Genomic DNA, 57,671 nt, shown 5'->3' with positions numbered 1-57,671 from the left:
TCAGCAAGGGGGCGGCCACATCACCGCCAAGACGGGCAATGGCCTGGCGGAACTTGTCCGTATAGATCAGGGCGTGACCGAAATCGCGATAGTGGGCAAGGGCCGCCGTTTCCACGGCGCTCAGCATGTCATCGAGCGGGCGGCCATTGTCCAGGCCGCCGGCGAGAAGGGCGATGGCGCCGTCTTCGTCTTCCGACTCCACCGCATCCAGGAAAGACTGGCGAAGCCAGTCGCGGCGGGCGGTAGTGAAGGCGTGAGCCGGCTGGCGCAGCACGTCATCGGCCATGTGGCCGATGGACTCGAGGATGGCGACGAGCTGACGGTCATCATTGCCGCTGGACTCGTCGTACAGCGTCACCCAGTCCACCGTTCCGGCAAAGGCATGGGTGGCGCCGAACTCCATCCGCTCGTGCGCCCAGCCAATGGCGCGACGTACCAGGTCAAGCGGATCGCGGCCAAGCCGCCGCCAGCGTGCCACTTCGCGCGCCATGCGATCATAGCTGTTGTCGTCAAACGCTTCGCGAAGGTGCTCGATGACGGTTGCTGCCTGCACGTCGGCCGGCGGATCGGTCAGGTCCACCCACACCGCGTCGCCGCGCACCTCCACCGGATAGATTCGCAGACCATCGCCGCCATAGAGGTTGCGGCCATCGCGCAGGTCGAACTTCCAGTTGTGCCAGTTGCAGGTGAGAAGGCAGGACGGGTCAACATCGCCTTCGACCAGTGGATAGCCCTCGTGCGGACAGCGGTTGTTGCAGGCATGGATCTGCTCGCCTACCCGGAACAACGCGATCTGGCGCCCATTTACCCGCACGACGGTGCGTCCCTTGCGGTCGAGGTCAGCCAGATCGGCTGTTTTGGTCCAGCTCATGATCAAATCTCCCTGCGTGACACCGGTCGGGCCGGGCGGCAGGCAGTCGGCAAAGACGCCTGCCAGAGATGACAATAGGCCGAAATGACGCCAGGGCGAGTCCGCCCGGGTCCGTCTGCAGGGAGCGGTTGCCCGCCAACGGGCAGGCTAGCCGGCCCGCCGGGTCAGGAATGCGGGCGTATGCTCGCCAAATGGCGAACCGGCCGCTGCCGGCGCGCGTTCGCGCCGTGGCGCGGGCGGGTCTTCCGTCCCGTTGTCGTCGGCGATAGCGGTCTCGCCAGACGCTTGCTCGGTGGACGGTTGCGGTTCGCGGTCACTATCGCTGCCGGCCTCAGCGGCTCCGCCGCGACTGCCGGAACGACCGCGCCGGGGCCGGCGGCGCCGCGCCGGCTTTTCGCCATCGCCAGCCTGCGTTTTTGCCACGGCGACGTCGGCCGGATCCGAAGCGGGTTCCGGAATCGCGTCCGCAGCCGGGCTCTTGTCGGCGGCGGCGGTCGCTGGATCGCCGTCCAGATCAACCAGCGGTATGGCCTGGCCGATGGTCTTTTCGATGGCAGCCACGGCCTTGGCATCGTGTGATGTGGCCAGGGTGAAGGCGGCCCCCTCACGGCCGGCGCGCCCGGTACGGCCTATGCGATGGACATAGTCCTCCGGATTGATCGGCACGTCATAGTTGAAGACATGGCTGAGGCCGGTGATATCCAGACCGCGCTGAGCCACATCACTGCATACCAGCAGAACGATTTCCTCATTCTTGAACTTCTTCAGGGTCTCGGTGCGAACCGGTTGGGCCATATCGCCGTGCAATTCACTGGCATTGAAGCCATGCCGCTGCAGCGACCGGAAGACCACCGAAACATCGCGTTTGCGGTTGCAGAAAATCAGCGCGTTGCGCACGTCTTCGCGTGCCAGGAGGCGGCGCAGGGCCGCTCGCTTGACCTTGGCTTCGCTTCCGGCGACCCGCACCAGCCCCTGACGGACGGTGGCCGACGTTGTCGCCGGTGGTGCGACCGATATTTCCTTCGGATTCATCAGGAACGCTTCAGCCAGCCGCCGGATTTCCTTTGGCATGGTGGCGGAGAACAGCAAGGTCTGATGGATCGGCGGCAACATAGTGACGATGCGCTCCACATCCGGGATGAACCCCATGTCGAGCATACGGTCGGCTTCATCAATCACCATGATCTTGACGTCGGTCATGATGATCTGACCTCGGTCGAACAGATCGAGCAGCCGACCCGGCGTGGCGATCAGGACGTCAACGCCGCGATCCAGTGCCTTCTGCTGATCCTTGAGGGACGTACCGCCGGTCAGCAGGGCAAAGGTGAGGCCGCTGTTCAGGCCGTAGCGGGTAAAACTTTCGCCGACCTGGGCGGCCAGTTCGCGGGTGGGCTCAAGGATCAGGCAACGGGGCATCCGCGCCCGCGCGCGGCGCCCGCCGAGGATGTCAATCATCGGCAGAGTAAAGCCGGCCGTCTTGCCGGTGCCGGTCTGGGCACAGCCCAGAACATCGCGGCCCATGAGGACGTAGGGGATGGCTTGCTCTTGAATCGGCGTCGGCGTTGTGTAGCCAGCGTCCCGGATTGCCTGCAGGACAGAGTCACTCAGGCCAAGATCAGAAAAATCCATGCGGTAGCGTGGCTCGCGTCGTTAGTTGGGAAAGTGAAGGAATACGCATCAATAGATGTGGCGCGATAATAGAAAATCCAGTGCTTGTGTCAAATGAAAGCCGGTATACGGGGCAATGACAGGTTACGAAGTGACGGAATTGCAGGGTTCGTTGTGACTTTCCTCTTTGACGGACCGGCCCTGGCGGATGTTCGCATCGTCCTGGCCCACGGCGCCGGCGCCGGGCAGGACAGCGTCATTCTGACGGCGCTGGCGGCCCGATGGGCGGCATCCGGTATTGCGGTCATGCGCTTCAATTTCGCCTACATGGACCACATTCAGCGGACCGGTCGCCGCCGCCCGCCACCGCCGGTGGCAAGCCTGGCGGATGAATATATGGCGGCGGTGCACCATGCCGACGTCCTGCACGGCCCGGCGCAGATCATGTTGTTCGCCGGCAAGTCCATGGGCGCCCGCGTCGCCGCCGCGGCGGCGGTGACCGCTTGTCCGGCAGGATTTGCCGCCCTGGGCTACCCGTTTCATCCGGCCGGGCGACCGGCTGTCCGGCGGGACGGGGCGCTGCGGGCGTTGCCTTGCCCTGGCCTGGTGGTGCAGGGCAGCCGCGACCGGCTGGGCCTGCCGGGCGAGGTTGAGTCCTATGGCCTGCCCGGATCGGTGTCGCTGCACTGGGTCGCCGGTGCGGACCATGACATGAAGCCGCGTCGCCGCGATGGTCGTACGCACGACGAGTGTCTGGACGAGGCGGCGCAGGCGGTTGTGCGTTTCGCCGGCGGTCTGCGACACAGATACGCCTGACGGACGGGGAGGGAGTATGCCACCGGCATTGTGGGGAGGGTTGTGCGCGCTCGGTTGGGGCACGGCGGACTTTGCCGCCCGCTTCACCGGTCGGGCGGTCGGGCCGGACAGCGCTCTGTTCGGCATGCTGCTGACCGGAACGCTGGTCCTGTCGGTGTGGGTCTGGCTGTCCGGCACCGTCCTGGTCTGGCCGCTGGGCACGCTCTGGCTGCTGGGGCTCAGCGGCGTCGGCATAATGCTTGCCACATTGCTGCTTTATGGCGCCCTGGCGCGCGGACCGGTGACGCTGGTGGCGCCGATCGTCGCCAGCTATCCCGTGGTGGTTCTGCTCATTGCCGTGGTTCTGGGACAGCGTCCGTCGCCGCTGCAATGGGCAGCCATGGCGCTGGTGATGGCCGGTGTGGTCGCCGTATCACGGGCCGGCGGCCGGTTGGCGGCAATCGCCGTCGAGCGACCGGGCGAAGTGCGTCGCACGGTGCTGATGGCACTGGCGTCGTCATGCGGTTTCGGCATCGCTATTTCGGCCGCCCAGGCGGCGGTGCCGGTCTATGGCGATCTGCAGACCGTGTGGGCTGGCCGGGCCATCAGCCTTCTGGCGATCCTCATGCTGTTTGCCGGACGTTGGCGGCGACCGGTGGTCAGCGCTGCGTGGTGGCCGCTGGTCATGCTCCAGGGGTTGCTGGATTCCGGCGCCTATCTGGCCCTGTTTGCGGGCAGCAGCGGCGCCGGTGCAGCAATTGCCGCCGTCGTCGCATCGGCCTTTGGCGTGGTCACAGTCCTGCTGGCGCGTGTTTTCCTGCGGGAGGCCATGTCGCCACTGCAGTGGGCCGGCACGGCCGTGGTCTTTGCCGGGGTCGCCGTCCTGACACTCGCAGGTGCGGCAGCTTGACGCACGCAGAACGCCGACCCTAGGCTCGTAGCGTGAAGGCCCGGCTTTTAGGGGAAGGCCGATGGGGGAACGTCTGAAGTTCGGCGTTGTCGGCTGGGAATGGCGCCTGGTGGGCGCCATCGTCCCGCCTGACCGTGCTCCGGGTCGATCACCGACTCACAACACACCACAAGCTGACGCATCTGGAACGCCGGCCGGCTCTACGCCCGGCCGCCTTTGTCATGAACGTCAGACAGCCTGTCGAGTCGCCGCAAACCCGCGGCCGTCGGCCAGCGCGCCGGATCCGGTCGCCAACATGGAGGGAGGCCTGTGGAGTCACAACTCGACGCCCTGACGGTCATCTTTACCGAGTTCTACTACTGGCTGACGATCCCGCTGATGTTCCTCATCCACATCGGCTTCTGCATGTATGAAGTGGGAGCCTCCCGCTACAAGAATCACATGCACACGCTGATGAAGAACACCATGCTGATTCCGCTTGTCACGGTGACATTCTTCTTTTTCGGCTGGTGGATTTACTTTGTCCTGCCCGGCGGCCCGGGGATCACCGGCGGCCTCGGCACCGCGCCGTGGGCCGTGCCGTGGAGTGAGCTCATGGGCCCGCATAATGGCGGACCTCCGGCCTCCGATATTGTCACCGCCGATGATACGGCCTTCTGGTCGCGCATCAATGGCGTGTTCTGGGCGGCCTTCCTGTTGTTCAGCTGGACCGCAGCGTCAATCGTCTCGGGTGCTGTTATCGAGCGTATCCGTTCTTTTGCGTTCTGGATTGCGGCGGTGCTGATCGGCAGCGTCACCTGGATCATTGATGCGGCCTGGGGTTGGCACCCGGAAGGCTGGATGGTGACGGAGCTTGGCTATCATGACGCCTACGCCTCGGGCGTAATTCACGCCATCGCCGGTGGCGCGGCCCTGGGGCTTCTGGTGCATCTCGGCCCGCGCATCGGCAAATTCAGGGCGGACGGCTCGCCGCGCAATCTGCTGCCGCACAATCCGTGGCTAGTAGCGGTCGGGCTGTTCCTGATCTATGCCGGCTTCTGGGGCTTCTATGTGGCCTGCAATGTGCCGATCATCAGCTCAGAAGATCTGGGCATTCCCGGCACCGCGTTCTTTACGGCGACCAATATCTATCTGACACCGACCACCCTCTCCGCCATCACTTTCAACTTTCTGCTGTCTCTGTCGGGCGGTCTGATCGCCGGGTACATGGTATCGCGCGGCGATGCGTTCTGGACCTACTCCGGCGGCCTGGCGGGGATTATCACCGCGTCGGCCGGCAACGACCTTTATCACCCGCTGCAGGCGTTTCTGATTGGCGCCGCCGGCACATGGGTGGCGTACAAGCTGCACTACTGGGTGGAGCGCACCTTCCGTATTGACGATGCGGTTGGCGCGGTGGCAGTCCACGGCTATGCCGGCGTTGTCGGCCTGGTCATTTCGGGCTTCGTCCTGTGGGGCCACCCGGCCCTGGCGATCGAGGGTGCCACGCCGATTACCCCGTGGGGCCAGGCGATCGGCGCCGTCATCATGTTCGGTGTCCTGGGCTTCCTGCCCATGTGGATTCTGGGCGCGGTCCTCAAGGGTGCGGGCGTTCTCCGCATCCCGCGGGAGGTGGAGATCGCGGGGCTCGACTATCTGGCCAACCAGGCCATGGCGGACGAGCGTCGTGAAGTAAAAGAAGCGGAGCGGGAAGCCGCCGGTCTCGGCCGGTCCTGACAAACCCTGACAGAAGGAGGACGTGACAGTGTCCACAACCAATATCGACACCTGGCAGGTGCCGCTGGCCGAGATCGGCCCGCTCTATCCCTTTGTCGGATGGGAATGGCTGTTTGTCGTTCTTGCGGTTGCCTTATGGGTGAGCTTCCATATCTGGCAGGCAGTCAACGAAAATCGCGAGTTCCGCGAGGACGCCGAGCGACTGTCGCGGGCCGGTGGACTCGCCGACGCCATAGAAAAGGAGTAGCCGGCTTAGTCATCGCCGGCAGCTCGGCAATAAAAGGAAACCCCCGGCGGAGTATTCCGCCGGGGGTTTTTCGTGACTCTGGCCTGAAGGTTGCTAGGCGCTGCCCGCCTGCCGCGCCTTCAGGGTCTTGTCCACTGTCGGGCGCTCCAGCATGCGCTTGTCCATGGCCGACGCACTGTCGTTAAAGACCATGGGCTCGCCGTCGATTTCGACGGAGTCGAAGCGGGTCAGATAAAAGGAGTGATAGCCCTTGATCTTGGCCACGTCGGCCGAGAAATCGGTCCACACTTCCGGGTAGCACCAGGCGATGTTTTCCGCCAGCTCGTCGCCGATCTTGAGGCTGTGATAGATGGCGTCGCCTTTGTAGGTGCAGACCGACTGCCGGGTGCTCGGCGTCATGAACTCCATGGCGATGTCGGACTCGGGCACATAGAAGCGGTCCTGCAGACCGGTTTCGTGCAGCACCATGACGTTGGTGCTGTCGACAATGGTCTTGCCGGCCATGGTCGCGGTCAGGCGCTTGCCCAGCGGATCGACCGAAATGACTTTGTGCGGATCACGCACATGGCCACGTACCAGTTTGCCGTCAACGAAGGTGCCGTCCACCCCATTGAAATCAAACGCGGCATAGCCCTTGATTTCCGGACGCTCCGGCAAAGGCTCCGCATAGGTCCACACCGCATTTTCGGCGGTGCGACCGCCGGCCCTGATGGTCCAGTAGCTGGCATCGCCCTTGTAGGGACAGACCGTCTGATGGTCGGTTTTCTCTAGGAATTTCTGATTGATGTCGTCAAGCGGGAAGTAAATGGTCGGAAAGACGCCCTTTTCCAGAAGCAGCAGGCCGCGGCTGGTCTCGGCGATGGTCTCGCCACCGAACTCGATACGGGCCTTGTGCCCATAGGGCTCGACGATCATCGCCTTGAGATGATTCTTGTCCATGGGTTCACCGCGGCTGTTGACCGCATTGTGCTCATATCCGCTGTAGGGAGGCATGTCAGGTCTCCTTTATGTTGTGACAGGGGGCGGTCGCTTCAGGCGCCGCCGCTCATCTTGCTTTGCAATTCCTTGTCCACGGTTGGCCGGGCCAGCGCGCCGCGGTCTGACTGGCGTGTGGAGTCATCGACCTCCTGCTCTTCGTCGTCCAGCAGGAAGCGGTCGAAGACGGATGTGAAGATGCCGAAGTGGCCCTTGATGCGGGCTACGTCCGGCGAAAAGTCCAGCCACGGCTCATTGTAGGCCCAGATCGCGTTTTCCGACAGTTCATCGCCGACGCGGACGTGGTGATAGACCGCTTCGCCCTTGTAGGTGCAGACCGACTGACGGCTGCTGGGTGTCAGATAGTCCACGGCGACATCGGCCGGCGGCACATAATAGCGTGCCGGCAGGCCGGTCTCGTAAAGCACCTGAACATTGTTGGAGTCGACAATCATCTTGCCGGCCATCTCAAGCCGCAGGCGGCGGCCAAGCGGTTCAACCGTAATGATTTTGTGCGGATCACGCACATGGCCGCGTACCAGCTTGCCGTCAACGAAGATGCTGACCTTGGCAAAGGTGAAGGCATAGAGGCCTTTGATTTCCGGCCGGTCGGCCGGCTCGTCATAGCGCCAGCCCACATCGGCCACGGTCTTTCCGCCGATCCTTGCATTCACATGGCTGGCGTGGCCGGCCTTGTAGGGACAGTAGGTGCGCGTCTCGCTTGGTGAGAACAGCGCGGTCTGCACATCCTCCGCCGGAACATAGATATCCGGTGCCCAGGTCTCGATCAGAAGCCACGCCCGCCTGGTGTCAGCGATGGTCTGGCCATTGCATTCGATGCGGACGTGATGCGGATAGGGCTCCACCTTGATGCGGGCCGCTTTGGCGCCATCAATGGCCTCACCCTTGCTGTTGGAGGCGGCAGGACTCTCTGTCGTACTCATACGGGCAATCTCCGGGTCTGGGGCCTATTCAGCCGCCGCTTCCAGTTCATCGATGAGATAGGCATCCATCTTGTCGCCATAGAAGCCGATATAACCCTCAATTTCCGGGCTGTAGTCGTCATAGATGTCGGGATAGGACCAGGCGCCGTCAGCCACCACGCGATCGCCGACCCGGACGTTCCACCACACCGCGTCGCCCTTATAGGGACAGTAGCTCTTGCGGTCGGAACGCTGCAGGCATTCGGTGCGAACGTCCTCGCGCGGAACATAGTAAAGCGGATCATGACCGCTTTCCTGATAAAGCAGCGCGCGGGTGGTGCGGGCGATGGTCTCGCCACCAAGCATCACGGTGATGCGCTTGCCGGCCGGCTTGCTGGAAATGGTCTTTTCAGGCTTGCGTACGGACGTGCGTGAATCGCTGGCGGCTTTCAAAAGAGCCATGCGGATATCCCTCCCTGTCATCGGGTCGCCATTTCTGACGGCTGACCCGGATTGTCATGTGAAAATTACGCCGGATTCGGGTTCTGTCGCCCATGCACCGGTCCGGTCCCTGCGGACCATCCTTGTGCCTAATATAGGCCGGTCGGCGGCGAGGACAAAGCGGGCGGGGAAATCATGGAAAACCGCCCCGTGCCGGTGCGCCAGCCGTTCGCTCGCCCGGCTACAGGTCAAGATTGCGGGCGAAGCGGGCTTTTTCCTGGATAAAAGCCAGACGCAGCTCCGGCCGGCGGCCCATCAGGGTCTCAACCATCCCCTCGGTGCCGGCGGCGATCTCCTGGCCGGTCTTGCGGCGCGGCCGGCGTCCGCCGGCCGGTGCATCGGCCCTGGCGTCGGGCACGGTCACCCGCAGCAGTGTCCGGCTTTGCGCCGCCATGGTGGTCTCGCGCAGTTGCGCCGGCGGCATTTCGCCCAGACCTTTGAAGCGACTGACCTCAACCTTGCCGTTGCCGGCAAACTCCGCCTGCATCAGTCTTTCACGGTCGGCGTCATCGCGGGCGTAGAGGATCTTCCCGCCGCGGGACAGGCGATAGAGCGGCGGCACGGCCAGATAGAGATGTCCGCCGTGAATTAGCTGCGGCATACGACGGTAGAAATAGGTCATCAGCAGACAGGCGATATGCGCTCCGTCCACATCGGCGTCGGTCATGATGATGATGCGTTCATAGCGCAGGGCCGCTTCGTCATAGTCACCGCCGCCGCCGCAGCCCAAAGCCTGTTCCAGGTCGGCCAACTCCTGATTTTCCCGCTGCTTGTCGGCCGAAGCACTTTCGATGTTGAGGATTTTGCCGCGTAGCGGCAGCACCGCCTGGGTGCGGCGGTCGCGCGCCTGTTTGGCGCTGCCTCCGGCGGAGTCGCCTTCCACCAGGAACAGCTCTGTGCCGTCGGCCCCGCCCACGGTGCAATCCGCCAGCTTACCGGGCAGGCGTCGCTTGCGTCCGGCGGCGCGGCGCGCGGCCTCACGGTCCTGCCGCCGGTTGAGACGCAACTCGGCCTGGGCAATGGCCCGCTCCAGCAGCAGGTCCGCAACCTTCGGGTCGGCGCTCAGCCAGTGGTCCAGGTGATCGCGCAGCACGGTTTCCACAAGCCGCGCCGCGGCCGGCATGCCAAGGCGCTCTTTGGTCTGACCCTGGAACTGGGGATCGTTAATGAACAGCGACAGGATGACGCCACAGCCGTCCAGTGCATCTTCCGCCGTGACGCGATCCGCCCGCTTGTTGCCGGTCAGTTCACCATAGGCTTTCAACGCCTTGGCCACCGCCGCCCGCAATCCCTGCTCGTGGCTGCCGCCCTCGCGGGTCGGCACGGTGTTGCAGAAACTGTGCAGAAAGCCGTCTCCCGACTCCGTCCAGGCGATAGCCCATTCCAGCCGGCCATCGTCATTCGGCAGGTCTGCCTCACCGGCAAACGGGGCCGACAGGGTGGTGCGTCCGGCCAGCTCATCCTGCAGATAGTCCCGTGGACCATTGGGAAAGCGAATTGTGTCTTCGGCCGGCGTCTGGCTCTTTGCCGCTAGTGTGGCGGGATCACACGACCAGCGGATTTCGACGCCGCGATAGAGATAGGCCTTGGCCCGCGTCATGGCATAGAGCGCGTCCGGCCGCAGGCGGGCGTCACCGCCGAAAATATCCGGATCCGGGTGAAAGGTGATCGTCGTGCCGCGCCGGTTGGCGGGACCGTTGGTTGATTTCAGCCGTGTCTTTGCCACGCCGCGCGAATAATCCTGGGTCCAGGTCTTGCCATCGCGGATCACCTCCACCCGCAGGCGGTCCGACAGGGCGTTGACGACGGACAGGCCGACACCGTGCAGGCCGCCGGAGGTCTTGTAGGCCTGGCCGGAGAACTTTCCGCCGGAGTGCAGGGTGGTGAGGATGACTTCCAGGGCGGAGCGGTTCTTGAAACGCGGGTGCGGGTCAACCGGTATGCCGCGACCATTGTCGCGCACGGTGACCGAGCCGTCGGCGGCGAGCGAGAACTCGATCCGGCTGGCATGGCCGGCGACCGCCTCGTCCATGGCGTTGTCGAGGATTTCAGCAGCCAGATGATGCAGCGCCCGTTCATCGGTGCCACCCACATACATGCCCGGCCGCCGGCGCACCGGCTCCAGGCCTTCCAGCACCTCGATGTCACGGGCCGAATAGCCGGCCGCACTCTTGCCGGGCGCACCTGCGCCGGCTTTCCTGGCGGTGCCTGCCGTGGCGCGGGGCCGGCGGCCGGATGCGGACTGATCAAACAGGTCGTTCATGGCGCGCCGTCAGTGTGGCTGGTGCGGGTCCGATTCCCGGAGCGCTACATATAGTGGCCACACCGCCAGAATACCACGGCATACGGTCGCGCATCAGGATGGCCCGGTGTGGCGCAGGCCTCGTCCCGGGCCATCCGGAAAGCCGCAGACGGGGCCCGCCGCAGACGGGGCCCGTATGGGCCGCCGTCGCCGTTACAGGCTGTTCTGCTCTTCCCAGTCGGCGATCAGGTTGTTCAGGAACTCCGCAACGAAGGTCTGAAACCGCTCACCATGATCGTTCACCGCCGAGGTGAAGATACGGCCGGAGTTCCACAACTCCACCCTGACAAAGGAATCGGCTGGCGGGTGGAAGTTCTCGCTTTGCGGCAGAGTGACCGTGTTTGAAATGCGTAGTGTGACTTCCATCCACGTGACGCAGACCGTGTTGTCATCAACCGGCAGAGTGATGAAGTAAACGACCAGTTCAGGGTCCCACAGGGCGTTCGCATAGTCGGTCGCCGCCAGACCGCCGGTCGCCAGCGTCAATAGGGCGGTCTGCCGTGTCCGCTCTTTATCGATGCCGCAGAAAGTGTCGTCGTCATCGGCGTCAACTACACTGACTCCGATCTGGCGCAGGCCGACCAGGGTAGGATCACTTTCCTGAGCAGCGACCGGAGTCGTCAGCAGCCCGAAAGTAGCCAGCATCACGCTGGCCAGAAGGCATCTCATTAGTGTGTCAGGCATGGATTACGTTCCTTGTGTAAAGCATCCGTCTGGTAGCTCGTACCAGGTGGTACCGGCCGACTCCGGACGTCGACGCATGGTGGCGCCGACACAAATCTAGTTCATTGCCGTGCGGGCTGTCTGCCCGCGCTCCACCCTGGCCCGGCCCTGTGGCGCAGTTGCGTTCGCCAGAGGGCCGCCGCTTGCCCGTCATGCGGCCATTATGAGGCCATATGGCGCAGGCGGCGGGTCGCGTCTGATGGTGCGCCTGGCTGGGCGCCGCCCGGCCTCAACTTGAGTAGTACATCTTGAACTCGATGGGGTGCGGCGCCGTTTCGTATGCATGAACTTCTTCCCACTTGAGCGCGCTATAGGCCTCAATCATGTCTTCGGTCATGACGTCGCCCTTGCACAGGAACTCGTGGTCATCGGCCAATGCCTCCAGGGCCTGGCGCAGAGAACCACAGACCGTCGGAACGTCCTTCAGCTCCTCCGGCGGCAGGTCGTATAGGTTCTTGTCCATGGCATCGCCGGGGTGGATCCGATTCTGGATGCCATCGAGGCCGGCCATCAACATGGCGGCGAAGGCCAGATAAGGATTGGCCGTGGGATCGGGAAAGCGCACTTCGACGCGCTTGCCGGCCGGGTTGGTCGCATAGGGTATTCGGCATGAGGCGGAGCGATTGCGCGACGAATAGGCCAGGAGCACCGGCGCCTCATAGCCCGGCACCAGGCGCTTGTAGCTGTTGGTGCTGGGGTTGGTGAAGGCGTTCAGCGCCCGGGCATGGCGGATGATGCCGCCAATATAGAACAGGGCTGTCTCTGACAGGTCCGCATAGCCGGTGCCGGCGAACAGTGGCTTGCCGTCACGCCAGATGGACTGGTGGGTGTGCATGCCGGAGCCATTGTCGCCGAAAACCGGCTTCGGCATGAAGGTGGCGGTCTTGCCATAGGCATGGGCCACCATCTGCACGGCATACTTGTAGATCTGCATGCCGTCGGCGGACTTCACCAGGGTGTCGAACTTGACCCCCAACTCGTGCTGGCTCGGCGCCACCTCGTGATGGTGCTTTTCCACGGTGACGCCCATGTCGGCGATGACGTCGAGCATCTCGGCCCGGATGTCGCTTCCAGAATCCACCGGCGGCACGGGGAAATAGCCGCCCTTGACCGGTGGCCGGTGGGCCATGTTGCCTTCCGCCATGACGCGGCCGGTGGCATAGGGGCCTTCCTCCGAATACAGCTCGTAGAAGGTGTTGTTCATGGCCACGTCAAAACGCACGTCGTCAAAGATGAAGAACTCCGCCTCGGGGCCGAAAAAGGCGGTGTCGCCCATACCGCTGGATGCCAGATAGGCCTCGGCGCGCTTGGCGGTGGAGCGCGGGTCACGGTCATAGGGCTGGCCGGTCGACGGGTCGATCACGTCGCAGAACAGAATCAGCGAGGTCTGCGCCGAGAAGGGGTCCAGTGTCGCCGCGCCGGCGTCCGGCAGGAGAATCATGTCTGATTCGTTGATCGCCTTCCAGCCGGCAATGGACGATCCGTCGAACATCAGGCCATCGGTAAAGGCGCTCTCGTCGAAGTTCGAAATCGGGTGGGCCATGTGCTGCCACTTGCCGCGCGGATCCGTGAACCGCAGATCGATATATTTGACGTCGTGGTCCTTGATCATCTGGAAGATGCTGTCGGGGCTGGACATTGAAGTGATTTCTCCTGATGCGAAGGGTCGGATGGGGCGGGGCCGCGGCCACCTGCCGGACCGGCGTCGGCCCGGCGAAAGCAGCGCGTGGCGCGATCAGATGGCGGTCTCGCCGCGCTCGCCGGTGCGGATGCGGATGGCATCTTCGATGGCGGTGACGAAGATCTTGCCGTCGCCGATGCGGCCTGTATGAGCGGCTTGCTGGATGGCCTCGATGGCACGGTCGGCAAGGGCATCGCTGACCACCACCTCGATCTTCACCTTGGGCAGAAAGTCGACCACATACTCGGCGCCGCGATAGAGTTCGGTATGGCCTTTCTGGCGACCAAAGCCACGCGCCTCCGTCACGGTCAGGCCAGACAGGCCGATTTCGCTGAGCGCCTCCTTCACTTCGTCGAGCTTGAAGGGCTTGATGATGGCTTCAATTTTCTTCATGGCCGACCTCGCACCGCGGATTATGCTGATGCGGGTCATAGCACTTCGCGGCGTCATGCAAGCGGGAATCGGCCTGGAGCGGGTGCCATGCCGTAAGGTATTGTGAACACGGTATTATTTCCAAACGGACCCGAGCATAGCGCATTGATTAAGCCTAAATATTAGGCATTTGCCACTAAATCGATCAACTGATGTCTTGTGGCGGACAGCAGGGTATCTCGTCTCGCCCGGAGGCCTGTGCTAGGGGGAGGGCGGCCGCGATGTGTCCGGCCTCCGGCGGCGGGCGAGCATCCATGAAACCGGCCAATACAGTCCTTTCCGGCTACGGAACCAGCGTCTTCGAGGTCATGAGCCGCCTGGCCATGGCCCATGGCGCGATCAATCTGGGCCAGGGATTCCCGGAGGATGACGGACCTGAGGATATCCGCCAGGTGGCCGCCGACAGCCTGTTTGCCCACTCCAACCAGTATCCGCCGATGCAGGGCCTGGCGGAGCTGCGTCAGGCGGTGGCCGATCATGGGGCGCGCCTCTATGGACTGACCGCCGATCCTGCCAGCGAGGTGCTGGTGACGTCCGGCGCGACCCAGGCGCTGGCCGCCAGCCTGATGGGACTGATCGAGCCTGGCGACGAAGTGGTCATGCTGGAGCCCCTGTTCGATACCTACATGCCGGTGGTGAGGCGGGCCGGGGGCGTGCCGCGGCTGGTGCGCCTGACGCCGCCGGACTGGCGCCTGCCGGAGGCGGCGCTGCGGGCAGCATTCTCCGAGCGCACCAAGCTGATTCTGCTCAACACGCCCATGAACCCCGCGTGCAAGGTGTTCAGCCGGTCCGAACTGACGCTGATTGCGGATCTGGTACAGCAGCACGATGCCCTGGCTGTATGCGACGAGGTCTATGAGCATCTGGTCTATGACGGCGCGCGGCACGTGCCGCTGATGACCCTGCCGGGTATGCGATCGCGGTGCGTGCGAATCGGCTCGGCCGGCAAGGCCTTTTCCATGACCGGCTGGAAGGTCGGCTACGCCACCGCCGCACCGCAGGTGCTGGCGCCGATTATCAAGGCGCATCAGTTCCTGGCCTTCGCCACGCCGCCACACCTGCAACGCGCCGTGGCCTTCGGCCTGGCCAAACCGGATGCCTATTTCCACGAGTTGCGCGATGGCATGGCGCTGCGCCGGGATATTCTGGCGCAGGGGCTGACCGCCATCGGTTTCGATGTCCTGCCTTGTCCCGGCACCTACTTTCTCAACGCCGGCTACCGGCCACTGGGCTTCAACGGCGATGACGAGGCGTTCTGCCGGCACATCACCGAAGAAGCGGGGGTGACCGCCGTTCCGGTTGCCGCCTTCTATGAAGCGACAGGCCCGGACGCGACGGGCCGGGACGTGACGGGCCGGTCGGCGGTCAATGGCTATGCCCGGTTCTGCTTCGCCAAGCGGCAGGATACCCTGACAGAGGCGTTGGATCGTCTGGCGCGCCATTTCGGTCACTGACGCGGGGTTTCCACAATGACAGAGCCGGCCACCCCCGCCCTCGACGGCCAGGTGACGTTTCTCTATGCCGACGATCCGGACGCCACCTGGCCGTTTTACGAAGAGGTGCTGCGCCTGCCCCTGGCCCTGGATCAGGGCCTGTGCCGCATCTATCGCACCGGCCCGTCGAGCTATCTTGGCGTCTGCGGCGTACGGCCCGGCCGCCAGAGCAACCCGGCCGGGGTCGTCGTGTCTCTGCTGACGGCGGATGTGGACGGTTGGCACAAGCGGTTGCAGGCGGCGGCCATAGTGATAGAAGGTCCGCCCGTCCTGCACAGAACCTTCAATGTCTACGGATTTTTCTTTCGCGATCCCAACGGCTATCTGCTGGAGTTTCAGGAGTTTCGCGATACCGCCTGGCCGGGGAACACGGCAGGCGATCAGAGGTCATGACACAGGGAGACCAAGCGATGGCAGTCGAGGCAACGGACGCGGCAAACGACGAAGCGGAAAACACCCTCCACATGGAACTGAAGGATGGCATGGTCGTCATTCGCATGCGGCCCGATCTGGCGCCCGGTCATTGCGCCCGGATCCGCGACTTGGTGCGGCAGAAATTCTATGACGGTCTGGCCTTTCACCGGGTGATCGATGGCTTCATGGCCCAGACCGGCGATCCGCGGGGCGATGGCACCGGTGGCTCCGGCCAGCGGCTGCCGGCGGAGTTCTCCCAGGAAGCGCATCGTCGCGGCACGGTTTCCATGGCCCGCTCGTCCAATCCCAACAGCGCCGACAGCCAGTTCTTCATCTGTTTTGCCGACCACAGCCACCTGGACGGTCAGTACACAGTGTGGGGGCAGGTGGTTTCCGGCATGGAGCACGTTGATTCCATCAAGCAGGGCAGCGGGGCCAACGGCATGGTGAGCGACCCCGACTGCATGATTTCGGTGCGGGTCGCGGCGGACGCTGCCTGAAGCCTGGCGGCCGCACAGCCGGGCACGGCTGCCGGGAGCCCCTGGTCCGGCGCATTGTGTCCTGCACATTGCGTCCGGCGCTTTGCGTATTGAGCCGGCGGTCGAGTCTCCCTATGTTTCCGGCATTCCGGTGTCCCGGGCGCCATGGCGGGTGTAGCTCAGTTGGTTAGAGCGCCAGATTGTGGATCTGGATGTCGTCGGTTCAAGTCCGATCACTCGCCCCAGCGCGCCTGTTTCCTGCCGTCCGGCGGCGGCAGTGGTCCGGCCGTTCAATCGGCAGAGCCGCCGGGCCGCAGATAAATCAGCCAGTAAATCAGCGCCACAAAGACGCTGCCGCCGACGATATTGCCGAGCGTGACGGGCAGCAGATTGGCCCACACGCCGGCCAGGCTGACCGACTGCGGCTGGTCGAACCAGGCGACCGCCAGGAAATACATGTTGGCGATGGAATGCTCGAACCCCAGGGCGACGAAGGCGCTGATGGGGAAGATGATGGCCATGATCTTGCCGGATGTGCGGCTGGTGGAGGTGCACAGCCATACCGCCAGGCAGACCAGCGCATTGGCCAGAACGCCGCGAGTAAAGGCCTCAACGAAGCCCAGCGACTGTTTGCTCTGGGCGATGGCCAGGGCGGTCCGGCCGACACCGCCGCCATCGAGCGACAGGATGCCCGACAGGTGAACCATCAGCGCGGTGGCCACGGCGCCGGCGAAGTTGGCGCAATAGACCAGCACCCAGTTGCGCAGCAGGGAAGCGGTGCCGACCTTGCCGTCAGCCCAGGCCATGGCCACCAGATTGTTGCCGGTAAAGAGCTCGGCCCCACCGACGATGACCAGCACCAGACCTAACGAGAAGGCCAGCCCGCCCAACAGCCGGCCCGGTCCGAAGCCCAGTTCATTGCCGGTCATGGTCAGGGTGAAGAGCATGGCGCCAAAGGATATGAAGGCGCCGGCCAGCAGCCCCAGGCACAGCAGCGGGACCAGGGGCATGCGGCCCTTGGCCACCCCCACATCGCGGACCTTTGCCGCCATCTCCGGCGGTGAGTAGGCTTCGACAAATCCGAAGTGCCGGGCCGGTTCCTTTTTGTTAGCGTCCGTGTTCGGGCGGGAGTCGGGGTCGGAGTCTGGGTCCATGGGGGAGGTCCGGTGTGTCGTGTGGCAGCGTGGCTGGCGATCAGCCACGCGAGTGAGGGAGGCTACAACGTCGTGACAATAGCATCACGCCGGCCGGTTGGCGGGGCCCTGAGCGCCATGCACCGGCGGATTGCCGATTTCGTCACCCGGCCCGGCGCATGGCGTCGGGCGCTGGTGGTGGTCGCGGCGGCAGTGCTGTTCGGCGGCGCCGCTTATGCGGTGGTGCAGGTCGCCGTTCGCCTGGGTGCCCCCTTCATGCCGGCGGGATAGGCACCATGACCGACAGCCACCCGGCCGCAGGGTTCGCCGGCCCCCACGGCTTGCTCAGCGCGGCGGACATGTATGCGGCGGACCGGTCAGCCGTGGCAGGCGGTATCTCCGGCTTTGACCTGATGGCGGCGGCCGGTCGCGCCGTCGCCCGTCAGGTCCTCGCCCACTGGGGCTGGCGGTCCACCGTTGTCTTATGTGGGCCTGGCAACAACGGGGGCGATGGCTTTGTAATCGCACGGATTTTATCTGAATCCGGTTGGCCTGTTTCAGTCGCGCTTCTGGGTCGGCCGGAAGCCCTGGGCGGCGACGCCGCGGCCCATGCGGCCTTGTGGCGGGGGCCGATCCGGGCTCTGGACCCGGCCGTGCTCGATGGTGCGGAACTGGTGATTGATGCGCTGTTCGGCGCCGGCCTCGACCGGCCACTGACTGGCATGGCGGCGGCGGTGGTCGGCCGCCTGTCCGCCCGCACGGTGCCGGTGGTGGCGGTGGATATGCCGAGCGGCGTCCATAGCGACAGTGGTGTTGTGCTTGGCTGTGCCGCCGCGGCGACCCTGACCGTCACTTTTGTCCGACGCAAACCGGGCCATCTGATCTATCCGGGCCGCCGGCTGGCCGGTCGTGTAATCGTCGCCGATATCGGCATGGCGCAGTCCGTCATAGAGAGCCTGGGGGCCGGGCACGGACCGGCCCAGGCAGTCAACCACCCGGACCTCTGGCGAACCCGGCTGCCGACGCCGCAGGCCGATGGCCACAAGTTCAGGCGCGGCCATGCCGCCATTGTCGCCGGTGACCGGATGACCGGCGCGGGCCGTCTGGCGGCGCTGGCGGCGCAACGGGCCGGCGCCGGTATGGTTTCGCTGCTGTGCCCGCCTTCGGCTGTGGCGCACTACGCCCAGGGCTTCGCGGCAAAGCTGGTGGCGCCGCTCAACGGACCGGCGGATCTGGTGCGCCTGATGGCGGAGCACGGCCGTAACGCCCTGTTGCTTGGCCCCGGCAACGGTATCGGTCCGGCAACCCGCGGGCATGTTCTGGCGGTGCTGGGCCTTGGCTTGCCCGCCGTGCTCGATGCGGATGCCCTGACGGTGTTCGCCGACGGTAAGCGGCGACTTTTCGCGGCCATCACCGGACCGGCGGTCCTCACCCCCCATCCGGGAGAGTTCCGCAGCCTGTTTGCGTGGACCGGCGACCGCCTGGCCGATGCCCGGGAGGCGGCCCGCCGGAGTGGCGCCGTTGTGGTGCTTAAAGGGGCGGACACGGTGGTGGCGGCGCCGGATGGTCGAGCCACCATCAATGACAATGCACCGCCGGACCTGGCCACGGCCGGCGCTGGCGACGTGCTGGCGGGGCTGGTGGTTGGCTTGCTGGCCCAGGGTATGGGGCCATTTGACGCCGCCTGCGCCGCCGTCTGGCTGCATGGCGCGGCCGCCGCAGCGGCAGGGCCGGGGCTGATCGCCGACGATTTGCCGGCGGCCGTGCCGGCGGTGCTGCGCGCCCTGCGTACGGGGCCTGATTTCGGCTGACCGGGCCGACCTTTGGTCAGCGTTGGGAGATCGTTAGTGTTTACTTAAAATATGTTTTAATTCCAGTGCGTTGCCACGATTCTCTTTACAGGTTATTAAAGGTTGGATTTCTATGCTTGTGGCATCGAAGGAGAGTGCGATGACCACGCTCGCCCGTCAGTTCTCCAGCTTGTTCACCCGTCGTGGCGGTCCGCCCGGCGCGGTAGAGATGGGCGCGCGCTATCGCCGCGTTCTGCCCAATCGCGTGATCGAGACGGCTGAAGTCCTGACCGTCAAGGGCGACGTCTATGGCATCCCCCATGTCACCTTCCGTCTGCGCTTTGAGCACCCGTCCAAAGGGTCCGTCCTCGACGGCCCCCGTGTGCTGGCTCTCTCGTCATTCGCCAGCCAGTATCCCGAACGGGTGAGCGGCGACTGATCCACAGCCGGCCGGAGTCGGCCGGTTTGCAGGCCGGGGTTCGTGCTACCAGGGCCAGGGCGCTGGCCGGGGCCGCGCGGCGCGGGTATTTGCCGTCTTCACGACTATGATATAGACAGCCGTTCGGCCGCCGCCGGACCGCTGGCGTACGGCCGGACCCGGACCCGCCGGGGTCTGCGGGCGTGGTGGAACTGGTAGACACGCCAGATTTAGGTTCTGGTGGCGAGAGCCTTGGGGGTTCAAGTCCCTCCGCCCGCACCAGCCGCGCCGTGACCCGTGCCGGGCCCTGTTTGGGCCTGGGTTTGGGCCTGTGTTCGAGGTGACGCCGCGCCGGGTGCTGGCGACGCGTCGGGTCTGGTGTAGGTATGAAGTGGGCAAGCCGGTCGTCATGGCCGGACGGAGAAACAACCGTCGGACAGCGACGGCCGCAGGAGCGCACGAGCCATGCAGGTGACCGAGACCCTGTCCGAAGGGCTTCGCCGGGAGTTCAAGATTGTGATTCCGGGCGATGACATCCGCCAGAAGGTGGAACAGCGTCTGACGGAACTGGCGACGACCACCCATTTGCGCGGGTTTCGGCCGGGCAAGGCGCCACTGTCCCTGATCCGTCAGCGCTTTGGCCCGTCCATCCGTGGCGAGATCGTCGAATCGACGGTCAGCGAGTGCAGCCAGAAGGCCGTGGCGGATAAGGCACTGAAGCCTGCCTCACAGCCGCGCATCGAAATCACCAGCTTCGCCGACGACGGCGATCTGGAATGTGCCCTGACCATGGAGATCATGCCGGAATTCGAACCGGTCGACCCGACATCCCTTGCGCTGGCCCGGCGCACCGCACCGGTCAGCGCGGAGCGGGTGGATGATGCGGTGCGGCAGTTTGCCGAGCGCAACCTGGAGCCGGCGCCCGTGACCGAAGCCCGCCCGGTGCAGGCAGGCGACTTTGTCATTGTGGACTATAGCGGCGAGGTTGACGGCGAGTCCGTGACCAACGGCGAGATCACCGACGCCCAGCTTGATCTGTCCAGTGAGTTCCTGCTGCCGGGCTTCGCCGACCAGGTGATCGGCCAGAGCGTCGGTGCGACGGTGGCGTTCACACTGCCCCTGCCGGAGTCCTATCCACGGGCGGAGCTGGTGGGCAAGCCGGCCAGCTTTAAGCTGACCGTCAAGGAAATCCGCCAGCGCGATCCGATTGTGCTGAATGAGGACCTGGCGAAGTCGCTGGGGATGGAGTCGCTGGAGGCGCTGCGCTCGATCGCCCGTGACAGCCTGACCCAGGAACATGCCAACGCCACCCGCAGCCAGCTCAAGCAGCAAGTGCTGGATCAACTGGCCGAGGCGCGCGACTTCGATGTTCCGCCGAGTATGTTGGACGAGGAGTTCGCCGGTATCTGGCGGCAGATCGAACAGGCTCGCGACAGCGGTACTCTGGAACCGGATGACGCGGCCAAGAGCGAGGAAGAGCTCAAGCAGGAGTATCGCGCCATAGCGGCCCGCCGTGTGCGCCTGGGCTTGCTGCTGGCCGATTTCGGCCGCCGCCAGGATGTGGAAGTCACCCAGGAAGAGCTCAACAGCGCGATCATGCGCCAGGCCAGCGCTTTTCCAGGCCAGGAGGCGCGGCTCTTTGAATGGATGCGCGAGAACCCGGAAGCGCTGGGTCGCCTGCACGCGCCGCTCTACGAGGACAAGGTGGTCGATGCCCTGATCGAGCAGGCGACCGTGACGGACGAGACTGTATCGCCGGAAGAGTTGTTCGGTATGCCGGGTGACGCCGCTCGCCCGGCCGGCCGCAAGCCTGCAGCCAAAAAGCCCGCAGCCAAATCAACCACGGCGAAGAAGACGACGGCCAAGGCGCCGGCGGCGAAGAAGGCCACTGCGAAGAAGACCGCCACGAAGACGGTTGCTAAAAAGGCGAGTACCAAGAAAGCCGTGGCCAAGGCGCCCGCCGGGAAGTCAGCCGCTAAGAAGAGTACCGCCAAAAAGAAGACTGCCGCAAAGACCGCCAAGCGCTAGCCCTGGTCCCCTGCTTCAACAGGACCAGCCTCCCCCAAGGCAGACCCCCAAGGAAAGACCCATGAGTGATCCTATCGATACCTACATGAACACCCTGGTTCCCATGGTGGTTGAACAGACCAGCCGCGGCGAGCGGGCCTATGACATCTATTCCCGCCTGCTCAAGGAGCGGATCATCTTCCTGGTCGGGCCGATCCATGATGCGGTGTCCAGCCTGATCTGCGCCCAGCTCCTGTTTCTGGAAGCGGAGAACCCGAACAAGGACATCAACATCTATATTAACTCGCCGGGTGGCGTGGTTACCTCCGGCCTGGCGATTTACGACACGATGCAATACGTCAAACCGGAAGTCGCCACGGTGTGCATCGGCATGGCCGCGTCCGCCGGATCACTGCTGCTGACGGCCGGCGCCGCCGGCAAGCGCCATTCCCTGCCTAACGCCAAGGTCATGATCCATCAGCCGTCCGGCGGGTTTCAGGGCCAGGCCACCGACATCGAGATTCATGCCCGTGATATCCTTGCCACGCGCCATCGTCTGAACCAGATCTACGCCGATCATACGGGTCAGTCGGTCGAGGTGATCGAGCGGGAAATGGAGCGTGACCGCTTCTTTACGCCTGATCAGGCCAAGGAATTCGGTCTGATTGACAAGGTTGTGGCGAAGCGGGAGGCCGGTGGCGACAGTGCCTCGGACGCATGAGCGGGCCTGCGGGCATATGAAGCGGGCCGGCCGGCTTAACCGTTTCTTGAGCCTGTCGGTGCCAGGATCGCTATCCCCAGACGGCCGGTCGAAGAGACTTTCGTCATTGTGTGGCCGGATGCGCTGCGTCTAACATGGCCGCTACGTCCATCGAGATGCATTTCGAAACGACGGGGTCGATAGGCTCATGAGCAAGACCGGCGGCGGCGACTCAAAGAACACCCTCTATTGCTCGTTCTGCGGCAAGAGCCAGCACGAAGTGCGCAAGCTTATTGCCGGGCCGACCGTGTTCATCTGTGACGAATGCGTCGAGCTGTGCATGGATATCATCCGCGAGGAGCACAAGTCGGCCCTGGTCAAGTCCAAGGACGGGGTGCCGACACCGCGTGAAATCTGCGACGTGCTGGACGACTATGTGATCGGCCAGAATCACGCCAAGCGAATCCTGTCCGTTGCGGTCCACAATCACTACAAGCGCCTGGACCATGGCGGCAAGGGCAGCGAAGTCGAGCTGGCCAAATCCAATATCATGCTGGTCGGCCCGACCGGTTGCGGCAAGACTCTGCTGGCTCAGACGCTGGCCCGCATCATTGACGTGCCATTCACCATGGCTGATGCCACCACCCTGACCGAAGCCGGCTATGTGGGCGAGGATGTGGAGAACATCATCCTCAAGCTGCTGCAGGCGGCGGACTACAATGTGGAGCGGGCGCAGCGCGGCATCGTCTATATCGATGAAGTGGACAAGATCAGCCGCAAGGCAGACAACCCGTCCATCACCCGCGACGTGTCGGGCGAGGGGGTGCAGCAGGCCCTGCTGAAGATCATGGAAGGGACGGTGGCCAGTGTGCCGCCGCAGGGTGGTCGCAAGCATCCGCAGCAGGAGTTCCTGCAGGTGGACACGACCAACATCCTGTTTATCTGCGGCGGCGCCTTTTCCGGCCTCGACAAGATCATCTCTCAGCGCACCCATGGCTCCGGCATGGGCTTCGGCGCCGACGTGACATCGGCCGACGAGCGGCGCATGGGCGACATCCTGAAGGATGTGGAGCCGGAAGACCTGCTCAAATTCGGCCTGATTCCGGAGTTCATCGGCCGTCTGCCGGTGGTTGCCACCCTGGAAGACCTGGACGAGGAGGCGCTGGTGCGCATCCTGAGCGAGCCCAAGAACGCTCTGGTGCGGCAGTATCAGCGGCTGTTCGAGATGGAAGGGGTGAAGCTGGAACTGTCGGAGGACGCCCTGAAGGCGGTGGCCCGCAAGGCGATCAGCCGCAAGACCGGCGCTCGCGGGTTGCGTTCGATCCTGGAGAATATCCTGCTCGATACCATGTTCGACCTGCCCAGCCTGGATGGGGTTGAGCAGGTTGTGATGAACGCCGAGGTGGTGGAAGGTCGGGCCGAACCGCTGCATATCTACGCAGAGCGCCAGACCAGCGCCTGAAGCCGGTCCTGTAGCCGACCGTGCCCCTGGGGGCGGTGTCTTTTTGCCAGCGCCAGCCCTGGATCGCTGGCAGGGGTTGATACTGGCCCGGCGGACACCAACTATATGCAGTGTCTGATTGCGGCATCCGGCCGTGGATCTATGCCCAGTGGAGGCCTTCTTGGAATCTGAGCGCGGTGTGCTTTACCCGATTCTCCCTCTCAGAGACATCGTCGTCTTTCCGCACATGATCGTGCCGTTGTTTGTCGGCCGCGAGAAATCCGTGCGGGCGCTGGACGATGTCATGAAGGACGACAAGCAGATCCTGCTGTTGTCGCAGAAAGACGCCTCCCAGGATGATCCCGGCGAGGACGAGATTTTCCGGGTCGGCACCATCGGCAGTGTGCTGCAGCTTCTCAAGCTGCCTGACGGCACCGTCAAGGTGCTGGTCGAGGGCAACCGCCGGGCACAGGTGGAGCGTTTTGAGTCGGGTCAGGACTTCTTTCAGGCCTATGCCACGGACATTGCCGAGGCGGATCGGGAGGGTGCTGAGTCCGAGGCGCTGGTGCGCGCGGTGGTCAGCCAGTTTGAGCAATACATCAAGCTCAACCGCAAGATTCCACCGGAAGTCCTAGTATCGATCAACCAGATCGATGAACCCGGCAAGCTGGCCGATACGGTTGCCTCCCACCTGTCGCTGAAGATTCCGGAAAAGCAGGAGCTGCTGGAGATCGGCAGTGTGCGGGAACGGCTGGAGAAGATTTACTCCTTCATGGAGGGCGAAATTGGTGTCCTTCAGGTGGAGAAGCGAATCCGTAACCGCGTCAAGCGGCAGATGGAGAAAACCCAGCGCGAGTACTATCTGAACGAGCAGATGAAGGCGATCCAGAAGGAGCTCGGCGACGGCGAGGACGGCCGCGATGAAGCCGCCGAGCTGGAGCAGCGCATCAAGAAGACCCGCCTTAGCAAGGAAGCGCGGGAAAAGTGCATGGCGGAGTTGAAGAAACTCCGTTCCATGAGCCCGATGAGCGCCGAGTCGACCGTCGTGCGCAACTATCTCGACTGGATGCTCGGCATTCCGTGGAAAAAGCCGTCGCGTACCAAGAAGGACATTGCCCTGGCCGAAACCGTACTCAACCGTGACCATTACGGACTGGAGAAGGTCAAGGAGCGGATTCTTGAGTATCTCGCCGTGCAGGCGCGGGTCGGCAAGATGAAGGGGCCGATCCTCTGTCTGGTGGGTCCGCCGGGTGTTGGTAAGACGTCCCTTGGCAAGTCCATCGCCGAGGCGACGGGCCGCAACTTCGTTCGCATGAGCCTGGGCGGCGTACGCGACGAGGCGGAAGTGCGCGGCCACCGCCGCACCTATATCGGTTCCATGCCCGGTCGTGTGGTGCAGGGCATGAAAAAGGCGAAGACGTCGAACCCTGTGTTCCTGCTGGACGAGGTGGACAAGTTGGGCGCCGACTGGCGCGGCGACCCGTCGTCGGCTTTGCTGGAAGTGCTGGACCCGGAGCAGAACAGCACCTTCAACGACCACTACCTGGAAGTGGACTATGACCTGTCCAGCGTGATGTTTGTCTGCACCGCCAATACGCTGCGCATTCCGCAGGCCCTGATGGACCGCATGGAAGTGATCCGCATCCCCGGCTACACCGAGGACGAGAAGGTAGAGATCGCCAAGCGGCATCTGGTGCCGAAGGTTCTGAAGGACCACGGCCTCAAGCCTGATGAATGGTCCATCGCCGACGCGGCCATGCTGGATCTGATTCGCCTCTACACGCGGGAAGCGGGTGTACGCAATCTGGAGCGGGAGCTGGCCGGTTTGATGCGCAAGGCGGTCAAGGAGCTTGCCCTGCGCAAGACGGCCGGCAAGAGCCATAAGGGGATTCGCCTGACCAAGGGCAATCTGGAGAAATATGCCGGCATTCCGCGCTATCGCCACAGCGAGGCTGAAGAAAAAGACCATGTAGGCGTGACTACCGGTCTGGCGTGGACGGAGGCGGGTGGTGAGCTGCTGTCTATCGAGGCGGTGATGCTGCCCGGCAAGGGAAAGATGATGATCACCGGCAAGCTCGGTGACGTCATGCAGGAATCGGTTCAGGCGGCGGCCAGTTTCGTCCGTTCGCGGGCCGTCAGCTTTGGCATCAAGCCGACCTTGTTCGACAAGCGCGACATTCATGTCCATGTGCCGGAAGGGGCGACGCCGAAAGACGGCCCGTCGGCCGGCGTGGCCATGGCGACTTCCATCGTGTCCGTGCTGACCGGTATTCCGGTGGTGCGTGATGTGGCGATGACCGGTGAGATCACGCTGCGCGGTCGTATATTGCCGATTGGCGGATTGAAGGAAAAGCTCATTGCGGCGTTGCGCGGTAGGATCAAGAAGGTTCTGATCCCCAAGGACAATGAGAAGGACCTGGCGGACATTCCGGACAATGTCAAAAAGGGCATTGAAATCATTCCGGTCACTGTTATTGACGAAGTGATCTCACATGCTCTGGTGCGGCAGCCGACTCCCATCGAATGGGACGAGGAGGAAGAGGAAAAGAACCGTTCGCAATTGCGCCGTCGTGGCGATGATGCGAGTGATGGCCTCCTCACTCACTAGGTGATTGCGAAGTCAAGCCGGAGCATCCTCAAAAAAGACCGTATTTCTGCGGTTTTTCTGGGGATAACGACGCTTTGCCATTTGACTGCGCGCGAATCCGCGATCTAGACTGCGCCGCGTCGGTACGGGCGGGTCTCAAGCGCCGTCTCAATACTTTTAATTCTTGAACACAGGGGGACAGTTCGTGAACAAGAACGATCTCGTTGCCGCCGTTGCGAACCAGTCGGGTATGTCGAAGGGTGATGCGACGAAAGCTGTTGATTGCATCGTCGACACTATCACCGGGTGCCTGAAGCGGGGTGATGAAGTCCGCCTCGTGGGCTTCGGTACGTTCAGTGTCACCAACCGCGCCGCTACCCAGGGGCGTAATCCCCGCACGGGTGAGGCCATTCAGATTCCGGCGTCCAAGCTGCCCAAGTTCCGGGCCGGTAAGGCGCTGAAGGATTCGCTCAACTAGCGCATCCGCATTGGCAATCAGGGCGCCGGCCGCGAGGCCGGCGCTTTTTTTGTAGCGCGGATTTTTTGTAGCACGGGAGGGCTTCCGCCGCTGGCGCCCGTCGGCGCCCGCCGCCCGTCCAGTACCGGACACGGGCCGCGGGCCTCGTCAGGTCGTCGCTCGGTGGCTAGGATAGCTTTGGTCAGGTGCGGCGGCGGGCGGTTAGCTCAGCTGGGAGAGCATCTCGTTTACACCGAGAGGGTCGGCGGTTCGATCCCGTCACCGCCCACCACGCCGGACCAACGCCCGTCTGCTCCTTTTCGTCTGGCCAGGTGACCAGCCGCCGAACGTCCTGGCCCCCGCCCGGTGCTTCCGCATTGCCAGATTCTGGCCGAGTCACTAATGTTCCCGTGTCCGCCTCGAACGCGACCGCGATAGCGAGAGTTTCCGCCAGCGTCGCGGCGGACGGGTATGGGGGTACCCAGACAGATGGGAGGCCGAAGGCTTGGCTCGGCGATTTGATATCGCATCGCTTGGTGTGACCAGGACAGTGTCCGGGTCCGTGGAAAGTGGTGGAGCAGATAACGCGGATGGTGCGGACGCTTTGGGGCGTGCCGGGCTTGATGTGCTGCTGGCTGCCGTTTTTCAGGCCGGTCCTGCTTTCTATGTAGCGCAGTGCAACGGTGACATCGTGGTTGCCAGCAACGCCTATCGTGAGCTCAGTCGCCACTTCGCCAAGGGTCAGGTGCTGGTTGATGAAACCTGGCGCGCCTTCGGCAACACGGTGGCCAAGCGGGCCATTCTGTGCCGCCAGGTGGCGCAGTCCGGCCAGCAGGTGAGCGTGCTGGAGCAGCTCACCATCGGCAATGCGACCTATGCTTATGACTCGGTCCACACGGCGGTACGCGACGAGTCCGGCCAGGTGGTCGGTGTCATGGGCACCTATCGCGACAGCACCGGGGAAGCACGGCAACGGACACGCGCCGCGGCCTTGGAAAGCCGGCTGGATGACATCACCCGGTCGATGACCGACTGGATTTGGGAAACGGACGCCGATTGGCGGCTTTGTCACGTGTCATCCAACATCACCCATGCGGTGGGCCTGCCCCCCGCCATGTTGCACGGCGTTGCACTGGCGGATATTGGCTCATTCGTCGATGGTGAAGGGGCGCAGCGCATCATTGCCAGCCACCGGCCATTCCGGGGTCTGGCTTTCGCCATCAAGGCGCCCGGCGGCGAGACGCGCACATTTCGTCTGAGTGGTGTGCCCGCTTTTGAACCGGCCAGCGGCCGCTTTGCCGGGTATCGTGGCACCGGTACCGACACCACACTGCAGGAGCGCGCGGCGGAAGCCATGCGCGTCGCCCGCGAAGAGGCGGAAATGGCCAGCCGTGGCAAATCGGAGTTTATTGCCAATATGAGCCATGAGTTGCGCACACCGCTCAACTCCATCCTTGGCTTCTCCGAGATCATCGGCAATGCGATGTTCGGTCCCATCGGCAATGCCAAATATAAGGAGTATGGCCAGCTCATCCATGAGAGCGCCAGCCACCTGCTGGACCTGATCACCGACGTGCTGGATTTCTCCCGTCTGGACGCTCACAAGCGCGAGCTGTTCGAGGAAGATGTGGACGTGGCCGATGTGGTGCGGCGGGTGGTGCGGTTGCTGTCGGAGCGGGCCCATCGTGCCGGTCTCGACCTCGATGTGCAGGCCCCCGAAAATCTGCCCAGCGTCTATGCGGATGAACGGGCCATCAAGCAGGTTCTCCTTAACCTGCTGTCCAATGCGGTCAAGTTCACGCCGCAGGGAGGTCGCATCGAAGTCGCGGTGATGGCTGACCCGTCCGGCGACCTGCTTATCGCGGTGAGCGATACGGGCATCGGTATTTCCCGCGACAAGCTGACCCACATCTTTGAGCCCTTCACCCAGGCGGACGCATCCTTGAGCCGCCGCTACGACGGCGTCGGCCTTGGCCTCCATCTGGCCCGTGGACTGATGCATCTGCACGGCGGTGACCTGTCGATTGACAGCGAAGAGGGCAAGGGCACCCGGGTCACCGCCCGGCTGCCCGCCGTCAGGGTCGGCCATCGGCGCAGCGCCTGACTTTCAGCCGCCTCGTTCAGGCCTGTTGTTGACAGGGTAGGGGGGCTGTTCTAATGAAACCGCCGACGCCGGGGGTGTAGCTCAGTTGGTTAGAGCGCCGGCCTGTCACGCCGGAGGTCGCGGGTTCGAGTCCCGTCACTCCCGCCATCCGTCGCCTGCAGGCGGCTGAAACCCCCGGTGGCGGGGAGTCCAGTTCTGGCTGGCCGCGCGTCGTGGCCCTTCGGTCGGATCGTCCGCCGGGCCAGGCATAGTCCACAGGCGATCTGTTGGCGCGTCGGGCGTCCTGTCGCCGGAAGAGGTTGAGACGCCAGATGGACAGCCTCCTCAGGGAATATCTGCCGATCCTGATCTTCTTTGCGCTGGCTCTTGGCATCGGCATGGTCATGGTGGCGGCCGCCTTTGTCGCCGGGCGGCAGAACCCCGATGCGGCGAAGATTTCGCCCTATGAGTGCGGCTTCGATGCTTTTGACGATGCGCGCGGCCGCTTCGATGTCCGCTTCTATCTGGTGGCCATTTTGTTCATCATCTTCGATCTTGAGGTGGCCTTCCTGTTCCCGTGGGCGATAAGCCTTGGCAATATCGGTCTGTTCGGCTTCTGGTCGATGATCGTGTTCCTCGGCGTCCTGACCGTCGGCTTTGTCTATGAGTGGCGTAAGGGGGCCCTGGAATGGGAATAGCCGGCACCCCAGCGACTGGCGAGGCGAAGACCGGGTCGTCTGCGGGCGATCTGCTTGATCCGCTGCAGGAGGTGGAAGAGCGCGGCTTTCTGGTGGCCAGCCTGGACAAGCTGGTGGGTTGGGCCCGTACCGGCTCGCTGTGGCCGATGACTTTCGGTCTGGCCTGCTGTGGCGTGGAAATGATGCATGCCTATATGAGCCGGTATGATCTGGACCGGTTCGGCGTCATGCCGCGGGGCAGCCCGCGGCAGTCCGATGTGATGATCGTCGCCGGCACCCTGACCAACAAGATGGCGCCGGCCCTGCGTCGGGTCTATGACCAGATGCCGGAGCCGCGCTGGGTCATTTCAATGGGATCCTGCGCCAATGGCGGCGGTCCTTACCACTATTCCTATGCGGTAGTGCGCGGCTGCGATCGGATCGTGCCGGTGGATATCTATGTGCCGGGATGCCCGCCCACAGCCGAAGCGCTGGTCTATGGCATCATGCTGCTGCAAAAGAAAATCCGCCGCGAAACACGCTTTCTGCGGTAGATCATCCCCTGTCCCTGTCCCTTCTGCCGGGCCCGTGTGGTCGGGCCGGCGGGCAGGGGTCTGAACTCAGAGCATCCAGGAGTTTCCGCTTGCCTCAAGACCCGGCCCTTCAGGAACTGTGCGATCAGGCCAGCGTGGTGCTGGGTCCGGCCGTGCTGTCGGCCGGTCTGGTCGGGCTGCCGGGGCGGGCCGAGGCGGTTCTTGTGGTGCGTCGTGAAGCCATCGCCGACGTGCTGCGCATACTGCGCGATGATTCGAACCTGAAAATGCAGCAGTTGATGGATGTTTGCGCGGTGGATTGGCCCGAGCGGCCGGAGCGCTTCGAAGTGGTCTATAATCTGCTGTCACTGCGCAATAACCAGCGCCTGCGGGTCAAGCTGACCACCGACGAGACGGTGCCGGTACCGTCTGTCACCGCGGTTCACCCGTCGGCCGGTTGGTGGGAGCGGGAAGTCTGGGATCTCTATGGGGTTTTCTTCAGCGACCATCCGGACCTCAGGCGCATCCTGACCGACTACGGCTTCGAAGGTCACCCCATGCGTAAGGACTTCCCTCTGTCGGGATTTGTCCAGGTGCGCTACGACGATTCGCAGAAGCGGGTCGTCACGGAGCCTGTCAAGCTGGTCCAGGCCTATCGCAACTTTGATTTCCTCAGCCCCTGGGAGGGCATGACGCGCGAAGTGGCGCGTGGCGACGACGGCGATGACGCCGGGACAGGCACAGCATGAATGATGCCGCTATCCGGCCGCTGACGCTCAACTTTGGCCCGCAGCACCCGGCCGCCCACGGTGTGCTGCGCATGGTGTTGGAGATGGATGGCGAGGTTGTGGAGCGGGCCGATCCGCATATTGGCCTGCTGCACCGCGGCACCGAGAAGATCATCGAGCACAAGACCTATACCCAGGCTGTGCCTTACTTCGACCGGCTGGACTATGTGTCGCCGCTTTGTCAGGAACATGCCTATGCCCTGGCGGTGGAGAGGCTGGCCGGTATCGAGGTGCCGGAACGGGCGCAGTACCAGCGGGTGATGTTCGCCGAGCTGACCCGCATCCTCAATCACCTGCTGGTGGTCTCCGCCTTCGCCATGGATGTGGGCGCGATTACGCCGCTGCTGTGGTGCTTCGAGGAGCGGGAGAAGATCATGGAGTTTCAGGAGGCGGCCAGTGGCGCGCGCTTCCATGCGGCGTGGTTCCGTCCGGGCGGTGTGCGGCAGGATCTGCCGGCCGGCCTGACCGACCGGATCGCCGCCTATATCGAAACCTTTCCGCGATTCATTGACGAGCTTGGCGACCTGCTCAACGCCAACCGGATATTCCGGCAACGCACGGTGGATATCGGCGTCGTGTCAGCGGAGGATGCGCTGGCCTGGGGCTTCTCCGGGCCGGTGCTGCGCGCCTCCAATGTGGCCTGGGACCTGCGTAAGGCGCAGCCCTATGACGTTTATGACCGCATGGATTTCGACATACCGGTGGGCCGCAACGGCGACTGCTTCGACCGCTATATGGTGCGCATCGAGGAGATGCGTCAGAGCGTCCGCATCGTCCGCCAGTGTCTGGAGCAGATGGCCGACGGTCCGGTCATGACCGATGACCCGAAGGTCTCGCCGCCAACGCGCCAGGACATGAAGCGGTCCATGGAAGCGCTGATCAATCACTTCAAGCTGTATACCGAGGGCTATCACGTGCCGGCGGGCGAGACCTACACCGCGGTCGAGGCACCCAAGGGAGAGTTTGCTGTCTATCTGGTGGCCGACGGCAGCAATCGGCCATACCGCTGCAAGATTCGGCCGACTGGCTTCGCCCATCTGCAGGCCATGGATTTTCTGTGCCGCGGCCACATGCTCTCCGATGTGGTGGCCATCCTGGGCAGTCTGGATATCGTTTTCGGCGAGGTGGACCGATGAGTGGCCCCGGCGTTCATCTGGTCTCCAACGGCGCCTTTGCCTTCGACGATGAACGTCAGGCGGAAGCACAGCGCATTCTTGCACGCTATCCGGCTGAGCGGCGGCAGAGCGCGGTGATCCCGCTGCTAGACCTGGCGCAGCGGCAGAACGGTGGCTGGCTGTCCCGTGAGGCAGTGGAGCATGTGGCCGTGCGTCTGGATATGCCGGCCATGCGCGTGACGGAGGTGGCGAGCTTTTATTCCATGCTCAACCTGGCGCCGGTCGGCCGCCACCTGGTGCAGGTCTGCCGCACGACGCCTTGCTGGTTGCGGGGCAGTGAGGCCCTGTCTGAAACGTGCCGTCGTACGCTTGGCATTGACCCGGGCGGGACCAGCGATGACGGCTGCTTTACCTTGATCGAGGTGGAATGCCTTGGCGCCTGCGTCAACGCGCCGATGGTGCAGATCAATGACGACTATTATGAAGACCTGACGCCGGACTCGCTTGCGCGGATTCTTGAGGCGTTGAAGCGTGGTGAGACCCCGCCGAGTGGTTCGCAATCCGCTCGCCAGGGGTCGGCGCCGGCAGGTGGGCCGACGGTTCTGGCCGGCGATCCGGTGGCCGCGGCCGGCGCCCGGGCGCAAGCCCGCCGCAAAAAGGGCCAGGAGGGCGATCAGTGATGTTGAAGGACCAGGATCGCATCTTCACCAATCTCTATGGCCAGCATGACTGGCATCTGGCCGGCGCCCGCGCTCGGGGCTGGTGGGATGCGACGGCAACCTTCCTCGCTAACGGGCCGGACTGGATTATTGACCAGGTCAAGGCGTCGGGTCTGCGCGGCCGCGGTGGCGCTGGATTCCCGGCCGGTGTGAAGTGGGGCTTCATGCCCAAAGAACCCGATCCGGCGCGGCCAAACTATCTAGTGGTCAATGCCGACGAGAGCGAGCCCGGCACCTGCAAGGACCGCGACATCATGCGGTGGGATCCGCAAAGCCTGATCGAAGGCACGCTTCTGGCCGGCTTCGCCATGCGGGCGCACACCGCATTCATCTATATCCGTGGTGAGTTCTTTCATGAGGCCCGTCACCTGCAGGCGGCCATCGACGAAGCCTATGACGCGGGCCTGCTGGGCAAGGATTCCTGCGGCTCCGGCTGGGCCTTCGACATTGTCCTGCACCGTGGCGCCGGCGCCTATATCTGTGGCGAGGAAACCGCCTTGCTGGAGAGTCTGGAGGGCAAAAAGGGCATGCCGCGTCTCAAGCCGCCATTCCCGGCCGGGGCCGGTGTGTGGGGCTGTCCGACCACGGTGAACAATGTGGAGACCATCGCCGTCGTTCCGGAAATCCTGCGTCGCGGTGCGGAGTGGTTCGCCGCGCTCGGCCGGCCGAACAATACCGGCACCAAGCTGTTCTGCATTTCCGGCCATGTTGAGCGGCCGTGCAATGTGGAGGAGGAGATGGGCATTCCCCTGCGCGAGCTGATTGACAAGCACGCCGGCGGAGTGCGCGGCGGCTGGAGCAATCTGCTGGCGGTCATACCTGGTGGATCGTCAGTGCCATGCTTGCCGGCCGGCACGTGCGGTGATCTGCATATGGACTTTGATACGCTGCGTGACATGAAGTCCGGGCTTGGCACGGCGGCGGTGATCGTCATGGACAAGTCGACCGACATCGTTGCGGCCATCGAGCGTTTGGCGCACTTCTACCAGCATGAGAGTTGCGGTCAGTGCACACCCTGCCGCGAGGGGGCCGGCTGGATGTATCGCATCATGCGCCGGATGGTGACGGGCGATGCGGAAATTGCGGAGATCGATCAACTGGAGCGGATCACGCGGCAGGTGGAAGGCCATACTATCTGTGCGTTGGGGGATGCGGCCGCCTGGCCCATTCAGGGCTTGATCCGTAATTTCCGGGGCGAAATGGAGCGTCGTATCCTCGCCCGCCAGAAGGCCCGGGCGGCCTAGGGACGCGGCGATGCCCAAACTGACTGTAGACGGGAGCGAAGTGGAGGTGCCGCCCGGCGCCACGGTGCTGCAGGCCTGTGAGGCCGCCGGCGCGGAGATTCCGCGCTTTTGCTATCACGAGCGTCTGTCCATCGCCGGCAACTGCCGCATGTGTCTGGTGGAAATAGAGAAGTCACCAAAGCCAGTGGCGTCGTGCGCCATGCCGGCCGGTGACGGCATGGTGGTTCACACCCGCTCCGCCGCCACGGAAAAGGCGCGCAACGGGGTGATGGAGTTCCTGCTGATCAACCATCCGCTGGATTGCCCGATCTGCGATCAGGGTGGCGAATGTGATCTGCAGGACCAGGCCATGGCTTACGGCTCGGGGCGCAGCACCTACCACGAGCCCAAGCGTGCGGTCACCGAAAAGCACATGGGACCATTGATCAAGACGGTCATGACCCGCTGCATCCACTGCACCCGCTGCATCCGGTTTGCCAGCGAGGTTGGCGGGGTGGACACCCTGGGCGCCGTTGGCCGCGGTGAGACCATGGAGGTCACAACCTATCTGGAGCAGGCGCTGGCGTCGGAACTGAGCGGCAATGTCATTGACCTGTGCCCGGTGGGCGCTCTGACATCCAAACCCTATGCTTTCGTCGCTCGTTCATGGGAACTGCGCAAGACCGAATCCGTCGATGTGACGGACGCACTGGGCAGCAACATCCGGATCGACAGCCGCGGCAGCGAGGTGATGCGGATATTGCCGCGGGTCAATGACGACATCAACGAAGAGTGGATCAGCGACAAGACGCGGTTCTCGTGCGATGGGCTGCGCGTCAACCGTCTGGACCAGCCCTGGGTGCGGCGCGACGGAACGCTGCTGCCGGCCACCTGGGACGAGGCCTTTGCCGCCATCAATGAGCGCCTGAACGGTGTTGCGGGCGAGCGCATGGCGGCCATCGCCGGCGATCTGGTCTGCGCCGAGTCGCTCTTTGCCCTCAAGGGGCTGATGACCGCGCTTGGGTCGCCGCATATGGACTGCCGGCAGGATGGCGCGGCGCTGCCGCCGGCGGACCGCGCCGGCTGGCTCTTCAACTCGACCATCGCCGGACTGGAGCAGGCGGATGCCTGCTTGTTGATCGGTACCAGTCCCCGGCAGGAAGCCGCCGTGCTTAACGCCCGTCTGCGCAAACGCTGGTTGCTGGGCGATTTCCCGGTGGCCTCGGTGGGTGACATCCCGCCTCAGACCTATCCGGTAGACGTGCTGGGCGGCGATGCCTCGGTGCTGGCTGCACTGGCGGCCGGCGACCACCCCTTCGCCGCCGCGCTGGAGCGGGCCAGGCGGCCGCTGCTGATCATCGGTCAGGGCGCGCTGGCGAGACCCGATGGCGCCGTCATTCTGGGTCTGGCGCGGCAGGTGGCGGAACGCTATGGCATGGCTCCCGGTACGGCCGGCGCGGCGCCGGGCTGGAACGGGTTCAATGTGCTGCATACGGCGGCCGGCCGCGTCGGCGGGCTGGAGCTTGGCTTTGTGCCGGCCAGTGGCGGCCATGACCTGGCCGGGATCCTCGCCGCTGCCGCCGCTGGTGAGATCGAGGTGGTGTACAGCCTGGGAGCGGACGAGATTGCCGGCGACCGCTTCGGCGACGCCTTTGTCATCTATCAGGGCCACCATGGCGATGCCGGCGCTGCCCGCGCCGATGTAGTTTTGCCCGGGGCCGCCTACACGGAGAAGGACGCTACCTGGGTCAATACCGAGGGGCGGGCGCAGCACGGCTGGCGGGCGCATTTTCCGCCCGGCGAGGCACGCGAGGACTGGGCCATTGTACGGGCCCTGTCCGAACGTCTTGGCCATGTCCTGCCCTATGACAGCCTGGCCGATGTGCGTGACGCCATGGCCGCGGCCAGCCCGGTCTTCGCCAGAGTCGGCGAGATCGTGCCGGCGGACTGGACGGCGTTTGGCGAAAGCGGCACGGCGGGCAGTGCGCCGTTGACGCCAGCGGTGAGCAACTTCTATGTGACCGATGTCATCGGCCGCGCGTCCAGGACCATGGCGCAGTGTGCCGCCGTCTTTGTGACAGGGCCGGCCGCAGCCGCGCCGGCCACCGGGACCGGAGGCTGAACGCAATGGTTCTTTGGCACGACTGGCTGCTGCCGGTCATTATCATCCTGGCGCAGATTCTGGCCATCGTCGTGCCGCTGCTGATCGCCGTTGCCTATCTCACCTATGCCGAGCGCAAGGTGCTGGCGGCCATGCAGTATCGCCGAGGCCCCAATGTGGTTGGTCCGCTGGGGCTGTTTCAGCCCTTTGCCGACGCCATCAAGTTGCTGACCAAGGAAACCATCATTCCGGCTGACGCCAACAAAGTGGTGTTCTTCGCGGCGCCGGTGATCATTTTCGCATTGAGCCTGGCGGCGTGGGCGGTCATTCCGTTCGGCCCGACCCTGGTTCTGGCCGACATCAATGTGGGCATCCTCTATCTGTTCGCCATTTCCTCGCTTGGCGTCTATGGCATCATCATGGCCGGGTGGGCCAGCAATTCCAAATACGCCTTCCTGGGCGCGCTCAGATCTGCCGCCCAGATGGTCAGCTACGAGGTCTCCATCGGCTTCGTCATCATTTCCGTTCTATTGCTGGTGGGCTCCCTCAACCTCAATGATATCGTGGAGGCGCAGCGTGGCCTGTGGTTTGCCATTCCCATGCTGCCCATGTTCATCGTGTTCTTTGTCTCGGCTCTGGCCGAAACCAACCGTACGCCCTTTGACCTGCCCGAGGCGGAAGCCGAACTGGTGGCCGGCTACATGGTCGAGTATTCGTCCATGCCGTTTGCGCTCTTCTTCCTTGGCGAATACGCCAACATGATCCTGATGAGTGCCATGACCGCCGTGCTGTTCCTTGGCGGTTGGCTGCCGCCTTTCGACGTGGCACCCTTTACCTGGATTCCGGGCGTGGTCTGGCTGGGTCTGAAGATCGCCTTCCTGTTGTTCGTCTTCCTGTGGGTCAGGGCGACGGTGCCGCGCTATCGCTATGATCAGCTTATGCGCCTTGGCTGGAAGGTCTTTCTGCCGTTTTCGCTGGCCTGGGTGGTGCTGACCGCGGGCGTCCTTGTGACCTTTGACTGGTTGCCGGCATGAGCGCCCTTAATCGCACCGTTCGCGGCCTGATTCTGGGCGAGATCATCAGCGGTCTGGCGCTGACCTTCCGCCACATGTTCCGGCCCAAGGTGACCCTCAACTACCCATACGAAAAGGGCCCGCTCAGCCCGCGCTTTCGCGGGGAACATGCGCTGCGCCGCTACGCCAGCGGCGAGGAACGGTGCATCGCCTGCAAGTTGTGCGAGGCCATCTGCCCGCCCCAGGCCATCACCATCGAGGCGGAGCCGCGGGCCGATGGCAGCCGGCGCACGACCCGCTACGACATCGACATGGTGAAGTGCATTTATTGCGGCTTTTGTGAAGAAGCCTGTCCTGTGGACGCCATTGTCGAAGGGCCGAACTTTGAGTTCGCCGCGGAGACGCGGGAAGAGCTGCTCTATGACAAAGACAAGCTGCTGGCCAACGGGGATCGCTGGGAAAGCGAAATCGCCGCACGGCTGGCGGCTGATGCAGCCTATCGCTAAGGCCGGGAGACTGACGTGACGGTTGCTGCACTCGCCTTCTATTTCTTTGCCGCCGTTGCGGTCGGGTCGGCCATGATGGTGGTGGGCGCGCGCAATCCCGTTCACTCGGTGTTGTTTCTGATTCTGACCTTCTTTACCGCGGCGGCGCTGATCGTCCTGTTGGGGGCCGAACTGCTGGCGATGATCCTGGTGATTGTCTATGTCGGCGCGGTCGCGGTGCTGTTTCTCTTTGTCGTGATGATGCTGGACATCAACTTCGTTGAACTGCGGGAAGGGTTTCTGCGCTATCTGCCCATCGGTGGCCTGATCGGTCTGGTGCTGGTGGCGGAGCTGGCCTTCGTCTTTGCCAACTGGGTGACGGCGCCGACGGCAGGCGGGCAGGCGCGGGCGCCGGCCGCCGCGACCGACCAGCTCAGCAATGCGGAAAGCCTCGGCAATCTGCTCTATACCGACTATGCCCTGCTGTTTCAGATCAGCGGTTTGATCCTGTTGGTGGCGATGATCGGCGCCATCGTTCTCACCCTGCGGGACCGCCCGGGCGTCCGTCGTCAGCGGGTGGCCGACCAGATCGCCCTGGATCGGCCCTCGGTCGAAGTGCGCAAAGTGGACAGCGGGAGCGGTCTGGGATGAGCGAAATCGGGCTCGGCCATTATCTGACGCTTGCCGCCATCCTGTTCACGCTGGGTGTCTTTGGCATTTTTCTCAACCGCAAGAACGTCATCATCATCCTGATGAGCATCGAGCTGTTGCTGCTGGCGGTAAACCTGAACCTGATAGCGTTTTCGGCGTTTCTCGGTGACCTGGTGGGGCAGATCTTCGCCATGTTCGTTCTTACGGTGGCGGCGGCAGAGGCGGCCATCGGCCTTGCTATCCTGATGGTCTATTTCCGCAATCGGGGCACGATCGCGGTTGAGGACATCAACCAGATGCGGGGCTAGACGCGGCATGTTTTCCGCTATTGTCTTCCTGCCTCTGGTTGCCGCTATCGTCGCCGGCCTGTTTGGCCGGCTGATTGGCGACCGCGCCTCGCAGGTGGTCACCAGCGGCGCCATGCTGCTGTCGGCGGGGCTGGCGATCATCGGCTTCTTTACGGTCGCCGGTAGTGAGCCAGTGACGGTGAGTCTGTTCACATGGATCGACTCGGGCACGCTGGAAGCAGGCTGGACCCTGTATTTTGACAGCCTGACCGCGGTGATGGTCGCGGTCGTGACCATCGTCTCGGCCATGGTCCACGTCTACTCCATTGGCTATATGAGCCATGACAAGTCGATTCCGCGGTTCATGGCCTACTTGTCGCTGTTCACGTTCTTCATGCTGACGCTGGTCACCTCTGACAATTTCGTCCAGCTCTATTTCGGCTGGGAAGGCGTGGGCCTGTGTTCCTATCTGCTGATCGGCTTCTGGTACGACCGGCCGAGCGCCAATGCGGCAGCCATCAAGGCCTTTGTGGTCAACCGGGTGGGCGATTTCGGCTTTGCCCTTGGCATCGCCGGCATCTTCCTGGTCTTTGACAGCATCAGCTTCGCCGAGGTCTTTGCCCGGGCGCCGGAGGTTGCCGGTCAGTCGTTCAGTTTCCTCGGTGCCCAGTGGGACACGCTGACCGTCCTGTGCCTGTTGCTGTTTGTCGGGGCCATGGGCAAGTCGGCCCAGATCGGCCTGCACACCTGGCTGCCCGACGCCATGGAGGGCCCGACCCCGGTGTCGGCGCTGATTCATGCGGCGACCATGGTGACCGCCGGCGTGTTCATGGTGGTGCGGCTGTCGCCGGTGTTCGAATATGCGCCGGTGGCGCTGACCGTGGTCGCGGTGGTCGGCGGCGTCACCGCCTTCTTCGCCGCGACGGTGGCCCTGACCCAGACCGATATCAAACGGGTCATTGCCTATTCCACATGCAGTCAGCTCGGCTACATGTTCTTCGCGGTCGGCGTCTCGGCCTATCCGGCGGCGATCTTCCATTTGACCACCCACGCCTTCTTCAAGGCGCTGTTGTTCCTCGGCGCCGGGGCCGTCATCCATGCCATCGGTGACGAACAGGACATGCGCAATATGGGCGGTCTGCGCCACAAGATGCGTGTCACCTGGGTATTGATGTGGATCGGTAGCCTGGCGCTGGCCGGCATTCCGTTCTTTGCCGGATTCTTCTCCAAGGACATCATTCTGGAGTCGGCCTGGGCGGCCGGCACCCAGGCCGGCAACTTCGCCTTCTGGGCCGGTATTGTCGCCGCCCTGCTGACTGCCTTCTACTCCTGGCGTCTGCTCTATCTCACCTTCCATGGACACAACCGCGGCGATCCGGAGGTCTATGCCCACGCCCATGAGGCGCCGCCGGTCATGCTCATGCCGCTGGCCGTGCTGGCGGTGGGAGCGGTGGTGGCCGGCGCCTTGTTAGCGGAGCCCTTCGTCGGCGATCACTGGCACGATTTCTGGGGCAATGCGATTTTCATCCGTGACGGCAATGACGCGCTGCATGATGCGCACAGCGTCGGCATCGTCATCAAGCTGCTGCCGATCGCCGTAGCCGGCATCGGCATCGCCCTGGCCACCTGGTTCTATGCCACACGGTCGCGGGCGCCGGCGGCGTTGGCTCGCGATTTCGCGCCGGTTCACCGCTTCCTTCTGGCGAAGTGGTACTTCGACGAACTCTACGACCTCGTCTTCGTGCGTGGTGCCAATGCCCTGGGGCGGGTCTTCTGGCGACGTGGCGACGGCGGCGTGATTGACCGCTTCGGACCGGACGGCGTGGCCTGGGGATCGCGCCTGGTGGCCTTGCGCGCCGGCCTGCTGCAGTCGGGTTATGTCTACCACTATGCCTTTGCCATGCTTGTCGGCCTTGTGGTGCTGATTAGCTGGTTCCTCTGGCTTCGCTAGGCGCACGACATGGTGGAATGGCCTCTGCTCAGCCTCGTCATCTTCCTGCCTCTGGTTGGCGCGGGTTTTATCCTGCTGGTCCGCGGCGAGCCGGAAGACGTGGCGCGCAATGCCCGCTGGGCGGCGCTGTGGGCCTCGCTGGCCACATTCCTGCTGTCGCTGCTGCTGTGGCTGGGCTTTGATCCGGGCACCAGCGATTTTCAGTTTGTCGAGGACCACGCCTGGATTGCGCCGCTCGACATCGGCTATCGGGTCGGTGTGGACGGCATATCCCTGCTGTTCGTCCTGCTGTCCACGTTGTTGACACCGCTTTGCATCCTGGCCAGTTGGCGCTCCATCCGCGACCGGGTGAAGGAGTACATGATCGCCTTCCTGGTCCTGGAGACCATGATGGTCGGCATGTTCTCCGCTCTCGATATCATCGTTTTCTATGTCTTCTTCGAGGGTGTCCTGATCCCGATGTTCATCATCATCGGTGTGTGGGGCGGTCCGCGACGGGTCTATGCCGCGTTCAAGTTCTTCCTCTACACCCTGGCTGGCTCGGTCCTCATGCTGCTGGCCCTGCTGGCCCTATGGGTTGCGGCGGGCAGCGGTGACATCCGGGTGCTGCTTGATCATGGCCTGCCGGTGGCATGGCAGTACTGGCTGTGGGTCGCCTTTTTCGCATCCTTCGCCGTCAAGATCCCCATGTGGCCGGTTCATACCTGGTTGCCCGATGCCCATGTGGAGGCGCCGACGGCGGGCTCGGTCATCCTGGCGGGCGTCCTGCTGAAAATGGGTGGCTACGGCTTCCTGCGCTTTTCGCTGCCCATGATGCCGGTGGCCAGCGACATGTTCGCGCCCATGGTCTTTGGGTTGAGCGTCATCGCCATCATCTACACCTCGCTGGTGGCGCTTGTGCAGACCGATATGAAGAAGCTGATCGCCTATTCGTCGGTGGCCCATATGGGATTCGTCACCATCGGTATTTTCACCGCGACCATCCAGGGCGTGGAAGGCGCGATCATTCAGATGCTCAGCCATGGCGTCGTCTCCGCCGCGCTGTTTCTGATCGTCGGGGTTGTTTACGACCGCATGCATTCGCGTGACATTGCTCGCTATGGTGGGTTGGTCCATCGCATGCCGGCCTATGCGGTGGTCTTTCTGGTGTTCACCCTGGCCGCGGTCGGCCTGCCCGGCACCAGCGGATTCGTCGGCGAGTTCCTGGTGATCGTCGCCGCCTTCCAGGTCAATACCTGGGTCGCTCTTCTGGCGACGACCGGCATCATCCTGGGGGCGGCATACATGCTGTGGCTGTACCGGCGGGTGGTATTCGGCCTGATCACGCGCGACGACCTAAAAGACATCATGGACCTTGATCGACGGGAGATGGCCGTCTTCGCGCCTCTGATTGTGGTGGTGTTCTGGATGGGACTGTGGCCGGAACCCTTCTTTGACACCATCCGCGTGTCGGTCGACCATCTTGTGGCCAACTATCAGCTCGCTCTCGACGGGGCGGCCAGCGCGGCCCTGAGCAGCCATGGAGTCGCGCCATGAGCCTGTCAAGAATCGTGCAGTTCGACCTGCTGGCGATCGCACCGGAGTTGATCCTCGCTGTTCTGGGCCTGGCCTTTGTCATCATCGGCCTGACCCGGCGCGGCGGCAGCTTCCGTTTCATGTGCTGGATGGTGGTCGGCGCCTTCGTCCTGGCGGGGATTGCCGTGCTCGGGCTGTCGGGTGAGGGCTATCATTTCCGCGGGTTGTTCCGGACTGACGACTTCGCGCGCTTTGCCAAGATTCTGATCCTGCTGGGCGCCGGCACTGTCGTGCTGATGGGCATGGACTATGCCGAAGACCATGGCATGGCCCGGTTCGAGCTGCCGATCCTGCTGCTGTTCAGCGTCCTGGGCATGATGATCATGGTCTCGGCCAATGACCTCATGACCGTTTACATGGGCGCGGAGTTGCAGGCTTTGCCCCTGTATGTGGCGGCGGCCATACGGCGCGACACTGTTCGATCAACCGAAGCCGGGCTCAAATACTTCGTTCTGGGCGCCTTGTCTTCGGGAATCATGCTGTATGGCATGTCGTTGGTCTACGGCTTTGCCGGGTCCACTGTGTTTCAATCCATCGGCCTTGGCATCATCCGCGTCGGCGAACTGCCCATCGGTGCGCTGGTGGGGATCGTCTTTGTCACCGCTGGCCTTGCCTTCAAGGTGTCGGCGGTGCCCTTCCACATGTGGACGCCGGATGTCTATGAAGGGGCGCCGACACCGCTGACGGCGTTCTTTGCGGTGGCGCCGAAAATGGCCGCCATGGCGCTGTTCCTCAGGGTCATGATAGAGCCGTTCGGTCCGGCTGCGGTGGACTGGCAGCAGATCATCATCGCCATCTCGGCCCTCTCCATGGTGCTGGCCGCCTTCGCCGCCTTGGCGCAGAGCAATATCAAACGGCTGATGGCCTACAGCTCCATCGGTCATATGGGTTATGCCCTGATCGGTCTGGCGGCGGGCACCGAGCAGGGCGTCCAGGGCGTTCTGGTCTATCTGTCTATCTACCTGGTGATGAACCTTGGCGTCTTCGCCTGTATCCTGTCCATGCGTCAGGGTGGGCGCATGGTGGAAAGCCTGAGTGATTTGTCGGGCCTGTCCCGCACCCATCCGCTGATGGCCGCTGGACTGGCCGTCCTGATGTTCGCAATGGCAGGCATTCCGCCGCTGGCGGGCTTCTTTTCCAAGCTCTATGTCTTTCTCGCCGCAGTGGACGCGGGGCTATACACCCTGGCGGTCATCGGTGTGCTGTCCAGCGTCGTGGCGGCGTTCTACTATCTCCGCATCGTCAAGCTGATGTATTTCGACGAGCCGGTAGAGGCGCTTGACCGCCCGGTTCCGTCTGTATTGAGCGGTATCATCATGGTTTCGGCCCTGGCAACGGCGGCTTTCGTCTTCTATCCCGCACCGGTTGTGGCCGCCGCCGGGCGGGCCGCGGCCACCCTGATTGCGGGCGCCATGTGACCCTACCGCCGCTCAGCCGCGAAGATCTGCCTGGCGGTCCGGCCGGTGTGACCGCCTGGCTGGCGGCAGAGACCGCCAGCACCATGGATGACGTGCGAGAGCTTGGCCGGAGCGGAGCGCCGGACTTTACCTGTGTCCGGGCAATCGTACAGACCGGCGGTCGCGGCCGTCTGGGGCGGGCATGGCAGTCGCCGCCCGGCAACCTCTATCTGTCGGTTCTGCTCCGTCGTCTTGGTGGTCCTGGCCAACCGGTCCACCAGTTGGGGTTCGTTGCGGCTGTCGCCTTGGCGGATGCGGTCTCCGCTTTGCCCGGGTTGTCCGGCGCCGTGCGTTTGAAGTGGCCCAACGATCTTCTGCTCGATGGCGCCAAGGTTGCCGGCCTGTTGCTGGAGACCGGCGGTGGCGGTACGGAGGCGCCGTGGTGTGTTCTGGGTCTGGGGCTCAATGTGGCAAACCACCCGGAGGGTTTGCCCTACAGCGCCAGCAGCCTGGCGGCGGCCGGCTATGGTGGCGACCCGGCGGCGTGTGCCGCTGCCTTCCTGACACGTTTCTCCATGGCGCGCGACGCCTGGCGGGCGGAGGGTTTTTCTCCGGTGCGTGCTGCCTGGCTCGCCTATGCGCAGCACCACGGACAGGTGGTCCGGGTGCAGACCGCCGCTGGGATGATCGCCGGCAGGTTTGACGATCTGGATGACAGTGGTGCGCTTGTCCTGGATACGGATGCCGGCCGGCGCGTCATCACCGCCGGCGAGGTGACCGCCGCCGGGACCAGCCCCGGGTCGCGCCGGGACATGGCTGGCGAGGCGGCCTGAGCCATGTTTCTGGTCATTGATATGGGCAATACCAATGGTGTTTTCGCCCTGTTCGACGACGAGCGCATGACGGGTGGCCCATGGCGGCTGGCGACAGATGGTCGGCGCACGGTTGATGAGTATGCAGTCTGGCTGCAGGGTGTCATGTCTCTCAAGGGCAATGCCCGCCTGGCCGACTTGCAGGGGGTGGTCCTGTCCAATGTGGTGCCGGCCAGCCAGGCCGCCCTGACTGGCCTGGCGCGGGCAATCGGCGCGTCGCTGGTGGATGTGGAGGCGCTGGCCGGCCAGTTGGAGATCCGCGTCCTGGTGGACCGGCCGGAGCATGTGGGGGCCGACCGTCTGGCCAATGCGGTGGGCGCGAAGGTGCGCCATGGCGGGCCGGCCATCATCATTGACTTTGGCACCGCCACCACCTTCGACATCGTTGACGCGGACGGCAACTACACCGGCGGCATCATTGCACCTGGACCGCAGCGCGCGGTGGAGGCCCTGGCCAGCGCCGCCGCGCGTCTGCCGCCGGTGGCTCTGGAGCGGCCGGACAGTGTGATCGGCAAGGCGACGATCCCGGCCATGCAGTCAGGCGTGTACTGGGGCTATATCGGCCTGGTGGAAGGCCTGGTCCGGCGCATCCGTGATGAAGTGGGGCAGCCCCTCAAGGTCATCGGCACCGGCGGCCTTGCTACGGTTTTCGCCAGGGATACCGATGTCTTCGACATCATGGACCCGGACCTGACGCTGGCCGGTCTGGCGGCGATCTGGCGGCGGCACGGCCCGGCCGCGGCAGCCGGCGCGGGGGCGGAGGCGTGAGCGATCCCGACGTGTCGCAGGGCCTGTATTTTCTGCCGCTGGGCGGGTCCGGCGAAATCGGCATGAATCTCAACCTCTTTGCCCTGGACGGCCGCTGGTTGATGGTTGATCTGGGGGTCACCTTCGGCAACGAGACGACGCCCGGCGTCGATGTCATCACCCCGGACCCGGCTTTCATCAGGGACCATGCCGACGCCCTGGAGGCCATAGTCCTGACCCACGCTCACGAGGACCATCTGGGGGCGGTTGCCCACCTGTGGCCGGAGCTTGGCTGCCCGATCTATGCCACCCCCTTCACCGCCGCCGTGCTGCGCAACAAGCTGGCCGAGCGTGGCCTGGTCGGCAAGGTGCCGGTAAACGTGATGGCGTTAGGCAGCCGTTTTCAGGTTGGTCCGTTTGATATTGAGTATGTGACGGTCACCCATTCCATTCCCGAGCCGAATGCGCTGGCCATCCGCACGCCCTATGGCACGGTGCTGCACACCGGTGACTGGAAGTTTGACCCCCGACCGCTGTTAGGTGAACCACCGGATACCGCCCGCCTGCGGGCTGTCGGCGATGAAGGGGTTCTGGCGCTGATCGGTGATTCGACCAATGCGCCGGTGCCCGGCCATTCGGGCTCCGAGTCCGATGTCCGCGACGGCCTGGCGGAGGTCATTGCCGGCTGTTCGGGCCGCGTGGCGGTGGCTTGCTTTGCCTCTAACGTGGCGCGGGTGGAAAGCGTCGTTCACGCGGCGACGGTCAACGGCCGTCAGGTGGCGCTGGCCGGGCGCTCGCTGTGGCGCATGACCGGCGCGGCGCGCGAGGCGGGATATCTGCAGGATGTACCGCCATTCCTGGAGGCCGAGGACGCCGCCTATCTGCCGGACGACGAGATTCTTTACATCTGTACCGGCAGCCAGGGCGAGGCGCGGGCCGCTTTGCCCCGGATTGCCCGCGACGCCCATCCGCAGGTCAGGCTCGACCCCGGCGATACGGTGGTATTCTCGTCGCGAGTCATCCCCGGTAACGAGCTGGCCATCGCCAGCCTGCAGGCATCGCTCGTTCGCGCCGGCGTCCGTCTGGTGACGTGGGAAGACGCCTTCGTCCATGTGTCAGGCCATCCGGCGCAGGACGAGTTGCGCCGTATGTATGAGCTGGTGCGACCCGCCATCGCCGTACCGGTGCATGGAGAGGCGCGGCACATGGCGGTCCATGGCTCTCTTGCTCGCGCCTGTGGCGTCGATCAGGTCATCGAGGTGCGCAATGGCGACTGCGTGCGGCTGGCGCCGGGTAAGCCGGCGACGGTGGCCAGGGTTCATGCCGGCCGCCTGTGGCTGCGTCAGAACCGGCTGACGCCGGAGCCGGAAGCGGCGCGGCTCAGCCGCGAGGAGGCGACCGGTCAGGGCAGTGCGGTGGTCACGCTGGCGTTGCGTCACGATCACAGCCTGGCCGACCTGCCGCTGGTAACCAGCGGCACTCTGGTGGAAGGGGTCATTGAGGGACCGGTCAAGCGGCGCATGCAGGAAGCAGTGCAGAAGGCCGTGGAGGCTCATGCCGCCACCGGCGCGCAGGATGATCAGGATCTGAGAGATTCAATAGAAGTCATTGTTCAGAAAGCCATTTTCGATGCACATGGTCAGCGGCCGGCGGTTGATGTCCATGTGGTCCGGATCTAGGCCGGCGCCGTCCGATTGATGCGCCGGGGTGGCTCCCTGGCGCTGCTGGTCGCGGCGGAGGTCGCCGCCATGTCCCTGTGGTTCTCGGCCTCGGCGGTGGTGCCGGCCCTGGCCCAGGATCTGACTCTCAGCCCGACCCGTCTGGCCCTCTTCACCAGTGCAGTGCAGGCCGGTTTCGTTGTGGGCACGGTCATCAGCGCCCTGCTGCTGCTGGCTGATCGGGTAGACGCCCGCCGTCTATTCGCGCTGTCGGCGCTGGTCGCCGCCATCGCCAATGGCGGGCTGCTGATCCTGCCCATGGACGGGGCCATGGTCATCGTGCTGCGGTTTCTCACCGGACTGTGCATGGCCGGCGTTTATCCGGTGGGGATGCGTATTGCCGCGAGCTGGGCCAGGACCGATGGCGGCAGCGATATGGGGTTACTGGTGGGCCTGCTGGTGGCCGCTCTCACCCTGGGATCGGCGACGCCCCACCTGCTGAACGGGCTGGGCGGGCTCGACTGGCGGTTCACCATTGCCGGCGGTTCCGTCCTGGCGCTGGCCGCCGCGGTCATGGTCACTGGCGTGGCTATGGGTCCGAATACGAGCCGCTCACCACCCTTCAATCCGAGTCATGCCCTGGCCGGGTTTCGCCAGCCCGCCTTGCGTCTGGCAAATCTGGGCTATCTCGGTCACATGTGGGAGCTCTATGCCATGTGGGCCTTTGTCGTGCTTTTTCTGGAAGCCAGTTTTGCCATGCAGCTTCCGCCTGCGGTGGCTGCCGCATGGGCGCCCATGGCCGCCTTTGCCGCCATCGGTATTGGCGGGGTCGTGGGGTGTCTTGCCGGCGGCTGGCTGGCCGACCGCGCGGGGCGCACGCTGGTCACCAGCCTGGCCATGTCGGCCAGCGCCCTGTGCGCCGTGGCGACGGCGCTGGTCTTCGGCCTGGCGCCGTGGTTGGTGTTCGCGCTGGTCCTGCTCTGGGGGGTGGCGGTGATTGCCGATTCCGCGCAGTTTTCGGCCAGCGTGGCGGAGCTGTCCGATCCCCGGCTGGTGGGCACTATGTTGACCGTGCAGACCAGCGCCGGGTTCCTGCTGACACTGGTGACGATCCACCTGATGCCGCTGCTGGTGGAGGCGGTGGGCTGGCGCTTTGCCTTCGTCGCCCTGGCGCCAGGGCCAATCCTTGGGGTGTGGGCCATGCTAAGCTTGCGGCGCCGGCCGGAAGCAGGCTGTCTCGCCGGCGGCCGGCGCTGACCGGAGCCCCGCGGAGCCTGTCATGACCCTTGTGTCCGCCGTCGTTGTCTTTGCCATCATCTGGTGGCTGGTATTTTTCATGGCGCTGCCCTTTGGCGTGCGCCAGTCCGACCATGTGCAGCCGGGGCAGGATCCAGGCGCGCCGATCCGCCCGCGGCTCGGCCTGAAGGCACTGATCACCACCGGCGTCACAATCGTCCTGTGGGGGCTGTTCTTCGTCCTGCAGCGGATGTTGCCGCCGGGCATCCTTGGCTGACCATGGCGACCCACTATTGCGATGTGGCTCCGGGCGACCCCTGGCACGGCCCCTATCACGATACTGAATATGGCTTTCCGGTGCGCGATGACCGCATCCTGTTCGAGCGCCTGGCCCTGGAGATCAATCAGGCCGGCCTCAGTTGGCTGACCGTTCTGAAGAAGCGCCAGGCCTTCACCCGGGCATTTGCCGGCTTCGATCCGGCACGGGTCGCCGCCTTTGGTGACGCCGACCGCCAGCGCCTGCTGGCCGATGCCGCGATCATCCGCAACCGGCTCAAGGTGGATGCGGTCATCCACAATGCCGGGGTGGTGCAGGGGCTGATCGGCGAATTCGGCAGTTTTGCTGGCTGGCTGGACGCCCACCACCCGCAGGACCATGCCGGCTGGGTGCGCCTGTTCAAGCAAACCTTCCGCTTCACCGGCGGCGAGATCACCGGCGAGTTCCTTATGAGCACCGGCTATCTGGCCGGCGCCCACCGCGCTGATTGCCCGGTGGCCAGCCGCATCGCCCGCCTGTCCCCGCCGTGGATGGCGCGCTGACCGCGTATCAGGGGATGTCGGTTTATCAATGCGTTAACGGATGGCGGCTACAGACTGACGCCATGATCGTCCGCTTTCTCCTCGCCGGCCTGATGCTGTGGGCCACTGTTGCGCTGCTGGGCGCCCGCGCCGGGCCGCAGGCGGCCACCGTCGTCGTGACCCTGGAGGACTGCCTTGGCCTGATCGCCCACCGCGCGGCATCGGATGTGGCCTATCAGCCTGATGTTGATAGCGACGGCAATCCGCTGGTGCCGGCGACCCTCGCCGACCCCGGCGCGGTGGTTCTGCCGACCACCATAGAAGTAGACATTGATGTGGACATGGCGCGGCGCTTCGGTCTGCCGACCGATCCTGACCTCTACCAGGCCGAAGCCCGGATCGGCACCCTGACCTGGGACGACGGCCGGCTATTGTTCAATGGCCAGCAGGTCGTCCAGTCGCCGCCGGCGGAAATCGTCGAAGCCTGCGCCCGCGGCCTGGCCGGCGGCTGAGCGACCGCCATTCTGCAGGCGTTCATGGGGCGCTGACGGTTCAACCACACCGCCGTCTGACATATTGTGCCGTCCGCAGTGATTGAGGGCGGTTCGCCAATGCGCCTATCCCGATACTTTCTCCCGACCATGAAAGAGACGCCGGCCGAGGCGCAGGTGCCGTCGCACCGCCTGATGCTGCGTGCAGGGCTGGTGCGGCAGACCGCCGCCGGCATCTATGCCTGGTTGCCTCTGGGCCACCGTGTCTTGCGGAACATCGAGGAGATCATTCGCGACGAGCAAGCGAAGGCCGGGGCGCTCGAAATGCTGATGCCGACCTTGCAGCTCGCGGATCTGTGGAAGAGCACCGGGCGGTATGACGCCTATGGCAAGGAAATGCTGCGCTTTCATGACCGCCACGACCGCGAGATGATCTACGGTCCGACCAATGAGTTGATGATTACCGATATCTTTCGCTCGGCTGTGCATTCCTACCGCGATTTGCCGCGGACGCTCTATCACATTCAGTGGAAATTCCGCGATGAGGTGCGGCCACGCTTTGGTGTCCTGCGCGGGCGCGAGTTTCTCATGAAGGACGGCTATTCCTTCGACCTCGACTTCGCCAGCGCCAAGAAGTCCTACGACGCCATGTATGCCAGCTATCTGCGGACGTTTCGCCGCATGGGCCTTCGGGCCATCGCGGCACGCGCCGAATCGGGGGCTATCGGTGGTGAGCTGAGCCACGAATTCCTGGTTCTGGCGGATACCGGTGAGAGCCGCGTCTTCTATGATGCCGCGCTTGACACGCTTGATGTGGAATCAACGTCGCCGGCGCAGATGCAGGCGCTCTACGCAGCTACAGACGACATGCACGGCAAGCTCCCCTGTGACGTGCCGGCGGATCGTCTGGTGAAGTCCGGCGCGCTGGAGGTCGGGCATATCTTCTATTTCGGCGACCACTACTCAAAACTACTGGGCGCCAACGTGATGGGTCCGGACGGCGAATCAATACCGATCCTGTCTGGCTCCTACGGCATCGGTGTGTCGCGCATGGTCGGCGCCATCATTGAGGCCAGCCATGACGAGGCCGGGATCGTCTGGCCGGAAGCGGTGGCGCCGTTCCAGGTCGGTCTGATCAACCTCAAGACCGGTGACGAGGCCTGTGACGGCCAGGCGGAAGACCTGTTGTCCAAGCTGACGGCGCAGGGGGTCGAGACCCTGTATGACGACCGCGACGAGCGGCCTGGCGCCAAGTTCGCCGGCATGGATCTGATCGGCCTGCCCTGGCAACTGGTGGTCGGTCCGCGTGGTCTGGCGCGGGGCGTGGTCGAGATGAAGAACCGGCGGACGGGGGAACGCCAGGAGCTTTCGCCGGAGTCCGCCATGGCGCGGCTCTCCGGCTGAGGCCCGGGCCAGACCATGGTGTTTTCCGCTGTCGAGAGGATGATCGCCTTTCGCTATCTGCGGGCGCGACGGCGAGAAACATTCATATCCGTCATAGCCTGGTTCTCGCTGCTTGGCATCATGCTGGGCGTTGCTACCCTGATTGTCGTCATGAGTGTCATGAACGGCTTCCGCATCGAACTGGTGGACCGCATTCTCGGCATCAGCGGCCATATCCGAATCGAAGAGCCCGGCGGCCTGCTGCAGGACGCCGATCCGCTGGCCGCCAGCTTGCTGCGCCAGCCGGAGATCCGTTCCGCCGCACCGATCATCGAAGGTCAGGTGCTGGCCGCCAGCAGCGGCCGTTCCCAGGGCGCCGTCGTTCGTGGCATGCGCTCCGCAGACATCGCCGCTCGCGGCGTGTTGACCGATGCTCTCGTGGCGGGCTCTCTCGATAGCTATGATGCAGGGCAGGGTGTGCTCATTGGCGTGCGGCTGGCCCGCGCTCTGGGCGTCACCATTGGCGACCGTCTGACCCTGGTGTCGCCATCCGGACGCGCCACCGTATTCGGTACGGTGCCACGATCGGCCGCCTATACAATAGTCGGTCTGTTTGATGTCGGCATGTCGGAGATCGACAGTGGCGTCATTTTCATGCCGCTGGACGTGGCGATGGCCTATTTTGCCACCGGTGGCGGTGTCAGCGCCGTCGAAGTCCTTCTGCACGATCCGCGGGCGGTCAGCGACGGCCGCCGCGCGGTGGCCGCCGCCCTGCCGCCACCGCACCTGCTGGTGCGTGACTGGCAGCAGATCAACTCCAGCCTGGTCGGCGCGCTGGTGGTCGAGCGCAATGTCATGTTCATCATCCTGTCGCTGATCATCCTGGTCGCGGCCTTTAATATTATCTCCGGCCTGACCATGCTGGTGCGCGACAAGGCCGCCGACATCGCCATCCTGCGCACCATGGGCGCCACCCGTGGCATGATCCAGCGCATCTTCTTCATGAGTGGTGCCAGCATCGGGCTGGTCGGCACCGGCCTGGGTGTGACGCTGGGAATCGTCTTTGCCGACAATATCGAGTTTTTGCGGACTCTCGTCGAGGCGGTGACCGGCAGTCAGGTCTTTCCGCCGGAAGTCTATTTTCTCACCCGCCTGCCGTCGGTCATTCAGACCGGCGATGTGGTTCTGGCCGGTGGCATGGCCCTGGCCCTGTCTTTTCTGGCGACCCTCTATCCCGCCTGGCGGGCGGCGCGACTCGATCCGGTGGAGGCCCTGCGCCGTGAGTGAACCGAGCGCGACCTCAGGCGTCGTCGATCCGCCGATCCTGCGCCTGGCCGGCCTGGAGCGCCGCTACGAGCTGCCGGCCGGGGCCATTGCCGTTCTGCGCGGTGTCGATCTGGACTTGGCAGCCGGGCAGGTAGTGGCGCTGGTCGGTCCATCGGGTTCCGGCAAGTCAACGCTTCTGCACCTGGCTGGCCTGCTGGAGCCACCCGATAACGGGACGGTGGCCATCGCTGGCCAGACCATGGCGGGACTATCCGACGGCGAACGCACCCGTCGCCGTCGCCGCGATATCGGCTTCGTCTATCAGTATCATCACCTGTTGCCGGAGTTCTCGGCTCTGGAGAACATCATGCTGCCGCAGATGATTGCTGGTGCAGGACGTCATCTGGCCCGTGATCGTGCGCTGGCCCTGCTGGAACGGATCGGGCTATCGGCCAGGGCCGGCCATCGTCCGGGTGAACTGAGCGGCGGCGAGCAGCAGAGGGTTGCCGTGGCGCGGGCGCTGGCCAACCGGCCGCGGCTGCTGCTGGCGGACGAGCCCACCGGCAACCTCGATCCAGAAACCGCCGCCACTGTACTCGATTATTTCCTGGCCCTGGCTCGCGAAGATGGCCTGGCGGCGCTGGTAGCGACCCACAACCTGACGCTGGCGGCGCGGATGGACCGTTGCCTGGCTCTCTTGGACGGGCGCGTCCAGGAGGCGACGCCCCCCAAATAGGCCATTGTCGTTGATTATGGCCACAAGGTCTTGCGGTCGCCCGGGCGTCCGTGGAATCGTTCTGCTTCACCGGACGGTCGTCATCGCCGTCCTCGAACCGGACAGGTCCCATGGCCCGGGCTGACTTCATTCATCTTCGCGCGCACTCCGCCTATTCATTGTCGGAGGGGGCCATCGCCGTGTCTGATCTGGTCAGGCTGGCCCGCAAGCACGCGATGCCGGCGGTGGCCATGACCGACACGAACAACCTGTTCGGCGCTATGGAGTTTTCCCTGAAGGCAGCGGAAGCCGGCATTCAGCCGATCATCGGCTGCATCATCGGTCTGGCGCGCGACGACACGCCGGGACCGGTGCGTCATGGGAACGGGGCCGGCAACGGGCATGACGCGGAGCCGGACCCCTTTGTCCTCCTGGCCCAGTCGGCAGAGGGCTATGGCAATCTTCTGGCCCTGGTCAGCGACGCCTATCTGGAGAGCGAAGCCGGTATGACGCCGCGGGTCGGCTGGGCCGGGCTGGAGCAGCACAGCGAAGGGCTGATCGCGTTTACCGGTGGACTGGACGGACCGGTATCGCGACGCCTGCTGGAAGGACAGAGTGATGCGGCGCGCCAGACCATGGAACGACTGGCGGCGACGTTCACCGGACGCCTTTATGTGGAGCTGCAGCGCCATGGCCGGCCGGGTGAAGCGGTGGCGGAGCCAGGTCTGTTGCAGCTGGCCTATGACCTGGACCTGCCGCTGGTAGCGACCAACGACGTGCACTTCGCCGACGCCAGCATGTATGAGGCAAGCGACGCCCTGCTGTGCATCAACCAGGGCGTCACCCTGTCGCGGCAGGACCGCCGGCGGCTGACGCCTGAACATGGCTTCAAGAGCGCCAATGAAATGCGCGCCCTGTTCTCCGACCTGCCCGAAGCAGTGGACAATACGGTCGCCATTGCGCGCCGTTGCGCGTTCATGCTGGAACCGCGTGATCCCATCCTGCCGCCCTATGACGCGGGCGACGGATCGAGCGAGGCGGAGGCGCTGCGCCGCATGGCGGCAGAGGGCCTGGAGCAGCGGCTGGGCTTGCTGGTGTGGACACCGGACATGGACGCCGCGGCGCGAGAGGTGGTTGCCGCGCCCTATCGCGAACGTCTGGCCTATGAGTTGGACGTCATCGTCGATATGGGGTTCGCCGGCTATTTCCTGATCGTCGCTGATTTCATCCGCTGGGCCAGAACGAACGGAATCCCGGTTGGGCCGGGCCGCGGTTCCGGTGCGGGATCGGTTGCTGCCTGGTCGCTGACCATCACCGACCTGGACCCGCTGCGCTTCGGCCTCCTGTTTGAACGGTTTCTCAATCCGCACCGGGTGTCGATGCCGGACTTCGACATCGATTTCTGTCAGGACCGGCGCGACGACGTCATTCGCTATGTTCAGCAGCGTTATGGCGCTGATCGCGTGGCCCAGATCATCACCTTCGGCACTCTGCAGGCGCGGGCTGCCCTGCGCGACGTCGGCCGGGTGCTGGAACTGCCCTATGGCCAGGTGGATCGTATTGCCAAGCTGGTCCCTTACAACCCGGCCAATCCGGTCAGCCTGACACAAGCCATCGCCAACGAACCGCAATTGCAGGCGATGCGTGATGAAGACGAGGCCGTCGCGCGGTTGCTCGACATCAGCCTGCGGCTAGAGGGCATGTATCGCCACGCTTCCACCCATGCCGCCGGTGTGGTCATTGGTGACCGACCGCTGAAAGAGCTCGTGCCGCTCTATCGCGACCCCCGCTCCCCCATGCCGGTGACCCAGTTCAGCATGAAGTATGTGGAGGTCGCCGGGCTGGTAAAGTTTGACTTTCTCGGGCTGACCACCCTGACGGTCCTCAAGCACGCCACCGATCTGATTTCCAGGCGCGGCGAGGACGTCGACCTGCTGCGCATCCCGCTCGATGACAAGCGCGCCTTTCAGATGATGAGTCGCGGCGACACGGTCGGCATATTCCAGTTTGAAAGCTCCGGCATGCGTAACCTCCTGCGTGAAGCCGGGGTCAATAATCTGGAGGACATCATTGCCCTGGTGGCGCTCTATCGGCCGGGACCGATGGAGAACATTCCGAAATACGTCGCCTGCAAGCACGGCCGCGAAGAGCCCGAGTTCCTGCACGAGACCATCGAACCGGTGGTGGCGGATACCTATGGCGTCATTATCTACCAGGAACAGGTGATGCAGATCGCCCAGGTTTTTGCCGGCTTCAGTCTGGGCCAGGCGGACCTGTTGCGGCGCGCCATGGGAAAGAAGATCAAGTCGGAAATGGACGCCCAGCGCGAGACCTTCATTGAAGGCGCCGTCGCGCGCGGGGTTGATGGCGCCCGCGCCCGTTATGTCTTCGATCTGGTGGACAAATTTGCCGGCTATGGCTTCAACAAGGCGCACTCCGCCGGATACGGCCTGATCGCCTATCAGACCGCATGGCTGAAGGCCAACTATCCGCTGGAGTTCTTTGCGGCGACCATGACTCTCAGCCTCGGCAACACAGATAAACTTGCGGTCTATCGCCAGGAACTGTCCCGTCTGGGCATCCCGTTGCTGCCGCCGGACATCAATAGCTCGGCCGAGACCTTCACGGTGGAGTATGACACCAGCGGTGGCGGCGCCATCCGCTATGCCCTGGGCGCCATCAAGGGCGTCGGTCAGACGGCCATGGCCGCTCTGGTGGCGGAGCGTGATGCCAACGGTGCCTATACGGACGTGTTCGACCTGGCCCGGCGGGCCGGGGCGACCGCCCTCAACAAGCGCCAGCTCGAGGGCCTGATCAAGGCCGGCGCGCTGGATGGTCTGGAGGCCAATCGCGCCCGTTGCCTGGCTGCCGTGGACATATTGCTGCGCGAGGCCAGTGCGGCCGGTCGCTCCGGCGATGACCGCCAGGTCGGATTGTTTGACGACAGCGACGTTCTGCCGGCCAATACGCCGGTGTTGCCGGAGGCGCCGGACTGGAGTGAAATGGACCGCCTGGCGCGGGAGTTCGAGGCCATCGGCTTCTATCTATCGGCCCATCCGCTTGATGCCTATGACGGCACTCCGGCGCTGGCCCGCGCGGTCAGCTCCGGCGTGTTGCGCGAGCGGCTGGAGTCGGGCCCCTCCGCCGCCCGCATGACCCTGGCCGGTACGGTCATCGGCCGCCAGGAGCGAACATCCTCGCGCGGCAACCGCTTCGCCTTCGTTCAGCTATCGGATCAGGCGGGCATCTATGAAGTTCTCTTCTTTGCCGAACCGCTCAACCAGTATCGCGAGTTATTGGAGGCCGGACGGCCCCTGCTGCTGACGGTTGATGCCCGGCTGGAACAGGATGAGGTGCGGCTGTCCGCGCAATCCGTGACGTTGCTCGACTCGACTCCAGGGGCCAGCGCGTCGGCGCTGCGGGTGTATCTCGATTGCCCCGACCCGTTGTCGTCGCTGTCCAGCGTCATCGCTCGCTATCCGGTCGGCAACGGGCGCATCTATCTGGTGGTCAAGGGTGTCGGGCGAGAGGTGGAGATCGAGTTGCCGGGCGCCTACACCCTTGGTGCGGCGGCCCGCGCCTCGCTCAAGTCGCTGCCCGGGGTGCGTGACGTTCAGTTCGGCTGAGCGGGCCGCTTGCGTCGCCGGATCAGTTTCCAGAGCACCCATACGGTTACAACGACGGCGCCGCCGCCAACCCAGAATGGCCACTCCAGATGGTTGGCTTCGCCGCCCATAGCGACCATCGCTACGGTCAGCGGCAGAATGCCGATGGCAGTGACCCAGATAAAGGTCCACCACCGCATGGCCGTCAGGCCTGCCGCATAGTTCACCAGATTGAACGAGATCACCGGGATGAAACGGGCGAGGAAGAGGGCGCCCACGCCTTCGCTTGCGGCCAGCCGGTCCATGGCGGCCCAGTGACGTTGTGGCACCATGCGGCGGACCAGCGGCCGGCCGAAACGACGTGAGATGGCGAAGGCCAGGACTGCCCCCAGCATGGCTCCTGACCAGGTGATCAACGTGCCGGTGACGGTACCCCACAGCATGCCGTTGGCGATGGCCAGCACCTCGATGGGGAAGGGAATCAGGGTGTGCAGCACCAGCAAGGCGACTGCCGCCAGGATCGCCCAAAAGCCCCAGTCGTCGCGGTGCGCCTGCAGGCGCACCAGCAGGGCCTTGAGGTCATCCAGCAAGGCCTCATCCAGCAGGAAACCGCCGACGGCAATAAGAACGAAGATGACCAGACCGGCAGCGGTCAGCCACCAGCGCCAACGCTGCGGCGGCGGGCCGGGCGGGCCGGGCGGGCCGGGCGGAGCGTCAGCCATCAGGAGTGCCGGGTATCGGTCCGGGGACAGGTGTCATGGCAGTAATCTCCACGGGATATTCGACCATTAGGACCCGAATCGATGGTTTCGGCCGGTCAACAGGCCGTGAAACTGCTGGCAGTCGTTGCCGGCTGCCCACAACCCTTGCATTCGGGCCCGCCGGCGCGTATCAAACGCCCATCTCGCACGTGGGGCTGCGGCTGGCGGAAACGCCTTGTCGCTCCGGTGGCCGGACATTCGGCTGATTCCCCGCGGAGGCTTAACCGGAGAAGGAAAAAGCATGTCGACTCCGACATTTACTATGCGTCAGCTCCTTGAGGCGGGCGTTCATTTCGGTCATCACACCCGCCGCTGGAACCCGCGGATGGCGCCTTATATCTATGGCGTCCGCAATGGTGTCCACATCATTGACTTGCAGCAATCGGTGCCGCTGCTGCATCGCGCGCTGGAAGCCATCCGCGATGTGGCCGCCAATGGCGGCCGCGTCCTGTTTGTCGGCACCAAGCGCGCGGCCAGCGATTTTGTCGCCGAGGCGGCAAAGAAGTGCGGTCAGTACTATGTCAACCATCGCTGGCTTGGCGGCATGCTCACCAACTGGCGGACGATTTCGTTGTCTATTCGCCGGCTGCATGAGCTTGACGAACAACTGAGCGCCGAGTCCACCGGACTGACCAAGCGTGAAAACCTCTCGCTGACCCGCGAACGGGACAAGCTGGAGCGGGCGCTCGGCGGCATCAAGGAAATGGGCGGTCGGCCGGACATCCTGTTTGTCATTGACACGAACAAGGAAGATATCGCCATTGCCGAAGCGCAGAAGCTCAACATCCCGGTGGTGGCGATCCTCGACACCAACTCGGACGCTCAGGGAATTACCCATCCGATTCCGGGCAATGACGATGCGATGCGTGCCATCTCGCTGTATTGCGATCTGGTATCGCAATCTGTGCTGGACGGACTACAGCGCGAGCTGATGGATA

52 protein-coding genes, 4 tRNA genes and 1 pseudogene (2 of these 57 only partly in view) are annotated in these 57,671 nt (G+C 64.2%); 46 read left to right on the top strand and 11 right to left on the bottom strand.

The features are described 5' to 3' along the window. Both RIE31_11045 and RIE31_11040 read right to left on the bottom strand, forming a co-directional pair. Positions 1-871 carry the 5' portion of a Rieske (2Fe-2S) protein gene (locus tag RIE31_11045; protein MEQ8641118.1) on the bottom strand. The gene continues 710 nt to the left of window position 1, outside the view, so the window shows 871 of its 1,581 coding nt (coding positions 1-871); it begins with the start codon at positions 869-871; its stop codon lies off the left edge, out of view. Between the two features lie 147 nt (positions 872-1,018). Beyond that, positions 1,019-2,500: a DEAD/DEAH box helicase gene (locus RIE31_11040; GenBank protein MEQ8641117.1), complete on the bottom strand. Its 1,482-nt coding sequence runs from the start codon at positions 2,498-2,500 to the stop codon at positions 1,019-1,021. A 153-nt stretch (positions 2,501-2,653) separates the two neighbouring features. Between RIE31_11040 and RIE31_11035 the strand changes: the two genes are divergently transcribed. The 4 genes from RIE31_11035 to RIE31_11020 all read left to right on the top strand — a co-directional run bounded on the left by RIE31_11035 (position 2,654) and on the right by RIE31_11020 (position 6,147). Further along, entirely contained in the window at positions 2,654-3,295 is a 642-nt protein-coding gene (locus RIE31_11035) for an alpha/beta hydrolase (GenBank protein ID MEQ8641116.1), read from the top strand. 16 nt (positions 3,296-3,311) lie between these two features. Continuing rightward, positions 3,312-4,184 (top strand): DMT family transporter, encoded by an 873-nt coding sequence (locus tag RIE31_11030; GenBank protein ID MEQ8641115.1) that lies wholly within the window; start codon positions 3,312-3,314, stop codon positions 4,182-4,184. A 309-nt stretch (positions 4,185-4,493) separates the two neighbouring features. Next, complete coding sequence (locus RIE31_11025) at positions 4,494-5,900, top strand: ammonium transporter (GenBank protein ID MEQ8641114.1); 1,407 nt, start codon at positions 4,494-4,496, stop codon at positions 5,898-5,900. 28 nt (positions 5,901-5,928) lie between these two features. Continuing rightward, positions 5,929-6,147, top strand: a complete 219-nt coding sequence (locus RIE31_11020; protein ID MEQ8641113.1) for a hypothetical protein — start codon at positions 5,929-5,931, stop codon at positions 6,145-6,147. Positions 6,148-6,240: 93 nt separating this feature from the next. On the opposite strand, the gene RIE31_11015 is transcribed toward RIE31_11020, so the two are convergent. The 7 genes from RIE31_11015 to RIE31_10985 all read right to left on the bottom strand — a co-directional run bounded on the left by RIE31_11015 (position 6,241) and on the right by RIE31_10985 (position 13,645). After that, positions 6,241-7,140, bottom strand: a complete 900-nt coding sequence (locus RIE31_11015; GenBank protein MEQ8641112.1) for a DUF427 domain-containing protein — start codon at positions 7,138-7,140, stop codon at positions 6,241-6,243. Positions 7,141-7,178: 38 nt separating this feature from the next. After that, positions 7,179-8,066 (bottom strand): DUF427 domain-containing protein, encoded by an 888-nt coding sequence (locus tag RIE31_11010; GenBank protein ID MEQ8641111.1) that lies wholly within the window; start codon positions 8,064-8,066, stop codon positions 7,179-7,181. A gap of 24 nt (positions 8,067-8,090) precedes the next feature. Continuing rightward, on the bottom strand, positions 8,091-8,507 hold the full coding sequence (locus RIE31_11005) for a DUF427 domain-containing protein (protein ID MEQ8641110.1): 417 nt from the start codon (positions 8,505-8,507) through the stop codon (positions 8,091-8,093). Positions 8,508-8,727: 220 nt separating this feature from the next. Continuing rightward, on the bottom strand, positions 8,728-10,809 hold the full coding sequence (gene parE, locus RIE31_11000; protein ID MEQ8641109.1) for a DNA topoisomerase IV subunit B: 2,082 nt from the start codon (positions 10,807-10,809) through the stop codon (positions 8,728-8,730). A gap of 192 nt (positions 10,810-11,001) precedes the next feature. After that, entirely contained in the window at positions 11,002-11,532 is a 531-nt protein-coding gene (locus RIE31_10995) for a hypothetical protein (protein MEQ8641108.1), read from the bottom strand. 268 nt (positions 11,533-11,800) lie between these two features. After that, positions 11,801-13,210, bottom strand: a complete 1,410-nt coding sequence (glnA, locus tag RIE31_10990) for a type I glutamate--ammonia ligase (protein ID MEQ8641107.1) — start codon at positions 13,208-13,210, stop codon at positions 11,801-11,803. 96 nt (positions 13,211-13,306) lie between these two features. After that, positions 13,307-13,645, bottom strand: a complete 339-nt coding sequence (locus RIE31_10985) for a P-II family nitrogen regulator (GenBank protein ID MEQ8641106.1) — start codon at positions 13,643-13,645, stop codon at positions 13,307-13,309. A gap of 293 nt (positions 13,646-13,938) precedes the next feature. On the opposite strand from RIE31_10985, the gene RIE31_10980 reads away from it, so the two are divergent. The 4 genes from RIE31_10980 (at position 13,939) to RIE31_10965 (ending at position 16,315) form a co-directional block, all read left to right on the top strand. Further along, complete coding sequence (locus RIE31_10980) at positions 13,939-15,138, top strand: aminotransferase (GenBank protein ID MEQ8641105.1); 1,200 nt, start codon at positions 13,939-13,941, stop codon at positions 15,136-15,138. Between the two features lie 15 nt (positions 15,139-15,153). After that, positions 15,154-15,570: a VOC family protein gene (locus RIE31_10975; GenBank protein ID MEQ8641104.1), complete on the top strand. Its 417-nt coding sequence runs from the start codon at positions 15,154-15,156 to the stop codon at positions 15,568-15,570. Between the two features lie 17 nt (positions 15,571-15,587). Continuing rightward, positions 15,588-16,091, top strand: coding sequence for a peptidylprolyl isomerase (locus RIE31_10970; protein MEQ8641103.1), 504 nt, complete (start codon positions 15,588-15,590; stop codon positions 16,089-16,091). A gap of 147 nt (positions 16,092-16,238) precedes the next feature. Continuing rightward, a tRNA-His gene (locus RIE31_10965) sits at positions 16,239-16,315 on the top strand. Positions 16,316-16,360: 45 nt separating this feature from the next. On the opposite strand, the gene RIE31_10960 is transcribed toward RIE31_10965, so the two are convergent. Further along, positions 16,361-17,224, bottom strand: a complete 864-nt coding sequence (locus RIE31_10960) for a formate/nitrite transporter family protein (GenBank protein MEQ8641102.1) — start codon at positions 17,222-17,224, stop codon at positions 16,361-16,363. 72 nt (positions 17,225-17,296) lie between these two features. Here RIE31_10960 and RIE31_10955 point away from each other — a divergent pair, with 72 nt between their 5' ends. The 37 genes and pseudogenes from RIE31_10955 to dnaE all read left to right on the top strand — a co-directional run bounded on the left by RIE31_10955 (position 17,297) and on the right by dnaE (position 55,993). Next, the gene (locus RIE31_10955) at positions 17,297-17,494 is read left to right on the top strand and encodes a hypothetical protein (GenBank protein ID MEQ8641101.1); all 198 of its coding nucleotides are present in this window, start codon (positions 17,297-17,299) and stop codon (positions 17,492-17,494) included. 5 nt (positions 17,495-17,499) lie between these two features. Next, complete coding sequence (locus RIE31_10950) at positions 17,500-19,014, top strand: NAD(P)H-hydrate dehydratase (GenBank protein MEQ8641100.1); 1,515 nt, start codon at positions 17,500-17,502, stop codon at positions 19,012-19,014. A 139-nt stretch (positions 19,015-19,153) separates the two neighbouring features. Continuing rightward, positions 19,154-19,432: a hypothetical protein gene (locus RIE31_10945; protein ID MEQ8641099.1), complete on the top strand. Its 279-nt coding sequence runs from the start codon at positions 19,154-19,156 to the stop codon at positions 19,430-19,432. Between the two features lie 176 nt (positions 19,433-19,608). Continuing rightward, a tRNA-Leu gene (locus RIE31_10940) sits at positions 19,609-19,693 on the top strand. 183 nt (positions 19,694-19,876) lie between these two features. Beyond that, positions 19,877-21,439: a trigger factor gene (gene tig, locus RIE31_10935; protein MEQ8641098.1), complete on the top strand. Its 1,563-nt coding sequence runs from the start codon at positions 19,877-19,879 to the stop codon at positions 21,437-21,439. Between the two features lie 61 nt (positions 21,440-21,500). Then, positions 21,501-22,139: an ATP-dependent Clp endopeptidase proteolytic subunit ClpP gene (gene clpP, locus RIE31_10930; GenBank protein MEQ8641097.1), complete on the top strand. Its 639-nt coding sequence runs from the start codon at positions 21,501-21,503 to the stop codon at positions 22,137-22,139. 187 nt (positions 22,140-22,326) lie between these two features. Next, positions 22,327-23,580 carry an ATP-dependent Clp protease ATP-binding subunit ClpX gene (gene clpX / locus RIE31_10925; GenBank protein ID MEQ8641096.1) on the top strand — a complete coding sequence of 418 codons (1,254 nt, stop codon included), beginning with the start codon at positions 22,327-22,329 and terminating at the stop codon, positions 23,578-23,580. Positions 23,581-23,740: 160 nt separating this feature from the next. Beyond that, the gene (gene lon, locus RIE31_10920) at positions 23,741-26,167 is read left to right on the top strand and encodes an endopeptidase La (GenBank protein ID MEQ8641095.1); all 2,427 of its coding nucleotides are present in this window, start codon (positions 23,741-23,743) and stop codon (positions 26,165-26,167) included. 184 nt (positions 26,168-26,351) lie between these two features. Continuing rightward, positions 26,352-26,624 (top strand): HU family DNA-binding protein, encoded by a 273-nt coding sequence (locus RIE31_10915; GenBank protein ID MEQ8641094.1) that lies wholly within the window; start codon positions 26,352-26,354, stop codon positions 26,622-26,624. 195 nt (positions 26,625-26,819) lie between these two features. After that, positions 26,820-26,895: transfer RNA gene (locus RIE31_10910), tRNA-Val, on the top strand. 270 nt (positions 26,896-27,165) lie between these two features. After that, positions 27,166-28,707, top strand: coding sequence for a PAS domain-containing sensor histidine kinase (locus RIE31_10905; GenBank protein MEQ8641093.1), 1,542 nt, complete (start codon positions 27,166-27,168; stop codon positions 28,705-28,707). A gap of 70 nt (positions 28,708-28,777) precedes the next feature. Continuing rightward, a tRNA-Asp gene (locus RIE31_10900) sits at positions 28,778-28,854 on the top strand. Positions 28,855-29,018: 164 nt separating this feature from the next. Next, entirely contained in the window at positions 29,019-29,384 is a 366-nt protein-coding gene (locus RIE31_10895) for an NADH-quinone oxidoreductase subunit A (GenBank protein ID MEQ8641092.1), read from the top strand. A 68-nt stretch (positions 29,385-29,452) separates the two neighbouring features. Next, positions 29,453-29,917, top strand: a pseudogene (locus tag RIE31_10890) (NADH-quinone oxidoreductase subunit B family protein). A gap of 89 nt (positions 29,918-30,006) precedes the next feature. Then, a complete protein-coding gene (locus tag RIE31_10885; protein MEQ8641091.1) occupies positions 30,007-30,645 on the top strand; it encodes an NADH-quinone oxidoreductase subunit C in 639 nt (212 codons plus the stop codon). Next, entirely contained in the window at positions 30,642-31,820 is a 1,179-nt protein-coding gene (locus RIE31_10880; GenBank protein ID MEQ8641090.1) for an NADH-quinone oxidoreductase subunit D, read from the top strand. The genes RIE31_10885 and RIE31_10880 overlap by 4 nt, the downstream gene beginning before the upstream one ends. Next, positions 31,817-32,479: an NADH-quinone oxidoreductase subunit NuoE gene (gene nuoE, locus RIE31_10875; GenBank protein MEQ8641089.1), complete on the top strand. Its 663-nt coding sequence runs from the start codon at positions 31,817-31,819 to the stop codon at positions 32,477-32,479. The genes RIE31_10880 and nuoE overlap by 4 nt, the downstream gene beginning before the upstream one ends. Then, positions 32,479-33,762, top strand: coding sequence for an NADH-quinone oxidoreductase subunit NuoF (gene nuoF, locus RIE31_10870; GenBank protein ID MEQ8641088.1), 1,284 nt, complete (start codon positions 32,479-32,481; stop codon positions 33,760-33,762). Before nuoE ends, nuoF begins: the two co-directional genes overlap by 1 nt. 10 nt (positions 33,763-33,772) lie before the next feature. Beyond that, positions 33,773-35,863, top strand: a complete 2,091-nt coding sequence (nuoG, locus tag RIE31_10865) for an NADH-quinone oxidoreductase subunit NuoG (GenBank protein ID MEQ8641087.1) — start codon at positions 33,773-33,775, stop codon at positions 35,861-35,863. A 5-nt stretch (positions 35,864-35,868) separates the two neighbouring features. After that, positions 35,869-36,876, top strand: coding sequence for an NADH-quinone oxidoreductase subunit NuoH (gene nuoH, locus RIE31_10860; protein MEQ8641086.1), 1,008 nt, complete (start codon positions 35,869-35,871; stop codon positions 36,874-36,876). After that, a complete protein-coding gene (nuoI, locus tag RIE31_10855) occupies positions 36,873-37,361 on the top strand; it encodes an NADH-quinone oxidoreductase subunit NuoI (GenBank protein MEQ8641085.1) in 489 nt (162 codons plus the stop codon). Before nuoH ends, nuoI begins: the two co-directional genes overlap by 4 nt. 15 nt (positions 37,362-37,376) lie before the next feature. Further along, positions 37,377-37,991 carry an NADH-quinone oxidoreductase subunit J gene (locus RIE31_10850; GenBank protein MEQ8641084.1) on the top strand — a complete coding sequence of 205 codons (615 nt, stop codon included), beginning with the start codon at positions 37,377-37,379 and terminating at the stop codon, positions 37,989-37,991. Then, a complete protein-coding gene (nuoK, locus tag RIE31_10845; GenBank protein ID MEQ8641083.1) occupies positions 37,988-38,299 on the top strand; it encodes an NADH-quinone oxidoreductase subunit NuoK in 312 nt (103 codons plus the stop codon). The genes RIE31_10850 and nuoK overlap by 4 nt, the downstream gene beginning before the upstream one ends. 7 nt (positions 38,300-38,306) lie before the next feature. Further along, positions 38,307-40,229 carry an NADH-quinone oxidoreductase subunit L gene (gene nuoL / locus RIE31_10840; GenBank protein MEQ8641082.1) on the top strand — a complete coding sequence of 641 codons (1,923 nt, stop codon included), beginning with the start codon at positions 38,307-38,309 and terminating at the stop codon, positions 40,227-40,229. 9 nt (positions 40,230-40,238) lie between these two features. Continuing rightward, positions 40,239-41,765, top strand: coding sequence for an NADH-quinone oxidoreductase subunit M (locus tag RIE31_10835; protein ID MEQ8641081.1), 1,527 nt, complete (start codon positions 40,239-40,241; stop codon positions 41,763-41,765). Continuing rightward, positions 41,762-43,222, top strand: a complete 1,461-nt coding sequence (gene nuoN, locus RIE31_10830) for an NADH-quinone oxidoreductase subunit NuoN (protein ID MEQ8641080.1) — start codon at positions 41,762-41,764, stop codon at positions 43,220-43,222. The genes RIE31_10835 and nuoN overlap by 4 nt, the downstream gene beginning before the upstream one ends. Next, on the top strand, positions 43,219-44,034 hold the full coding sequence (locus RIE31_10825; GenBank protein ID MEQ8641079.1) for a biotin--[acetyl-CoA-carboxylase] ligase: 816 nt from the start codon (positions 43,219-43,221) through the stop codon (positions 44,032-44,034). Before nuoN ends, RIE31_10825 begins: the two co-directional genes overlap by 4 nt. Positions 44,035-44,037: 3 nt before the next feature. Then, a complete protein-coding gene (locus RIE31_10820; GenBank protein ID MEQ8641078.1) occupies positions 44,038-44,841 on the top strand; it encodes a type III pantothenate kinase in 804 nt (267 codons plus the stop codon). After that, a complete protein-coding gene (locus RIE31_10815) occupies positions 44,838-46,499 on the top strand; it encodes a ribonuclease J (GenBank protein ID MEQ8641077.1) in 1,662 nt (553 codons plus the stop codon). The genes RIE31_10820 and RIE31_10815 overlap by 4 nt, the downstream gene beginning before the upstream one ends. Positions 46,500-46,517: 18 nt before the next feature. Beyond that, positions 46,518-47,735 (top strand): MFS transporter, encoded by a 1,218-nt coding sequence (locus tag RIE31_10810; GenBank protein ID MEQ8641076.1) that lies wholly within the window; start codon positions 46,518-46,520, stop codon positions 47,733-47,735. Between the two features lie 22 nt (positions 47,736-47,757). Next, positions 47,758-47,991, top strand: a complete 234-nt coding sequence (locus tag RIE31_10805) for a DUF1467 family protein (GenBank protein ID MEQ8641075.1) — start codon at positions 47,758-47,760, stop codon at positions 47,989-47,991. A 2-nt stretch (positions 47,992-47,993) separates the two neighbouring features. Continuing rightward, complete coding sequence (locus tag RIE31_10800) at positions 47,994-48,533, top strand: DNA-3-methyladenine glycosylase I (GenBank protein ID MEQ8641074.1); 540 nt, start codon at positions 47,994-47,996, stop codon at positions 48,531-48,533. A gap of 62 nt (positions 48,534-48,595) precedes the next feature. Then, the gene (locus RIE31_10795; protein MEQ8641073.1) at positions 48,596-49,024 is read left to right on the top strand and encodes a hypothetical protein; all 429 of its coding nucleotides are present in this window, start codon (positions 48,596-48,598) and stop codon (positions 49,022-49,024) included. A gap of 99 nt (positions 49,025-49,123) precedes the next feature. Further along, positions 49,124-50,407, top strand: a complete 1,284-nt coding sequence (locus tag RIE31_10790; protein ID MEQ8641072.1) for a proline--tRNA ligase — start codon at positions 49,124-49,126, stop codon at positions 50,405-50,407. Positions 50,408-50,422: 15 nt separating this feature from the next. Then, on the top strand, positions 50,423-51,673 hold the full coding sequence (locus RIE31_10785) for a lipoprotein-releasing ABC transporter permease subunit (GenBank protein MEQ8641071.1): 1,251 nt from the start codon (positions 50,423-50,425) through the stop codon (positions 51,671-51,673). After that, positions 51,666-52,388: an ABC transporter ATP-binding protein gene (locus RIE31_10780; protein MEQ8641070.1), complete on the top strand. Its 723-nt coding sequence runs from the start codon at positions 51,666-51,668 to the stop codon at positions 52,386-52,388. Before RIE31_10785 ends, RIE31_10780 begins: the two co-directional genes overlap by 8 nt. Before the next feature lie 110 nt (positions 52,389-52,498). After that, positions 52,499-55,993 carry a DNA polymerase III subunit alpha gene (dnaE, locus tag RIE31_10775; GenBank protein ID MEQ8641069.1) on the top strand — a complete coding sequence of 1,165 codons (3,495 nt, stop codon included), beginning with the start codon at positions 52,499-52,501 and terminating at the stop codon, positions 55,991-55,993. Here the strand turns inward: dnaE and RIE31_10770 are convergent. Next, positions 55,981-56,694 carry a TVP38/TMEM64 family protein gene (locus RIE31_10770; protein ID MEQ8641068.1) on the bottom strand — a complete coding sequence of 238 codons (714 nt, stop codon included), beginning with the start codon at positions 56,692-56,694 and terminating at the stop codon, positions 55,981-55,983. The two genes, dnaE and RIE31_10770, sit on opposite strands and share 13 nt — an antisense overlap. A gap of 280 nt (positions 56,695-56,974) precedes the next feature. Here RIE31_10770 and rpsB point away from each other — a divergent pair, with 280 nt between their 5' ends. After that, a protein-coding gene (gene rpsB, locus RIE31_10765; GenBank protein ID MEQ8641067.1) for a 30S ribosomal protein S2 crosses the window boundary here: on the top strand, positions 56,975-57,671 show its 5' portion. The gene runs 125 nt beyond the window's last position; the window shows 697 of its 822 coding nt (coding positions 1-697); its start codon is at positions 56,975-56,977; the stop codon falls past the right edge of the window.

The sequence above is a fragment of the Alphaproteobacteria bacterium genome (assembly GCA_040218575.1).
Taxonomy (GTDB): Bacteria; Pseudomonadota; Alphaproteobacteria; order JAVJRE01; family JAVJRE01; genus JAVJRE01.
This window is presented reverse-complemented; position numbering and strand designations above follow the sequence as displayed.

Coding starts and splice junctions, on each gene's coding strand:
- RIE31_11040 (MEQ8641117.1), bottom strand. CDS start 2,500: ATGGATTTTTCTGATCTTGGCCTGAGTGACTCTGTCCTGCAGGCAATC.
- RIE31_11030 (MEQ8641115.1), top strand. CDS start 3,312: ATGCCACCGGCATTGTGGGGAGGGTTGTGCGCGCTCGGTTGGGGCACG.
- RIE31_11015 (MEQ8641112.1), bottom strand. CDS start 7,140: ATGCCTCCCTACAGCGGATATGAGCACAATGCGGTCAACAGCCGCGGT.
- RIE31_11010 (MEQ8641111.1), bottom strand. CDS start 8,066: ATGAGTACGACAGAGAGTCCTGCCGCCTCCAACAGCAAGGGTGAGGCC.
- RIE31_11005 (MEQ8641110.1), bottom strand. CDS start 8,507: ATGGCTCTTTTGAAAGCCGCCAGCGATTCACGCACGTCCGTACGCAAG.
- parE (MEQ8641109.1), bottom strand. CDS start 10,809: ATGAACGACCTGTTTGATCAGTCCGCATCCGGCCGCCGGCCCCGCGCC.
- RIE31_10995 (MEQ8641108.1), bottom strand. CDS start 11,532: ATGCCTGACACACTAATGAGATGCCTTCTGGCCAGCGTGATGCTGGCT.
- glnA (MEQ8641107.1), bottom strand. CDS start 13,210: ATGTCCAGCCCCGACAGCATCTTCCAGATGATCAAGGACCACGACGTC.
- RIE31_10985 (MEQ8641106.1), bottom strand. CDS start 13,645: ATGAAGAAAATTGAAGCCATCATCAAGCCCTTCAAGCTCGACGAAGTG.
- RIE31_10980 (MEQ8641105.1), top strand. CDS start 13,939: ATGAAACCGGCCAATACAGTCCTTTCCGGCTACGGAACCAGCGTCTTC.
- RIE31_10975 (MEQ8641104.1), top strand. CDS start 15,154: ATGACAGAGCCGGCCACCCCCGCCCTCGACGGCCAGGTGACGTTTCTC.
- RIE31_10970 (MEQ8641103.1), top strand. CDS start 15,588: ATGGCAGTCGAGGCAACGGACGCGGCAAACGACGAAGCGGAAAACACC.
- RIE31_10960 (MEQ8641102.1), bottom strand. CDS start 17,224: ATGGACCCAGACTCCGACCCCGACTCCCGCCCGAACACGGACGCTAAC.
- RIE31_10950 (MEQ8641100.1), top strand. CDS start 17,500: ATGACCGACAGCCACCCGGCCGCAGGGTTCGCCGGCCCCCACGGCTTG.
- RIE31_10945 (MEQ8641099.1), top strand. CDS start 19,154: ATGACCACGCTCGCCCGTCAGTTCTCCAGCTTGTTCACCCGTCGTGGC.
- tig (MEQ8641098.1), top strand. CDS start 19,877: ATGCAGGTGACCGAGACCCTGTCCGAAGGGCTTCGCCGGGAGTTCAAG.
- clpP (MEQ8641097.1), top strand. CDS start 21,501: ATGAGTGATCCTATCGATACCTACATGAACACCCTGGTTCCCATGGTG.
- clpX (MEQ8641096.1), top strand. CDS start 22,327: ATGAGCAAGACCGGCGGCGGCGACTCAAAGAACACCCTCTATTGCTCG.
- RIE31_10895 (MEQ8641092.1), top strand. CDS start 29,019: ATGGACAGCCTCCTCAGGGAATATCTGCCGATCCTGATCTTCTTTGCG.
- RIE31_10880 (MEQ8641090.1), top strand. CDS start 30,642: ATGAATGATGCCGCTATCCGGCCGCTGACGCTCAACTTTGGCCCGCAG.
- nuoE (MEQ8641089.1), top strand. CDS start 31,817: ATGAGTGGCCCCGGCGTTCATCTGGTCTCCAACGGCGCCTTTGCCTTC.
- nuoF (MEQ8641088.1), top strand. CDS start 32,479: ATGTTGAAGGACCAGGATCGCATCTTCACCAATCTCTATGGCCAGCAT.
- nuoG (MEQ8641087.1), top strand. CDS start 33,773: ATGCCCAAACTGACTGTAGACGGGAGCGAAGTGGAGGTGCCGCCCGGC.
- nuoH (MEQ8641086.1), top strand. CDS start 35,869: ATGGTTCTTTGGCACGACTGGCTGCTGCCGGTCATTATCATCCTGGCG.
- nuoI (MEQ8641085.1), top strand. CDS start 36,873: ATGAGCGCCCTTAATCGCACCGTTCGCGGCCTGATTCTGGGCGAGATC.
- nuoK (MEQ8641083.1), top strand. CDS start 37,988: ATGAGCGAAATCGGGCTCGGCCATTATCTGACGCTTGCCGCCATCCTG.
- nuoL (MEQ8641082.1), top strand. CDS start 38,307: ATGTTTTCCGCTATTGTCTTCCTGCCTCTGGTTGCCGCTATCGTCGCC.
- RIE31_10835 (MEQ8641081.1), top strand. CDS start 40,239: ATGGTGGAATGGCCTCTGCTCAGCCTCGTCATCTTCCTGCCTCTGGTT.
- nuoN (MEQ8641080.1), top strand. CDS start 41,762: ATGAGCCTGTCAAGAATCGTGCAGTTCGACCTGCTGGCGATCGCACCG.
- RIE31_10820 (MEQ8641078.1), top strand. CDS start 44,038: ATGTTTCTGGTCATTGATATGGGCAATACCAATGGTGTTTTCGCCCTG.
- RIE31_10810 (MEQ8641076.1), top strand. CDS start 46,518: ATGCGCCGGGGTGGCTCCCTGGCGCTGCTGGTCGCGGCGGAGGTCGCC.
- RIE31_10805 (MEQ8641075.1), top strand. CDS start 47,758: ATGACCCTTGTGTCCGCCGTCGTTGTCTTTGCCATCATCTGGTGGCTG.
- RIE31_10800 (MEQ8641074.1), top strand. CDS start 47,994: ATGGCGACCCACTATTGCGATGTGGCTCCGGGCGACCCCTGGCACGGC.
- RIE31_10795 (MEQ8641073.1), top strand. CDS start 48,596: ATGATCGTCCGCTTTCTCCTCGCCGGCCTGATGCTGTGGGCCACTGTT.
- RIE31_10790 (MEQ8641072.1), top strand. CDS start 49,124: ATGCGCCTATCCCGATACTTTCTCCCGACCATGAAAGAGACGCCGGCC.
- RIE31_10785 (MEQ8641071.1), top strand. CDS start 50,423: ATGGTGTTTTCCGCTGTCGAGAGGATGATCGCCTTTCGCTATCTGCGG.
- dnaE (MEQ8641069.1), top strand. CDS start 52,499: ATGGCCCGGGCTGACTTCATTCATCTTCGCGCGCACTCCGCCTATTCA.
- RIE31_10770 (MEQ8641068.1), bottom strand. CDS start 56,694: ATGGCTGACGCTCCGCCCGGCCCGCCCGGCCCGCCCGGCCCGCCGCCG.